Here is a 57671-nt window from a genome sequence, read left to right on the forward strand (position 1 = left end):
TGATGTATGGAATCCACTCCCTCTCTGCCAATCTACACTTAGCAGAGTGCAGTTATAACGAGGGTTCCAATATGTTGACTAAAAATGTTATCGCGATCGACCTAGCAAAAAATGTTCTGCAAGCCTGCCATATCAGTATTTACGGTGAGATGCTGTCCAATAAACCTTTAAGTCGACAGAAAATGAAAGAGTTTCTTGCCAAGGCTAAGCCTTCCATTGTCGCCATGGAAGGTTGTTGCGGCTGCCACTACTGGGGGCAATTAGCTGAAAAGTTTGGACACGAAGTGCGGATTATCAACCCGAAGAAAGTGAAAGGCTACCTAGAAGGACATAAAACTGATCATAATGATGCCCTTGCTATCGCTAATGCCGCTATCCAAATTGGTATCAAGTACAGCCGTCCAAAGTCATTAGAACAACAATCTATGCATTCATTAGAAACCAGCCGTAGGTTCTTATCTCGTAGTGTGGTTTCCTTAGGGCTTCACATTAGAGGGACGATTTTGGGCTACGGGATAGCAAACCCTAGAGGTGAAAAAGGTTTAAAAGCGTCGGTTCAAACAGTACTTGATGGAGAGACCTCAATACCAGCAAATGTTGTATCCGTTCTGTCCATGTTGTGGGAGCAATATAAAGAACTGAAAGCAAAACTCATCGCGTTCGAAAAAGAGAAAAATGCGTTAACCCGTCAGATAGAACCATGCCAACGATTAATGGAAATTGAAGGTGTTGGTGAAACAACAGCTGCGATGCTTTATACCACTCTGGGTGATGGAAAGCAGTTCAAGAATGGAAGGCAAGCTTCAGCGTTTGTTGGTCTTACGCCCAAACAACACAGTTCAGGTGGTAAGGTCTTTATGGTTGGGATCGATAAATGCGGTGGTGTGAAAGAGCTACGCTCCCTTCTCTATCTTGGTGCAATGTCTTACGTTGGACGACTACCAGAAAAACCGAAGACTCAAAAGGATGCTTGGTTGAGGAGTATCATAGATCGTATCGGATTCAAGAAGGCCTGCATTGCACTGGCGAACAAAGTGGTACGGACTGCATGGGCAATGTTACGGTATGAATCTGAATATAAACCTGTTTTACTCACCGATTAATCATTAATAAACTCTTAAATTTCACAAAATGATGATGCATAAAAGGTAAGACCAACCTACTGAAAACCTGGCCATTCTGTCATGCTAAGCAAGCTGCTAACTCGATAAGGACAGTAGGTGCGCAAAACATCAAAGGCTAGAAGGTAGCTCCTTCAATAAGAAGCCGAATATACGACCGCATCTTAACTTTTATTACCAAAATCACTTTGTAAATACGTGGATTCCATATACATATTGGGGGTAGGAGCATATTAGGTTGTACTCAACTCGCGTTAACTCGGTGCTTAAAAGTGTACTAATAACGCCAGTTACATAGCTCTATAAGTGTTCGTAGTGCTTCTCTTTCGAGCTTGCTACAGGTGCTTTTAAGCTTATTAAGATAGTATTTTCTCATGATGATTACTTCTTTTGTATTAGGCTTTGGTGGGAACTCAAAGTTCCTTGTTGACCCATTAATTATGGTTATTTAATAGGAAGTAATAAACAGATGGCTTTTTACTAAGTTGTTCCTGTTTTTGTCTTTTAGCGCTACTTTTTGGCTGATGTGTTTTATAATGGGATTAATCAGGAAGGGTTGTTTCTAAAAAGGTTCATTATTTGTCTGATCTAAACATGATGCGTTACTACACAAGGCTAGATTCGTTTGAGCCTAACCTCTCACATTCGGTTACCTTAACTGAGGTGGCAGACAAGCTGTTCACCAGCTTGCGCCATGCACGAACTTTGTTAGGCAAGATGCATCAGGCTGAATGGTTGGTGTGGGAGCCAAAAGTCGGCAGGAATCAACGTTCTAATCTGACTTTACGTTTTAGCAATCAAGAATTGACTCAACATGTTGCTAGTAAACTGATAGAGCAGGGCAAATACGAAAAAGCACTCTCAATTTTAGACAACGACCGCGCGATATTTGGCTCTCTCCTCCAAGAAACCTCTGGCGCGACGATGCGTGAAGGGCTGCTGCACGTTCAATTAACCTATAAACGTAAGTTTGAAGACCTATTCCCGCATCATATTCACCGCAGTAGCGAACGATTTTTGATCAGGCAAGTGTTCAGTTGCTTAGTCACTTGTAATGGCAAGGGCAAGTTGAAGCCTGAACTGGCGCACCATTGGGAATATGATGCTGAAAAATTAGTTTGGACTTTCTATTTGCGCCCAGGCCTAACCTTTCACGATGGGCAACCCGTTGACGCCAAGCAGCTCGTTTCGTTGTTTTCAGCCTTGCAACCCCTACCTTTCTATCAGATAGAGTTAGCCCATGTCGCTTCGGTTTACAGTGAACAGCCATTGAGGATCAGCTTTCAACTCACCAAAGCAGATACGGGCTTTGCTGGTTTACTTGCTGGCGTTAAATATTCGATTCAACCCGCAGCGCAAGTAACTCGTGAACCGTCTCCATTAAACTCGGTGTCACATGCAGTTATTGGTACCGGTCCATTTAAAGTGGTTGAGACCAATAATGAACGGATCAAGCTCGCGGCATTTGAGCTCTATTATGGTTGTCGTTCTTTGACTGATGAAGTGACCATCTGGCAGTTTGAAGAGTCGATGACGGGAAGTGCTCGATTCGATGACAGCCAAATGCAAGTCTCGTCTTATGAAGATTCTTCTTGTTTCCATCAGTTAGGGAAAAGCGATACGGAGCTTGTTTCTGCAGACACAGATGGCCTTCGTAGCCGAGTCGAGGATGGATGCCTGTTTATCCTATTTAATCAGAATTCAGCTGCAACTCCGCTTAATAATGAGCAGCGAAAATACCTTTCAGAACTGACCAACCCACAAGCGATTTTATCTCAGTTGGAAAAAAATAAGGGTTTGTTCAGTGTCTCTTTAGCTCAAAACATACTGCCAAGTTGGCAAAAATTGTATCGAACGCCTTCGAAAGAAGCACAATTACCGAAAAAGATGAGTATTGCAGTTTATGACTATTATGCGTTGTACCGATGTGCCATCTGCGTTTCAGACATATTGAAACGATATGGTGTGGAAGTTGAGGTGAACACCTACAGTTTTCGAGAATTGGCGCAGCTCTCTCAGAGTGGTGAGTTAAAGGAGGATCTGGTGTTGTGTAACCTGAATCTCGATGATAATGCGCCATCTTCATTGTTTTCGTGGTTAATGAATGACCCCGTGTTGCACTCGGCGCTAGGAGAGATGAACAGTGATTGGCTTAAACAGCGCTTAGATCATCACAAAGCCTCAGTTGAACTGCCGAATTACTTGGCAGAGTTGGAGCCCGTTGCATCCACGTTGATTTCTGATTATTGGTTAGTGCCCATGTTCCATCACCTGCAAACCGTGCGTTTCCAAGGCATTTTGAAAAACGTGGCCATCACAAACTGGGGATGGCCAGACTTCAAGAATGTATGGTCTGCAGATTAACCTTTCTCCCTAACTAAATAACTAAGTTAACTCGTTGCCAAAGTTGGTTTTTCCAAAATCGACTTTGACACGCTTACGTCTAGACAAATTAAAAGTTACACTCACTGGTTTACTTTTTTTGTTTTGGTATGTAAACTAGTCGGTGTAGTTTATGTGTTGGGTCTATCCCAACCGATGAAGAGATACCAATGAAAAAATATCTATTACCGATTTTAGGAGTACTTGCCGTGGTCGCTATCGTCAGCACAGGTTCACAATCAAACGACAATCTAGATAAGCTTCCGAAGAAGTTTGTTAACAGTGAGCTGGAATACAAATCGGGTATGTCTGATATTTTTTCAATCCTGAAAGCTTATGTGACAGTGGAAAGGAATGAGTCAGTGCCGCGCTCTGCATTGCCTCTGATACCAATGACAGCCGAGCAACTGATCGAAGAACAAGACGACGTTGTTTACCGCTTAGGTCACTCAAGTGTGATGATGAAGCTGGATGGCAAGTTAGTGATGACAGATCCTGTGTTCAGTGATCGCGCATCGCCAGTTCAATGGATAGGGCCAAAGCGCTTTCACCCAACACCAATCTCACTGCAAGAATTGCCTGATATTGATGTGGTAGTGATCAGCCACGATCATTATGACCATTTGGATAAAGGCGCGGTTAAGGTGCTCGCCGACAAAGTGGGTACGTTCTTAGTGCCATTAAGAGTTGGCGCACTATTGGAAAAGTGGGGCGTGGATAAAGCAAAGATTATTGAGCTGAACTGGTGGGAATCGGCAACAGCCTCAGATATTGAGTTTACTTTGACGCCAACACAGCACTTCTCTGGTCGTGGCTTACTTGATCGTGACCAAACACTGTGGGGGAGTTGGGTTATTAAGGCTTCAGATAAGAAAGTCTTCTTTAGTGGTGACTCTGGTTACTTCAATGGCTTTAAAGAGATTGGTGAGCGCTATGGGCCGTTTGATTTTACCATGGTCGAAACGGGCGCATACAATTCACTTTGGGCGGATATTCATATGTTCCCAGAGCAGAGCGTTCAGGCTCACATCGACCTGCAAGGTAAGGTGATGATGCCAATCCACAACAGTACGTTTGATCTCTCTATGCACGATTGGCAAGACCCAATGGAACAAGCACTGGCGATAAGCAAAGAGCGAGATGTACAAATGGTAAGCCCTGTGATGGGTGAACGTTTGGTGATTTCAGAACCAGTACCTGTTCAAGCATGGTGGAAACTGTAATTGGATACCTACCCACAAGCTATAAATTTCAGTATTATAAAGCCCTATAATTTCAGGGCGATAAGACATGCAAAGTAAGTTTAGACAAGCGGCAAAGGAGTTACTAAGCTACCGAGTTGCTGGTATGAAAGCAGCGCGAATGAGTGATCAATTTCGCCCGAACAACCTTGAAGATTCTTTACACATTCAAGTAGCAATGGTTGACCTTCACCGCAGTAAAGTCGGTGGTTGGAAATGCCTGTTGCCATTGAGCGAAGAGAAGTTGATCGTTGCGCCTATTTTCGAAGATAGCGTTCAGTTTGGTTCTGAATGCGAGGCTTTTTCGGATAACGGAGTAGTTCGTATTGAACCTGAAATTGCTTTTGTCTTGGCCAAGCCTTTACCAGCAAATTCCAATGGTTACACTGAAGAGCAAGTTAATGAGGCTATCGGTTCGTGTCGCATGGCTTTAGAGCTTATTCAATCCCGCTTTGCCGATGATAGTGGCGTAGAGTTCTATGAAGTGTTGGCCGATGGCTTAGCTAATCAAGGTTTGTTTCTTGGCCCTGAGCTTAGTAAAGAGAGCGCTTTTGCAGCGGCGAACTTTGAGATTGCTATTACTCAAGATGAGAAAGTGCAAGCCTTCACTGGTAAGCACCCAAACTCACTACCACAAACTCCTATCTATTGGCTGATTAACACCATGACTCAACGCGGTGTTAGCTTCGAAGCGGGGGAGGCCATTATTACCGGGTCATATTGTGGTGTTGTTGAAGTCGAATTCGATCAACTAACGACAGTACGTTATGACGAGCTGGGCGAATATGAAGTGATATTTAAACAAAAGTTATAAAGTTTTCTGCTTACATGATCTGTTCTCGAAAGGCTATTTACTGGTTAGTAAGTAGCCTTTTCTATTATGTGATGTTCAATGATGTGCTTATTACTTTGCATTAAATTGGGCGTTTAGACGTCTAGACGTTGACAAGCCTTAAGTGTGACATTAGTCTGCTCATCTTCCTGTTCTATTGCGTTGATGTTCCATGTCCAATTCAAAAAATTCTAATGCTGTAATTGCACCTTCTGCAGTTGCGCTTATCCCTCTGATCGTGTTCCTAGCGCTGTTTATTGGCGTAGGTACGTACTTGTCACTGCAAGGCGTCGATTTTGCTTTCTATCAGCTTCCAGCTCCGATTGCGGCTTTGCCTGCAGTGATGCTAGCGTTGTTGCTAAGCAAAGATAAATTGAACCGTGCTATCGAACAGTTCTTAGGTGGAGTAGGTCACAAAGACATTATCGCAATGTGTATGATCTACCTATTGGCGGGTGCTTTTGCGGCTGTAGCTAAAGCGTCAGGCGGCGTTGACGCAACCGTAAACCTTGGGCTGTCGGCGATTCCGACAAGCATGATTTTACCGGGTATCTTCCTTATTTCTGCTTTCATTGCGACCGCAATGGGTACGTCGATGGGTACCATCGCTGCGGTTGCCCCTGTTGCGCTAGGTATTGCTGACTCAGCTGGCATGAGTATTCCTCTGACTGCTGGTGTGGTGCTAAGTGGCGCGATGTTTGGTGACAACCTTTCAATCATCTCTGATACCACGATTGCCGCGACACGTTCACAAGGCTGTGAGATGAGAGACAAGTTTAAAGAGAACATCCGCATTGCACTTCCTGCTGCATTGATAGCGATTGTCATCTTTGCTTTCAATAGCACGGCAACTCAAGTGCCTGAAACAGGCTCAATTGAGTGGCTCAAAGTTCTGCCGTACATCACTATTCTGATTCTTGCGGTATCGGGCATGAATGTATTCGTCGTGCTGACCATTGGTATCTTGCTAGCGGGTGGCGTGAGTTTAGGTTCTATTGAGAACTACGGTATGACGGATTACGCTCAAGATATCTATGCAGGCTTCGGTAACATGCAGGAAATCTTCCTACTGTCGATGCTGATTGGTGGTTTGAGTGAGCTGATGCGTCGCCAAGGCGGACTAGCGTTCCTAACTAACCTTGTAAGCGGTGTGATCCGTGCGTTTGGCTCTTCACACTCTAAGCAAGCGAATGGTCGTGCGAGCGAGCTAGGTATTGCTGGCTTGGTATCTATGGTGAACCTATGTACTGCAAACAACACGGTAGCGATTATTGTATCTGGTAGCGTGGCTCGTCAATTGGCGGAAGAGAACAACGTGTCTCCGCGTCGCTCAGCAAGCTTGTTGGATATCTTCTCTTGTGTGATTCAAGGTGTGTTGCCTTACGGTGCGCAGGTATTGCTTTTAGGTTCGGTATTTAACCTATCGCCTTTGGAAATCGTGTCTAACTCATACTACTGTTTTGCACTTGCAATCGTGGCTGTAGTCGCTGTGTTTATCAAACACCCAGCGCGCCAAGTGGCTAACGCTTAATAGCAACTGACCAAACTTAGTTATCACTGATTTTGATAATAAAGGCTCCTGACTAGGAGTCTTTATTATATATGGCGAATGAATTACCATGAGTTCAAGTTATCATCGATACTTATTGAGTTATCGACGCTATATACTCTGTTATTAAAATGGAACTTTGATGCTCGCCATTCCCCTGCCATTTGTTGCTGCTCTGTTGTTATTTATCACGGCTGTTTTGCTTCGATATCGTTACCCACAAACAAGCCAAAAACCGTTTTGGTTTATTATGTTGTGTGCGTTGATGATTACTGTCGTTGGGCTACGTTGGACGGTAGATATCGCATTGTTTCGTTTCTTACAGCCAGTTCTAGGGGCAAGCGTACCGGTGGCTGCATGGCTCTGCTTTGCGGGAGTTCATCGAAGTAAACCTTTGTCTCTTTTGCATTGCTTAGGCCCAGTGGTTGTTCTGGTTGGCTCCTTTTCTTATTCGTATATTTGGGATGGAACGATTGATCTATTGTTGATCTCGTTGTACCTCGGCTATGGCTGCTTGTTGTTGAAGTCATCGTTTAACTTTCCAGAGCACGTCAGGCTGAGTGATGTATCGAATGTTTTGTATGCAGAGCGTACGGCTGGTATAGCCTTACTGTTTTCAGCTCTCGTGGATAGCATTATCTCGTATGATATTTTGCTGCTCAACGCACAACACACAGACTTGATCCTATCTATTAGCTACTTAGTTCTTATTCCTGCGATTGTTGGGACTGTGATTGTTGTCAGCACTAGTACGTCTCCGATTCAGGAACAAAACCAACAGCAGAGTGAACTGACAACACCAAGCTATTCTCCTGAAGACATTGATGTATCTGCGGTATCGTCGACAAGCCTAAAAGTCGATGAAGAAGTCCCGCAAATCGTCGCTAAGTTTGATGCATTAATGAAGGATCATCAGGTGTTCAAAGATCCAGATTTGTCCCTGAATCGAGTGGCGAGAAAGCTAGGTATCCCAGCTCGAAAAATATCGTCTGCGGTTAACCAAACTCATAATGAGAATATTTCGAAGGTGATCAATGCCTATCGAATTGAGCACGCTAAGACTCTCCTGAAGCAAAGTGATGAAGCGATAACTGACATCTTCCTTAGTTCAGGCTTTCAGACCAAGTCCAATTTCAATCGAGAATTTTCAAGGATAACTGGGCAAACTCCGAGTGAGTACCGAAGTTCGCCACAAGTGTTAGATTAAGTGTGTTTGCTTTCTGTTTATCAGTTCAGAAAGCTAATGATGTCGTTTAAGATCAATTGATGTAGCTGGTCGCGTGATGTACCAACGCCATCTTTACAAATAATGCCATCGCCTGGGACTTCTTCTTCAAGCATCGGTATTGCCCCAGGTTTACAGCTTTGAATGAAGCTGAAATGGGTGGCGCTTTCATAGACCTTATAGCGTCTTAAATTAAGAGGCATGTGCTCAGCAATGTAGCCAGACTCTAATGCCTGGGGTAAGTCGCCAATATCAATTCCTGCAGCCAATATTAAGGTTGGCACTGTAATGTTATTTAAGCTTTGTAGCGAAAAGCTACGAGCAAGCCCCAGATCAAGGCTGACAACGCGCTGAATTCTAGGGTCTGATAGGTCTTTTTCATTTGGTTCAGCTGGTTGGGCTTGTGATAGTCCTAATTCATCAGACAGTCCACAGGTACGCGGGTTAGGGTATATAAGACACTCGGCTTCAAAGGTCGCTCTATCTATTTTCGCTCCTGCCAATTGCATCACTGTCCAGCCTCCTAGAGAGTGCCCGATTGCGGTAACATTTTCAGCGTTAGCAAATTGCTTCCACTGGGTTTGGGATAACAAGTAGTCCAGAATGCGTGACATATCTTGTGGTCTCTCCCACCATTTCGCTGCTTGCTTCGGGGATTGGTCGAAAGAAGTGGTTCCCGGATGGTCAGTGGCCGCTACGATGTAGCCACGACTCGCAAGTTCGGTCGCCAACCAGTTTTGGTTTCGCCAGTTTCCTCGGTAACCGTGTGATAACAGTACTACTGGAAAAGTGCCGGATTGAATCTCTCCATCTTTGATGACTTGCGTGCCGATGAAGGCTGGGTTATCGCCAATCAAGGTTGTGTCTGATGCATCTAGTGTGGGATACCAAATGGCAGTGTTTAGCGGGCGATTAGGATCGTCAGTTAAGGTGACTTGAGTGAACCCGACATCGGAAGCGATGGCTGAACTGCAAAGGAAAAGTAGGGATGTGAACAGTAAACGTGTCCATTTCATGGTTTTAACTCCAATTTAGGTGATTGGAGCCAATATGAGCTAAAGCCAGTGAGGGCGAGACCTCAAACACGATCGAGGACGCCCTAAATCGTGTTTTATTACCGAATTTTCGGCTCAGTTTTGGATTATCTACGTCTTGGACGCTTTTCTACCAACCCGTTTCGCTCTAAGCCACGTCTAACACTGCTGCATAGCTTACCAAAGCGACGCAGCTCTTCGAAGTTAGGGCCTTGACCAATTGAAATGCTGTGTTCCCAATACATCAACTCACTGTCGACCATCTCCAGTAGTTTCTTAGAACAACCGGCGCAGTTTCCTTTTGGCCCACAGATAAACGTCTCCGACTCGTAAAGAGGGAGTTCGTTTTTCACTTCTACAATTAGATTGAGCATTGCCGAGTTTAAATCTGGCTTTTTGTTTGTGAGTGGTTTCAAGCTTAGTGCTTGCGAAGCGATCACGGAAGAAGTCGTTGTGTTGGGTTGTATATTCAAAGCAGCTGATGACATATCAAAGGCCTCAAGGAAAGAAGAAGAGGCGCATGCTACTCCTCACAACAAAGTGGACCTTGATGTAGTGCAATAAGCGTGGTGAATTATCCGAAAGAGGTAGGAGAAAGAGGGAGTCAGAGTCACAAACGGTTTGTGACTCTGGTTTATCTCTTAGGCTTAACGCAGAAAGTAGTTTTAACGCAGAAAATAGGCTTAACGCTTAGAATTCAGCGTCGAACTGGAACTCCATCCACTCTTTGGTGACTGGGTGGTGTAGTGCTAGCCTTTCTGCGTGTAGGTGCAGTCGGTCGGCTTTGTTGCCATATAAGCCGTCACCAACGATAGGCATGTTAAGCCCTTCTTCATGTGAACAGTGAACACGTAATTGGTGTGTGCGGCCCGTTTTCGGGTGCAGATAAACCTTTGTTGTGTCTTGGCTTCGCTCAATCACTTCCCATTTCGTTTCAGCAGGCTTGCCGTGTTCGAAGCAGACAATCTGACGAGGACGATCGTATAAATCTCCACGTAGTGGTAAGCGAACATAACCTTCATCTTGCTCTAAAACGCCTTCTATCATTGCCACGTAACGCTTCTCAACTTCACGAGTAATGAACTGCTTCTGTAGGCTTTTGTTCGCACGTCGTGTAAGCGCAAATATTAGAATGCCAGAGGTCGCCATATCCAAGCGGTGGATAACAAATGGCCCTTCAACATCGGGATGCATTTCTTGAACACGAGTGTAGGCCGAATCTTTTATGGTTTTACCCGGTACGGATAGAAAACCTGCTGGTTTGTGTACCACAACGATGTGATCGTCTTGGAACAGGATATCGAGGTCTTTGCCTTCTGCTGGGTTCTCTAGCAATGGGTTGGGATCGACTTCCAAGCCTTTCATCATATGGCCTAAAATCGGTACACACTTACTTTGGCAAGACGCGTAGTATTTCTTGTGCTTACGGATTTCCGATTTCGGTGAACGACCCCACCAAAATTCAGCCAGTGCCAATGGTGTGTAACCGTTTAAATACGCGCATTGCAGAAGTTTGGGTGCGGCACACTCGCCAGAACCTGCTGGTGGTATCTTATTTGGCGTGTCTTCAAAGATCTGGTTGAGATCCTCAATGTTACCTTCCGCATTCTGGAAAGCGTATTGTGAAAACAGTTTGTGCTGAAGCTGATGAGAAAGGTGCGCTCTTTGCTCTTTTAGTTCAACTAATTGATCAGTGAACACATCAACTTTCATTTGTAACTCGTTTAGGATCTGTTCCCAGTTGAGCTTAAGATATTTTTGCTGATTCTTGTCGGCAACACTGGCCTTGTTTAACTCGTTATTTAGCTGTTCGAAGGCTTGCTCATCAAGGTTTTCTTTACCTTGTTCACGCTGTTCTTTACGTGTTTTTCGGCCTTCTATAATCAACAAACGTTGCGCTTCGATCTCCTGTTCTGCCTGTGCTTTCTGTTGTGCTAACTGTTCACACAATTCAAGGTATTCAGCGTTTGCTTGCAGCGCTTTAAATTTCGCATTTATAGCCATCATGTCGGCTGTGTCTTGATGGAAAAAGCTATCGCTGCTCAACATGTCGAATACGGGCGGCACAAAGTGAGGCAGTAGGTTTTGGTCGGCGATTTTTCCAGAGAAAGCAGAGAAGTAACCAAGCTCACCTTCAGGGCTTTTCACCAGTAACACACCAAACATTTTGCCGCGACCATCGTCAGAATCCAGTCCGAAGTCATGCTGCCAGTCGGTTTGAGTTTCTAGATACTGTTGAAGCTGATGAGAGGCGATTTCACACAGTGGGTGCGGTTCGTAGTAGAACGGGAATGTGAAACGCTCAGGCAACGAATATGACTCGATCGGCTGTTGAAAACGAGTGAAGCAATGCTCAGGTGTGTGGCTGTTTTCTGAGTCGTGCGTTGGTTTTGATGAGTGCATAGTCGTATTAATACTTATATCGTGGTGATAAATGGTTGTGAGTCTACTGTGTATGTTTAGAGACGTTAAACACAGTACAAGGCGGCGATTCTACTCTTTATCGAAAAGCGCCTCAAATAAGAAATGGTTCTATTACTAGATAGCCAAGCGACGAGCCTATGAGTTATGGCTTGAACTTCATTAATTGATGAGTAACTTCTCGTTTTTAATCATAGAAGACAATTTAACAAACCAAGGGTGGTAGCCTTGCCGCCCTCTTATGAAAACTAAGGTAACGTTATGATTCCACTCAATACTTCAATTGTATCCGGTGTCGCTCTTTCAGAGATCGACGGACAAATGAAAATGCTACTAATGAAGCGTGTGAAGGGCGAGTTTTGGTGCCACGTCGCAGGCTCGATTGAAGCAGGTGAAACAGGCTGGCAGGCTATCGTGCGCGAGTTTGAAGAAGAGACCCAAATTAAAGTGGAAGCTTTGTATAACGCGCAGTTTCTGGAGCAGTTTTACGAGGCGCATGTTAATGTGATTCAGCTAATCCCTGTGTTTGCGGTGCTATGCCCACCCAACCAAGCGATTGAACTGAATGACGAACATACAGAGTACCGCTGGTGCGATTTAGAGGAAGCGAAAGCACTTGCGCCGTTCCCCAACCAACATGCCGTCTACGATCATATTTGGTCGTATTTTGTCGATAAGCCAGTCAATCCGCTTTACCGAGTGAAATTGAATTAGCACTGGCTGTTTAAGAGCTAGGACTTACCAATATACGGGGTTAAAAAGGCGCTTACCTGTTCTTGGCATAACCCTACATCGACTTTCACGCCGTGCGACTCGAGTATCGCCACACCACGACCATTATTGCGAGGGTCAGGGTCTAGCATCGCCACTACTACGTGTTTTACACCTGCTTTAACCAATGTACTGGCGCAAGCGGGTGTTCTGCCAACAAATGAACATGGCTCTAAAGTTACGTAAGCGGTAACGCCTTCCATTTCTCCGTCCGTTTCGCTGTCATAGCCATTCAGTGCTTCAACTTCGGCGTGGTTTCCACCGACCTTTTGCGTATATCCAACAGACACCACTTTATCGTTTTTCACCAAAACACAGCCCACTGGTGGGTTTGGTTGGCAATCGGGTAGGGCTTGGCGCGAAGCTTCAAGAGCTTGCAGCATGTATTGTTGGTTCATGGTCGTTACTCAGTATGACGAGAGAGCGCAGCAGTGAGTGACCGCGCGCGGTTGATGACTTGGTTAGTTACTAACTTACTAAGCTAATAAATTAATAAGCTAAGCAAGTGGGGGCATGTTCGATCTGATTGCGACTTTAGTCAATGGTTTTAGTACAGAGGCAAAGTTTGATTCGACATAGGTTAACCATGCTAACTACGGTGTCATAAGGTAGAGTTGATGTTGTCTACGCAATAGAGCTCAATTATTGAATCACCACGATAATTAATTTAATAGGCTAGCCATAAATTCGCTGACCGGCTCTGACAATAAATCTTGTGGGTGGTCACCGCCAAAGGTAGCTAGCCCGCTTTTTCCTTCGATTATGCCAGACTTAATAATTACTTTTGTTTTAACATCAACAACTGTAATTTTTACGCTTACTTTATCTGGCTTTGCTGACCATTCAGTCGCGCGATCTTCCCAGTGTAATATGGTAGGAAAAATTAAGTAGTCGAACTCATTGCTTTTCGCATATTCAAGGACAAAATTGTAATCAGCTGCTTGGTTAGCGATTGCGACGTTGTTTAGTTTTGTGAATAACTCTGATTGAAGAGCTTTACTCACCATTAGTCCTGAGCCTGAATAATAGTGCTTCCCATATTCCCCATTCTTTGAGCGGCCGATTAAAACTGAATCACTTGTTTCAAATTTAGCTGTCGAGTTTACATCCGTAACCTGAAGTTTATGTGTATCAGCACACCCAATGATAACTAAGCTTATAAGTATCAGTAACGCACGTAAAATCGACATAATAGCTACCTTATATGGATGTGAGCTAATATTAACCATAGTTTATATTAAACATATTAATGTATAAAATTTGCGACTAATTAGTACGAGCGACAAAGGACCCTTTGAGACTCAAACAACCAATAGTTAACTTCGGCCAATGAGTTAACCAGTTTTTAGACTGAACTCGTTGATCAAACACGTCTCTGCTGCGATTGGGATTCGGTGTGATCTTTAAATCAAACAAACTCTCTAAACCAAAAGCCGAAATGCACTCGATTTCCCCTGTCGGGCTTTGCTTGACGGCGACTGTGGTTTCTTTCTCTGGCCAGTAACGCATCGCATCCAATGAGCCTTGGTAAGGTTCATCCCCATTTCTGGTGTGCATGTTGGCTTGATTGCGAACTTGCCAATTCAATTCAGGTAAGCGTTGTTTAAGCTGAGCCTCGTATCGAAGATCCGATTCGTAGGAGGTATCAATGGTATCAAAGTAGATCACATCAATATCATTGAGAGGCGTCGGGGAGTCAAAGTCATGCAAGTGATCCCAAACGAGGTTTCTCACAAAGCCCGCAGCAACATAGCACTGCGGCAAATCCAGCTGAGCGACACAGTCTAAAACCTGCATTCGTAAGGGATCTTGCTTGATCAACGTGACGATACTGTTGGCTAGCGGATGTATCATTATGATGTCGGAACATCGGTGACTTGGTAATGACGTGTCACGTTCTTGGAGGTTTCACTCCATTCAGACGTTTTTACTCGCTGTTGGTGCGCTTCGAATGCTTCTCGGCTAGTGAATTCTTCATACACTTCAAAGCGATTAGGTTGAAGCGTGCTTTGACTGACTCGAAACACAATACAACCAGGTTCTTCCAGTGTCAGTTCTTTGTGTACAACCAAGGCTTGTGTCACGGCTTCTAGGTCGTTGTCTGGCACGAGAATATGCCCTTGCAGAATTACTTTACTCATAATTACGTCCATTTAATTTTATTCACTACAGCTTTTTTCTATCAAAAGCTCAACCCGTTACAAACATAATCCCATTTTGATGTTGTGACGTATAGGCTAATGTGGCGATTAATTGTTCACATTGAATACAGGCCTAGTTACACTGTAACTTTGCGGGTGAGGCGAGTAATAAAAGATAAGATGCTGGAACTAAATCAGCGTTGGTCCGGTCTATTAAATTAGTATCATTGAACTGTATTGATACTGAAATGAATTTGTCATCTGAGAGAACTAACCTTAATTTTGAAGAGCGGCTCATAGGATTGAATTGAGCCATAGTTGATATCTAGGTCATACTTTGATGTAAATGGTACTCAAAACTCTATAAATTTTGTGATTTGTATCATTGATCTGGACATCAAACACCGTTAGATTCGAATGGTTGGCAATAAAAATAGCTCATGAAGAGCAGTTAAAGAAAAGGAAATATCCCTTATGAAAAAAATGAGAAGAGCACAGCTTCATCGCGTTCGCATCCAATACTGGAAAGACACAGCGAAAGAAGCTTTAAATCGTAAAGCTTTAAAATAAGAAAGCTGAAAAGCTTAATCATATGTAAAACGTAACAAATCGATTTCAATAGCACTCTCAAGGACCTTCATCTGGTCGGCGACTAAAGAAATCATCCCCCAAAGAGCTGACAAGCATTAACAACAATGCAATTCAATGTCAGCTCATTAATACCTCCTCTTAGATTCTCTTGTTTCTTCACTCTGTTACTCCCAACTAAAATCCTTTGTCCTTGTTTCCCATTCCTATATCGCAAAGTCGTGATCAAAAAAGCTCCCGATTTCTCAGAAGCTTTGATTTAGATTTTGATATCTGATTTGGTTACCCGTTGAGAGCTCAGAATAAGTGACTCTATCGATGGAACAGCGTCTTCAAACTGACATCATCGGTTCGGTTCAGCTTCAAGCTCAGTAGACACCCGCCAACACCAATCAGTACATAAATACCCAAAGACAAAACCGGCGCTTCTGCAATCGCACTGAATGGGTTGCTCGCCGTTAGTACCTTTATTGGTAGTGATGCGATGAGAGAGAAGAAGTCATTGATGCCATAGAATCCAAATACGGCGACCGAGAGTAACTTAATCGCATAGCTTGAGATAAAAATGACAAGCAGTGGAGAATTCACTAACTGCGAAATTGCCAGAGTAACGGTTGCTAGTGGCAATAAAACCAGTGCAACTAACATCATTCGCCCAAAGAATACCAACCAATTGCTAAGCACATAAAACAGTGATTGCTGCTCTACTATCAATGCCAATTGTTGTTCGCTTGAGACGTTCAATATCCAGAATAGGAAGTCGGCGAATAGAACTAATAGCGCGCAGATAGCCGGAATAACCACTAGACCGAAGCCTAGCTTCACGCAGTGAGTCATGGCATTGGATACTGGCATGCTTCTCCAAAACATCGAACTGCCTTCTTGGCGCTCTTTACGCAGTGTTTTAGGGATGTAAAGCGTCGAAAGTATGAGTGAAATAAGGCCAGCACCAAAGTAGATCACTGAGTTGAGGTCTTGTGCGAACTCTCTGTGTATGTCGCTTACGTCACCATTCACTTCCATTTGGAAGAAAAACTCATGCTGCGCTGCGCCATTGAAAAACAAACTAACGAACAGCAAGAAACCACATAACGCGATAAACAGAGGCAATCGAGTGTTAATTTTGTGCTCGATCAGTTCTTTTTCTAGCATATAAAAAGTTGGGTGCATTATGCCTTCTCCGTCTGTGTTGCAAGGAATAGGTCTGCGAGACCAACGTTGTAGATGTTACCCAATGATTCAACTTGCGCTTTGTATTGACCTTCCAATAACCACTTAGTGGTTCCTAGCCCTGGCTGTGAGGTCAGTGGATTGAGTTTCTGAATTTCGCTTGAGTGGTTGTTTGCGACATCGATAATGAAATAGTCGTTCTCGATGTCTTCCATGCTCTTTTGCAGCACACAATGGCCTTGTTTTAGAATCAATACGTCCGTTAATAGGTGTTCAATTTCTGAAACCTCATGGCTGGCAATGATCATCGCGCGTTCGCCGTCATGGAACCACTCTAGGAGGTGGCGATAAAAAGTATCGCGGTAGAGCAGATCTAGACCTAGCGTTGGCTCATCTAAGATCAACACTTGAGTGTCGGTCGCGATAATGATTGCAAGGTGAAGTTGTACCTTCATCCCTTTAGAAAGCTGTTTGATCGTTGAAGACAGCTTAATGTTGGTGCTACTTAACGTCTGTTCTGCTTTTTGCTTGTTGAAGCTTGGGTGCACGCCTTGGGTGTATCGAAGCAGTTGTTTAACGGTCATCCACTCGGGTAGCACATTAACATCTGAAATGTACGACAGGTGCAACATGAGTTCTGCATGCTGGTGGATAGGGTGATAGCCGTTAACTTCTATCTCACCTTGATAGCTGTGTCCGCCAAGCAGTGATTTGATCAGAGTCGATTTCCCTGCGCCATTGTGGCCTAGCAGACCAAGCACTTGCCCCGGTTTTAACTCAAAGCTGATGTTCTCGACACCCACTTGATTTGAATAGGTTTTGGTTACGTTTTTCACTGAAAGTAAAGTACTCATGACTTGTCCTTTATATGTTGTTCTAGCTGTTTCACGAGTTCTTCGACACTCATATCAATGATGCCTAGCGTCTCAGCGATGGCTGGGATCTGTGTGTTGATGAATGATTGGTGTGCAGACTCTTTCAATTTTTGAAGTGCCCCTTCGGCCACATACATGCCTTGTCCGCGTTTTTTCTCTACCAAGTCTTCATCCACCAGTAACTTATAGCTTTTCATGACAGTAAGATGGTTGATCTTGAGATCGGCAGCAACCGCGCGCACAGAGGGTAATGCTTGTTGCTCTAACCAAACACCTTGAAGAATTTGGTCACTGATCTTTGAGGCAAGCTGCCTAAAGATCGGTTGGTCGTCTTTCCATTCGGTCATAATTAAAACTGCATGGTGATATACATGTGTATAACACTAACCTTTTTATACGAATTGGCAAGGGTTTTATGAAAATGGATCGGATATTTTTATATTTGGATAAAGCATGTTTGGCGGGGAGGGTACTTGAAGCCTACGTCCTTGTGGGCTTTCAAGCAGCTGTATGAGCGATGATTATTTGAATAGGAAATGGTTGCTCATCAAGATTTTTATTAGGCAGGGCCTATTGCTCCTCTGAGTCATTGGGTCGGCTATATAGGTAGCCTTGATGTAAGTTGTAGCCTAGCTGACACAAGATGTATTGCTGCCTGCGCGTCTCGACACCTTCATAAATCATCGTGATATTTGATAAGCGTCCAATCTCAGAGATATTAAGCAATACACCCTGATGGTGCTCTCCTGACTCGATATCCTTAACAAAGCAACGATCCAGTTTTAGATAGGCCGGAGAGATAACATTGATGATTTCGATGTTGTTATTGCCCGTACCAAAGTCATCCAGAGCGATAGTGATACCAAGCTTTTTGATATCCTTAATGTTATCGATAACCTCACATCCATAGCCAATATTCGAATATTCAGTAATCTCGACGACAAATTCATTCGTTTCCATCGCGGCCAAATGCTCTCTGAGCCTTGCGAAGTTCGACCCCACCAAAGCGCTCGGACACACGTTGACACCATAGATCTCATGGCTGTTGTGTAATTTGGCTTTTCTGACCGTCTCTATGAGCAAGATAGTGTGAAAGGTGAGTAAATTGGTGCGTCTCATGGTGTTGATGAAGCTTAAAACGCCAACGTTACGCACACGAGATAGCAACTCGTAATACAGGACGCTGTTGTCTTCGGTGTTGATGATGGGCTCTTCTTCAAAGGAGATGTGTTTCCAACGCAACAGGTAGATCATAAAGCCCAGAATATAGGAGCGATAACGTAGTGTGGCGATCACCAGAGAAAAAATGACCCACAGAAGCACAATATCATCACTGTAGAAAGTGATGGTTGCACCGGTTGGAAGTGGGGCTTGATAAATAGGCTGACTGTTTTCGCCTAGGTTTAATATGTAGTGACCATTTTTTTGTATGGAAACTGAATCAACCAAAAGAGGGAGTAATGAGTTCTTATATCTAGCTTCAATAGACCATTTAGAAATACGCGCAATGAGTTCGATGTCCTCTTTGGGGTCTGAGAAGCGTGAATAAGCAAAATCTAGGCTATCGTCAAAGTTTTCAATTTGGTCTAGTTCAACCATTTTTGATTGTGTTTTGGATATGTAGCATGAACCATAAGGCGTTGTCATCAAAACAGAATCAAGGTTAAGTGAGTGCCTCAATGCGTACACTGCAACTTCGCTATCACAGCCATAGTTCATTACTTCCTCTACTATTTGCTTTGCGTTTTTACTGTATTCATCTGCAATTTTCGTTGTATAAAGGATTTGGAAGAAGTAGACAACGAACAAAAAAAATGAAGAAACGGTACAAACGGCTATAAAGCCTCTGATCAACTCTTTTTGGTAAGTGTTGAGCATCAGCTTCAACATCTCGATATGGCTGAGCTTGAATTGGTTGATGTTGTATTTTGGTGTTATACGGTTGGTTGTACTTTTATCTAGATCGATAAAATAACCAACCTTATAAAGGTTCGAGATAAGTTCACTATTATTGTTAATTTTGGCTTTCTTACACAGATTTCTATACTTTTTTCTTATCGAAGCAATAATATTCTTTAAAGCGTATAAACTGAACTCTTCATCGAAGTGTAATTTAAATGACTTTTCAACATCTCTAGCAGATTGAGGGTTTGATATCGATGAATGCTCAATAAGATATTTAAAAACAAAACTTTCTTTACTATTAAGACTTTCCTCTGATATCTTATTACTGTTCCTTTTTATGTATATTTTTTCTTCATTATAAATTAATTGCAAGCTCTCATAGTTATCGTTTATATTGAAAGAACAATGCATAGCTTAACTCCTAAGCGATAGTTATTATATTTACGTGATTGATATGTGATGCTGAGATTTTCATTCAACCTAAGAGTCCTTTCTAAATAACATAACTAAAATGTCACTATTTCTCTCAAGATGTTGATACTAATCGCAGAATTTTGGGGTCAATAACAGGTTATAGAGATGTTCACCCAAAACTTGAATTTATAAATAAAAGTTGATGATTTACAAGGGGTAAAGTGGATTTATCCATTTATTTTGGCATTTATCCATTTCTAGGGGCTGGATTTTTACTTTTTGTCTTGTTCTGTAATTTTTGTCATTCCCTCTTTGGAAAGCTAATTTGGCTTTTGGTTTATATGATTAAATTATTTATATGTCAGATTGCCCGGTTTTTTATGATTATCTCGATATGGTTTATTTATTGTTAATTTTGAGAATATAGTTTTATTTTCTATGTTAATTTGTATTGCACTTGTTTTTACTTCTGTAGTCGGACTGTTTCTATAAGGATGGTTTTATTTTAATGTCATTTAAGTTTATGTAAATAAAGGAAATAAATTCAAGATTACCCGATCTATAAGAAAAGGTAATATCTAGTATTATTTTCCAGAGCATAGTATAAGTATGTCTACTTTGGTTGGTTGGATATTGATAATTATATTAGGGTGACATTGGGGAGTAATTTAAATGGTGATTTAATTACAACTAACCAAAGTGTAAATTATCTAGATTTGGGTATGACGTAAAATTTACGTAAGCGGTATAGTTGATAGCATTTGCGCATTTACCACTTACATAATTATATTGTGCTTGGGGAGTTTAATTGCTTTAGTAAGTAACCCCCTTAGAGCCGAGTTATCTACTAGACAAAAATCGCATTTCGACTTCATCGGGTGGGATAGGTTTGCTGAACAGAAATCCCTGTAAATATTGATATCCGCAACTGGTTAAGAAAGCTTTTTGTGTTTCAGTTTCGACCCCTTCCGCAACCACCTTAAGCCCCAATTTTTCACAGATAGCATAGGTGGCTTGGACAATCGCTTCGCTCCCTTTATAGGTGCCATGGACGAAGCTTTTATCTAGCTTAACGGTACTAATTGGCAAGTCATGTAACATAGAGAGTGAGGAGTAGCCAGTGCCGAAGTCGTCAAGGTGTAGCTCAACGCCTAGCGCTGAAATATCGTCTAATGCTTGTCTGACTTCACCGTGTTTGAAGATCATTGAGGATTCAGTGATCTCAAGGGCGATACTTTTAGGTTGTATGTTGTAGAAGTTGAGCATTGCCGATAGTTGCTCTGCAAAAGTAGTGTGCATCTGAATACACGAGATATTGATGCTCATTACCAATTCATCATCAAATTCTCGGTGCCATATCGACAGTTGCTTAAGTGCAGAGTTAAGGACCCACTTTCCGAGTGGAACAATCTGTCCAGTTTCTTCCGCTAGGCTAATAAACTCATCAGGCTCGATGTTGCCCAGATCTTTATCCGACCATCTAAGTAGGGCTTCAAACCCTTTAACTTTATTGCTATTGGTGTCCATTATCGGTTGGTAATGAAGATTGAGGTCATCACCTTCTAGTGCCAGAGTTAACCTATGGCGTATCTCTACTTGCCGATGCAGAATCTGCGCTAAATTTGGAGTAAAAGTTTGGAAGCGGTTCCGACCATTGGCTTTGGCAACATGCATCGCCATTCCGGCCTGCTTTAACAATGATTCTTTATCCGTGGCATTATCTGGAAAATGAGCAGAACCTATGCTGCAACCTACAGATAAGGTGCCAATTCCTTTTATTTGGAAGCTTTTGTTCAAAGAATCGATAATGCGAGAGCAGAGTAACGGGATATTTTGATTTTTTCGGGCGTGAGCAATCACGATGAACTCATCACCACCAAAGCGACCGATTGTGCATGTTTCGTCGAGGATCTGTTTAAGACGCTTGCCAACTTTTTTGAGTAGTTGGTCACCAACACTATGCCCATAAGTGTCATTCACCAACTTAAAGCCATCAAGGTCCACAAACATCAATTCAAAGGGCGAGCGACAGGCAATACTCGATTCGAGCCTTTTGGTGATCCCGCGGCGGTTGTAGAGCTCAGTGAGACAGTCGTGCTCTGCGTTATATCGAGCTTTAATCAAATTTTCTTTTTGTTTGGTGGTACAGGTTAGGTTTAATAGCAGTTCACTTTTGTCAAACAACCACTTTCCATGAACATCAAAGTGGTGGGTTTTATTTTCAATTTTACAGCTGACTTCCTCCAAAATGTCTCGACCTTTGCGAGCTGAAAATAACCATTGGTCTGCAACTTCTTCGCTTGAAACAAAATCGGATAGGCGACTAAACGGCGAGCCGTAGTTTTTAGAAAAAGCGGAGTTTGCACTCACTACGCTTCCCACTTTGTTGAATAAAAGAGAGAGGTTGGAACCATCAGAGTATGTGAGATCGCGTTTTAAGCTCTCTTCTTCTGCGATGACTTGCGCTAGCATCCCTGTTCGGCCATCGGGTAATGGGATTCCAGAGAAAAGACATAGTGCGCGTTTAGAAATGTATTTTGGGGTGAAGTTCCACCAAGTCTTTACACTTTGATTTCGCTGAAATTGTCTCTGATATTCTTCAAGCGTTGCTTCGATCGCTTTTGACATTTCAACACCAAAATCGCGTGAGGTCAGTTCAAATAGAGATTCAGACTCCCAAAGAGGGAGGGCACTGCTGTTTGCCCAGGTTATTCGCTTATTATCAATGTCATATATCCAGATAGGACACTTTAGATGTTCGAAAGGTTGGTAGCTGGTCATCATAATAAATTCGGGGAACTCATACTTTAATCGATTTATGCAGACAGATGTCGTGCTTTGGCAGTGCGTCTATCAAATTGAACTCTGATCTTTAACAGCCGTGAAGGAGCTATGTGTTAAAGAAAAATCAGGCGCTAAAGATAAATTAGCGACAAAAATAGCGTTTAAAGATTCAGTGAACGGATAATTTTGGTTACTTTTCCTTTCGGGGTGCTTTCAATCGCATAGCCTTTATTGTCCCCAAAAATTTCCCCGTTGATGAAGTTCCAACCTGTTGATGTCTTGACGATTTCTTTCGGGAAGCGATCGTCAAACATTGAATGATTTGTGTATACCGTCTCAATTGCTTCAAATAATAATTGGGCTTGATCTTGGTTAGTGACGATGAAGTCTTCTTTCAGACACATTGTTAATTCTGGAAGGGGTTGAGTAGTGAAAGGTTCAGTCATCGCGCCGACTACCCCATTATGTGAATAAAAGCGATATGAACCAGAGCTGCTTTCGTTGCCATCTGGAGATTTAATGCTTGGGGTTGTTAGGTAGAAATTACAGTTGAAGACCATCTTTTGGATAATACTATTTTGTGGTGTGACTTGAATATCTATCCAAGAGCTTACTTGCGCTTTGATTTGATTCATCACCTCATGTTTATTAGGAGCAGCGGTGACTCGTGTTGCCAACAAAGCGGTTATGGTTAGTAACATTAAAAGCGATTTGTTCATCTTTAAGTGGCCTTGTGACAAAGTGACTTTTGTTTAATCAGTAAGTCACCGTTGTTTATTATTTGAGTTAATGATTAGCCGAATAAATGTTACTTGAAGAAGACTTTACTTGATAGAGGGGGAGAGAGCTTGATAATGGAACATGCTATTTGATTGGTTAAGTAATCGTTTTCTTCAATTTTTTAGAATACGATCGCGGTTTTAAAATCTGTCATTTTGTTGATTTGAAGTGTTACTAACTATTGTGTTATTAATGTTTAGCAAGTTTATTTGAATGAGTTTTGTAAATTCTTTTAATGTAAGTGTGCGTAAGAAGGTAAGCAAACGTAAGCATTTAAGCGTCTAGATTTTCCGTTTTTGACGGGAAATCAATCAATAAATGAGCGTTTTTGTTGCTGAACGATGGTTTGTAAACGTGTATGTACAAAAGTGATTAATATGTTTTGCGTACGGTAAGTTAGTGACTTCAATAACAATATTGATGATATATGAACAGTATATATACTGCCCTCGCTTTTAATAAATGCTGGTGATAGAAATGTCGAAAACCAAAGTGCTGATTGTCGAAGATGACCAGGCGATAGCGCGTTTAACTACGCTTTACCTCGAAGCTGAAGGCTACAATGTTAGCGTTGTCCATGAAGGGGATTTGGCCATTGAAGCGATCCGCAGTATTGAACCCGATCTCGTTCTGTTGGACTTGATGCTTCCAGGAATGAGCGGCGCACAGATTTGCCGACAGGCTCGCGAATTTTATAATGGGATTATCTTAGTATTGACTGCCTCTGCTGATGAAATGAGTGAGGTTAGTTTGTTTAAGTTTGGCGCGGATGACTACGTAGCAAAACCTATTCGTGGTCATGCATTATTGGCACGAATTGAAGCACTATTGCGTCGCGCAGCCCCTGTTGTTGCTGAGCCTGACACGACCGCTGAAACCCCAGGTGAAATTGTGATCAACAGTACAGCTCAAAGTGCCACTCTGTATGGACAGAACCTAAAGCTCACCTCTGCCGAGTTTGAAATTCTAAATCTTCTTGTTAATAACATTTGTCAGGTCGTTACTCGAGATCAATGTTGCCAGCTATTTAGAGGTATTGATTATGCCTTTAACGACCGCTCTATTGATATGCGTGTTTCAGGGTTGCGCCGGAAGCTGCGTATGCATGCAAAAGATAAGCAGTTGATCCGTACGGTTCGTAACAAGGGGTATATGCTGGTTGTATAAGTCTATCGCGGTGAAACTTCGATCTGTTTCTATGTTTACTCGTTTGTACCTTGGAATTGTGGCAGGGATGTCGGCAACGATATTTTTGTTTTGGAACCTTGGTGAAGGGCACATGCGGCGTACCCAGATCGAAATATTCCTTAATGATGGCATCTACTTTTCTGAGCAGTATGTTCGTCAACACAACCGAGAAAACTCGCTATATAAAGAACTCGACAGAACAGGCTACCAGCAATTTTATATTTTCAATTTACGCCTGTTGGAGAATTGGTCGGGAGAGGCTCCGTGTCAACGATGCGAGTTATTTACCACCTTGAATGGTGTACCGGTATACCTAAGTGAAAATAATCTCTATTCGGCAGTATTTCAGCTACCAAATTCTAGGTTTAGCTTTGCGTTCAGTGAGGTAGGCGATTTCTTCTCACCTGAAATTGAGTGGTATGAAGATTCAGAAAGAAACTTTCTTATTGGGCTTTTGTTGGCCGTTATCTTCGCTATTGGCGCAAGTGTTTACTTACCTGTTAGGCGTTTTCAAGAAAGAATAGAGTTACTTGTTGAGAAACAGAAGCAGTTTGGTAAGGGGAAGCTGAGTACTCGCTCTGACGTAGATGATATACACCCAGTGTCTGAGCTAGCCAAAAGTTTTAACTTCATGGCTGAGGAGATTGAGAGCAAAGTAAAACAAAGTCATATATTTGCTCAAGCGATTCCACATGAAGTCCGTACACCGCTAAGCCGTATTCAATTGGCGACGGATCTCTTAAGGCGGGAAGCTCCAGAGCATCATCAGGTTTTTTTCGATGATATTGATACCTACATCGGGGATATCAACGACCTCACGTCAGAAATTATCATGCTGTCGAAGTTGAATGTCATGGATAATTCTTTCTTCGAGCTTGTTAAAGTGAAAGCTGACCTTCGCGAGTATTGTTTAGATAGAATCCGTTACTCGGAGTTAGACAATGTTATTTTTGAGTCCAAAGTAAAGCTAGAGTGCAAAATTAAGTGTGATTGCTCGATGGCGCGTTTGGTTTTTGATAACGTGATTAAGAACGCTGGGAATTACACACAAGACAAAGTCTGGGTAACTCTGGACGAGAACTCAGAAAATTGGCTGGTTCTGCTTGAAGACAATGGCTCTGGGATACCGGAGGACAGGCGTGAAGAAGTATTCCTTCCGTTTTCTCGCTTAGATTCTAGCAGAGCATCAGCAACTGGTGGGTTAGGGTTAGGTCTAGCGATAGCGATTTCAGCGGCTAAAAAGCTTTCTTGGGACATTCGGATCTGCGATAGCAATCGCGGTGGTGCCAAGTTCTGTATCTTAATCCCAAAGATCACGTAAATGATTTTAGTAAGAGACCAATTAGACTCTTAAAAATGAAAGCCACGGTTTAATATCGTGGCTTACTAATTTAATTAACTTACTAATTACCAATTATCATTCACTATCAATTGGCAAAATTTACCAAGTAGAAAATCAAGCTTAGATATTGTTGGCGCTTAAACGATGAAGGCCATAAATAGCATGATCTATGATACGGCCATTTAAGTTCTCGTTACGAGTTATGATACCTTCTAATGTGAAATGTAAGCGCTCACAAACCTTGCGACTACTCTGGTTGCCAGTTGCAGCTGATATCTCCACCTTTTCCATATCTAACTCATTGAAAGCAATATCAATGAGCTTCTCAACTACGCGTGTAACGATCCCGTTACCTTGGTAAGTCTCAGACAACCAATAGCCTATCGTGACTTTCTGTTTGCTGTGGTCAATGGTGTTAAAGCTACAGTTACCGACGATATTGTCTTTGTACACAATCGCACATGTCATGCTTTTGCCTTCCGCGTAATCATGTAGCGAGCGCTGGATGAAGATCCTAAAGTCCTGCTCTGTTTTGCAGTGCGGTGGCCATGCTAACCATTGGCTAAGATACTCATTTTGGCTTTGTGAAATTTCCGCGTAATGAGATGCGAAGTTCTCTTCAACCAGAGCGATGGATAACTCTTCATCGATAACTGTTTTAAACATGTTTTCCCTTTTCTTTTGGCTGATGATTTAAGTGTCTTTTGGTCGGCAGGTTATAATGTCGCACAATTTTGAATATGCAACCACTTGTGGCACGAATTATTCGTGATACGCTAGATCTATCACGAAATACATTAAACCTTATAATAATTGCGGGTATGATCGTTGGTCATGCATTAGTATTAGCAGCCTAAATATATAAAAACTATAAAAATACTAGGCTTAAGTAATGAATCAACATTGCCAAGAGGTAACCGTAGACCTAAGAAAGGCTCTATTTGGTATTGCTAAGGCGCTTGATAACGTCGGTTTTGAAAGCAAAAACCATGGACAGAGGGTGGGTTACATCGCATATCGATGTGCTGTGAGCGTGGGGTGGGAAGAGGAGCAGGCACAGCTCGCATTTTCGTTAGGGCTAATTCACGACTGCGGAGTGTCGCAAATAGACGAGCAACGTCGACTGAATTCGGGGTTTGTTCCCGACTCGACTTATTACCATTGTCAAAAGGGCTACCAAATTTTAAAGGAGTGCCCTGTTCTTTCTATATTTGCTAAGCCAGTTCTTTATCATCATACCCCTTGGTTAGATCTAAAGACTATGAATATCAGTGAATTAGAAAAGGAACTGGCTGCAGTTGTGATGCTTGCTGACAGAGTTGACTATCTATATGGCATAACCGCTTCTGATCGTTATGGGAACCTAACCCCAGACGGTAAAGCGAGCATTATTGGACGTTTGACTGAGCAAGCGGATGAGATGTTCGAAACCAATCTTGTACAGCACATGTGTGAGTTGGTCGATCTGGATGATTTTTGGTTCTCGATGGAGACCCCTTACATCGAGAATATGAGAGATAACTTTGAACCTGTGCCCTTTTTCTCTCAGCAAATGTCGCTGGATGAGACAGTCGCCTTTGCCGAGTTTATTGCTAATGTCGTTGATACGAAAAGCTCGTTCACTTTCAAGCACTCGTTGAAGGTAGGGCAACTTTCTGAATATCTAGCTAAACAACTTGGTTATTCACACACAACGCAGAGAAAGCTCTATTTAGCTGGTTTAGTTCACGATATTGGCAAACTGCAAACCCCTGGTGACATTCTTCATAAGCCAGATTTGCTCACTGACGAAGAATACTGTTGTATTAAACGCCATGCGACAGATACTCGATTCGCGCTGCAGGAGTTATTTAGTTCGCCTCAGGTGTGTCAGTGGGCTTCCGATCACCATGAAAGGTTAGATGGTTCAGGCTATCCGATGGGTAAAACGGCTGAAGATTTAGATCAACCTAGTAGAATTGTTGCTGTAGTCGATGTATTTCAAGCATTAACCCAGTCTCGCCCTTATCGTAAAGGTATGACACTGGAAGAATCTCTAGCGATATTAACGGACCAAGTTGATAGTTATAAGTTGGATCGAGAAGTGTTTGAATGCCTTAGAAAGCACGCAGAGTACTGCTTTGAACTATCGACGGATAAAAGAATGTACGCGTTTTAACTTCGATTGTTTTTAGGGTTCAACTCACCTTTAAATCTAGATTGAAGGTAAACGGATTATCTACTTTATTCAAACAATGAAAAAGCCGACTGCGAGTTACGCTAGTCGGCTTTTTATTCTCTTCTCTTTCGAATCTTTATCTCTATCTAAACTTGATTAAAAAGCATCATCCATAATATCTTTTAGTCGATCGTAAGGTACATAGCCCGGTAGCACCTGATCATTCATCATCATTGTTGGGGTTCCTGTTAAACCCAGAGCGCTAAAGGTTTGATGGTTGGTCATTAGCGTGTTCTTTTGTTCATCTGTAGTGTCCAACTGGGCTTCTGTTCCCGTTTTCTTCGCCACTGCTTGTAGTGAAGATATTGTGTGGCTACCACTTTTTGCCATCAGCAGTCTGTTGACTTCAGGGAAGGCTTCTGGATTATCTTTCCATACTTTCATGGCGTATAGAGCTGCATTGGTATCAAGGCCATCTACTTGTTGCTGCTTAAATGACAAGTACACGTTGATCACTTTAATGTCGCTGTTTTCAGAGGCTAATTGAACCAAGCCTTTTTCCAAGCGCTTACAGTAAGGGCAGTTGTAGTCAGTAAAGTTAACGATTACTGATTTGCCATTCGGGTTGCCCGTGATTGGGTGAGCGTCATTGTTATATAACCAGTCGTGACTCTCAGCTTGAGCTTTCTTTGCTTGCGCTTGGCCTGCGACATACTGCTCTAAACTGGTATGCAATCCTGAAATAGTAGAAGGATTCTCCTTCAGGAACTGGTTAATTTCTTCGAGTTGCTGGGTTTGTTCTGTGCTTAACTCAGCGAAGGCACTTGTGCTCATTAGTGAGCCTAAAATCAGTGTGCAAATCAGATGTTTTTTCATGTTGTCTTTCTCTAATTCTTGATAATCGTGAGCACGTTTTGGGTCGCGCTCACGGTATTATTGTTTGTTAAATTGGCTTTAATCGGTTCATTTACTCTGCTCTGTTTTTCTTAGTGAGCGAGTTATGCAAAGTAGGTTCTTAACCACAGGCCGATAGGGGAAGTAACGCCGGTTGCGATGCTGCTGATCTTTCCATCTTTGATGATGACAATACTTGGCGTGACATTGACTCCCCAACTTCTGCTGATCGATCCAGAGAGATCATTGATAACAGGGAAGTCATACTCTTTGGCGTCTAAGAAGCGCTGAACACGTTCGTCTGGGCCAGATGAAAGTGCGACAGAAACTACTTGATGGGAGTCGCTGAAGCTATTAACCGTCGGGCTCACCAATTTGCACGCGCTACACCAAGTCGCCCAAAAATAGACAATAACGGGCTTACCGTTTTTGCTTAGCTCGATAACATCAATATCTTCCCCTTGGATCGACTGACCCACGATTGGAATCGCGTCTCCTTGAGGCATGCTTCTACTGTGGTAAAAATCCATGGCAAACGAAACCACGCCAACGATCAGTATCATTGAAACGAGTTCCTTTCCCCACTTCTTAAGACGGCTTGGCTTTTTGGTTTCAGCCTTTACAGCGTTGTCTTCAGCAGAGCTAGGCTTTTGTTCGTTGTTGGGCGTCTTCATCAATTATCTCGCAGCGTCGATGGCTTGAATAACAGTGCCACTGTCTAGAATCACGGGTAATGGAATACCATTTTTATAGCTCGGGCCATAAACGATGTTAAATGGCACACCAAATCGCCCATTACTTTGTAAGTATTGAGTGACACTTTCACTTGGTGTTGTCCAATCACCTTTCATCAAAACAATGTCTTCTTGCTGTAGGTGGCTGTAGACAGGATCTTGAAGGATGACGCCGATCTTGTTGGCTTTACAGGTGATACACCAATCAGCAGTCACATCAACAAACACCGTTTTGCCTTCATCAACGAGCTGAGGGATTTGCTTCGCATCCAGTTTTTGCCAAGCGAGAGCGTCAACAATCGGAGTCGCCCAGTTATCAGCGGTGACACTACCGACGATCAATGCAGCACCAAACACCAAGGTTGTGGTTGCGACGATAGGAATAAGCACCTTGCGACCCAGTTTCATGCCAATCCAAACCAGTACTGAAATCACGATAAATAGCGACAGCAGGATAGTTGGGAATTTACCAATGAATGGGCTCAGAAGGCTTGTTAGCCATAGGCTGGTAATGAACATCATTAAGCCAAATACCAGCTTAACTTTGAACATCCATGCCCCAGGCTTTGGAAGCAATTTGGTTAGGCTTGGGAATAGCGCGAAGATCAACCAAGGTGCGCTCATACCAATGCCGAGTGCGATGAAGATAGCCCATAACTCTTGATAGCTTGCTCCAAGTGCATACGCGACAGCGGTTCCTAGGAATGGCGCACTACATGGCGTTGCTAGTAGCGTTGCAAACATGCCTTGAACAAAGTGGCCTGAATGTGAGTCATCGCCTTTGGTTGCCATCCAAGTGTTTAAACCTGATGGTAATCTGAATTCGAATAACCCAAGCAGGTTAATCGAGAACAGTAAAGTGATGATCAGCATGAACCCGATAAACCAAACGTTTTGGAATTGGATTCCCCAACCAATCGCATTACCACCCATTTTTAGAGCGGTCATACCTAGCGCTAACAGCGCAAATGATGTAATGACACCTGAAGCAGAAGCTAAGAATGAGAGTCGGATATGACTATTAGATGCACCTTGGTTTTGAATGATGCTGTTTAATTTCATTCCTAATACTGGCAACACACATGGCATGATGTTGAGGATCAAACCACCAATTAAAGCGAAGCCTATCATCGCCGAAAAGCCGTTGTTGCTTATTTGGTAAGCTATCGGGTCTGACCCAACTTGCGCGGTCATCTCTTCTGCAAAGTTAGTATCTGAAACGGTAATACTCACTGTGCGATCCGTTAAGTCGACCTCGCCGATCCAGTTACTCACATCGAATACTGCGGTCATTGTATTGTCTGTGATGTGGACGGTTGGTGGAGAGAAGAAGTCATCAAGCACTTCTTGCCCATCAATCAATACCATCGGTTTATCCCAGCCTTCCTTACTTGTTAGCTGAGTCACCAGTTGTTGTTTGCTTTTATCCCAGAACAGGCCGTTCACTGAAGTGCGGTTAGCTTCTCGTGGAGATTGGCTCATGCCTTGATTGAACAAGAACATCGCTTCTTCATCGAGCTCTAATGTTTGCGGATCAATCGGCAATTCGATGTCGTAATCGGTTAACACACAGATATTGGTGCACGACGGAAAGGTGAACGACGCCTTGAACAGTGCTGGCGTCGTGTTGTCTTTCAGTGTCAACGTAACGGGAAAGCTGACGTGTTTTTTGTAGCCTAACGTCATCACGTCGAGTTGTTCGTAGTACTTAGGGATCGGCCAATGCCACTCTACCGACTCTATGTTTGTTGAACCAGACCAGTCCCAACTTGGCGGAATACCACCTTCGCCGGGGCTACGCCAATAGGTTTTCCAATCGCCGTCGAGAACGACATCCAGTACGGTTTGAATCTTAGAACCGTCGTCCGATTGTTCACCCGTCGACATCATTCGCATCTTGACTGGTGGATGTTCAGGCACGCTGAGCCAGCCCGTCGTCTGTGCCAAAGCAGTAAATGACGTCATAACCAAAAGGGCAGTGACTAGCGCTTTCGCGCATGTACGCATGCAGAATGCCAACGAATCGACAAACTTAGTTAGTAGTGTGTTGTACACAAATGTATCTCCAAAAAATAAATAAAAGGGTGTAGTAGCCCGGTTATTTACTCTCTAAATATACAGTGCTTTAGATGTAAGCGGTGTTTTGTAGGTCGAGAAGAGCGATGGTTATCTCTAGACAATCTCGATATGTGTGGTGATAGGCTGTACGCAACAGCAATAAACAGGATAAAAGGAATCAGCCAACCTGTTTTAGGTGTTGCGAAGGTGAGCATTTTGGAGCTTAGGCTGCACGCGCTAGAGTTTGGCGCTGACAGAGTTTTAGAAGCTTCTGAACCAAAAACGCTGGCATAGAGCTCAGACATTTTATCGAAATATGCGCCGATTGCTTGTGGGTGGCTGGTTTCTGCGCCGACAAGTATTGATTGTCCAATTAAGGAAGCTGAAGAAGTTACTTTGTTTGTAGAAAGCGTACTCGCCAGACAGGTTACGATAACCAGTCCGGTAAGGAACAGCGCCCAAAGCGAATGCTTTTGTCGGCGGTTCTGTTGAGATAAGAAAAGTAATGGTGTATTCAGCAAATCAGTCAGTAGTCGAATCAGTTAGTCGTTAGTCGCTCAAGCGAGCTTGTTGAATTGTGGCTAGCTTAAATAAGTTCTCTTCGAGTCACAAGTCATGAAATTGTTAAAGTGAAACGATGCATAAACGCGATATACCGTAGATACACGATGCATAAACAACAACTCACGCGAATACGACATTGAGTTCTAGATAAAGTTCACAACAACTGGAAGTTATCGCTAATTTATCCTGTATAGAATGCTCTATTCATCATGAGGAGATACAAAAAAGCCCAACAGATCGCAGATGGACATATTGGGCTTTAACCATTGGTGCTATTGGAAAGATTTAGTGAGAACGGCGAGGACCGTTGCGCACAAGGTCTTTACCATTTTCAAAGATTTCTTTAGTGATCCAGCGAGCGAGTAAAACCTTGTGACTGCTGTTGAATACTGCAACGAAATGACGACCATCAGAATTATTGGTGGCCATACCTACGCCTTCAACGTCTTCAAGACCTAAGCCCCCTGCTTCTACTGAAATTAGGAATTGCTCTAGCTCTTCTAGAGACTCAATAACATCAAGTTCGTTGTTCATTTTTATGCTCTTTTGCTGTGAGCCAACATAGGATTTAAGGCGATTTAGTACATGCACCTAAATGACGATATTGGCTGTTGTTCTTTGTTGGTTGCGTACTCTACAGGTCATAAGAGGGGATTGGAACTCTCAAATATTAGATACAGGCTGATAATTTGCAAAGTTTTAACACAACATACGTTTAAATGCTTGTTATCCATCTTCTTTTTACTACTATTTATAGGGTCAATTTAGACAATAATAGGAATTAGTATGATGAAGGTTTGGCGTTGTCTATTGTTAATGTTGGCGTTTGTCGCATTTGGAAGTTTTGCGCAAAGCGTCGATAAAATAGCAGAAGTACAAGACCAGCTAATGCTGGACCTCGCTACATTAGAAACAGCGCACGATGCTGAAAAGCCGTTTCTAGAAGACATATTGCGAAGAAAGAACCAAGCACTACGTAAAGAGATCTCCTCTCAATTATCATCTGATAAGAAGCAAGGCTTAGACGCTGTTCTTGCCCAGCAAGTCGAGCTTTTACAGCATTTACTGTCATTGAACGAAGTTAAAATTGTCTCTATGAGCAAAGACAACCGTTCGGCTGAAGGGGATGCAAAAAAGCGTCTTGAATTGTTGATTCAAAAACGTATCGGAATGATGGATGACTACTATCAGCAACTTTCTAAGACCTTAAGTTGGTCAAAAGATCGAGGTGTTGATGTATCGGCTGCGGAAAGTCAGTTAAAAACCGCACTAGTTTCTCGTTCGCAATATCTGACAAATGCGATTCTCTACACAGACACGCAGCGTCAAGATTTAGAGCGCCGTTTGTCTTTTGTTAGTGAAGAAGAAAAGGCGACGATAAAAACTGAGTTAATACGTTTCAGAGAACGAACCAGCGTTATGGTTGCCAGCTTAGAGAAAAGTATCTCCATGATGGTGCCATTTGGTGTGGATGTCACCTCGTACAAGCGTATTCTATTAGCGACCACCGGCGACATTAACGCTGATGTATTGGATGTTGATGTTGCACTGGAGTTGTTGGATGGTTGGCTTCGTTCATTCAGTTCATGGGCTTTTGAAAATACCCCTTCATTTATCGTTAAACTCGCGCTTTTCCTCGGTATTTTGTATGTAACTCGCCTTATTGCTAATGTGGCTCGTAAAACCGTTCGTAAGAGTGTTTCGCACTCTAAAATGGACTTCAGTGTATTGATGCAGGACTTCTTTGTATCAATTGCATCTAAAGCGGTCGTGTTTGTTGGTTTGCTGATCGCCCTGTCTCAAATAGGGATTGAGCTAGCACCACTATTAACGGGTTTCGGTGTTGCGGGTGTCATCATTGGTTTTGCATTGCAAGATACGCTGTCTAACTTTGCATCGGGCTTGATGATCTTGATCTACCGTCCGTACGATGTTGGCGACATGGTCAAAGTCGCTGGTGTTCAAGGCACTGTAAAAGACATGAGCTTAGTATCGACAACCGTTCAAACCATCGATAACCAACGCTTGGTGATCCCAAACAACAAGATCTGGGGTGACGTGATCAACAACATCACAGCAGAGCGTGTGAGACGTGTTGATATGGTTTTTGGTATCGGTTACTCAGATGATATCGATAAAGCAAAATCGGTATTGAACGACATCATTCTTGCTCACCCTCTAGTGTTGAAAAAACCAGAGCATATGATCAAGCTTCACACCTTGAATACGTCTTCAGTTGATTTTGTTGTAAGACCTTGGGTTAAGACAGATGACTACTGGGAAGTGTATTGGGATGTGACGGAAACCGTGAAGAAACGCTTCGATGAAGAAGGCATCACGATTCCATTCCCTCAACGAGATGTACATGTTTACAATCACGAAGAGAGCTAATCCAAAAAAACTAAGTACGGCTTAAGGTCGATTTCTACTTAATGTGATATCAAATGGACGCTGAATAAGCGTCCATTTTTATTGGCTGCCAGTTTATACCAATCACAGTAAGTAAGTGATCAGAAATAGCGCAGGAAAAAGGCTTGAGAACAAGGCAGAAATTTTTGATAAGTAGTTATTCTACAATCAAAAGTTCTAACGCCGTTATCGAGCGTTTTAACCAGCTAGGGTGAACAGTTATTTACTACGATTGGTATTATATTGAGCTTCACTCTTTTAGGTAACTCAACCACCTTAGAATTACGTTATGATGGGGTAGGCTTAGTTTGGACAGTTGAAATCGAATGGATGATTCACAGCAAAAAACGAATGGTAGAAATACAACGGTAAGAAAAGCGACGCGAATCGAAAGCGTCATGAACTCTGCGATGTGGCATTTAACTCAGAGAGATATGACAGAAAGTGAGTTGGTAGCGAAGCTCAAAGTGAAAACCGACAATCAAGAATGGATTGATGAAACGTTGAATACTTTGAAAGGGTTTGGGTATCTCAAGTCTGACCAAATGTTTGCTGAACAATTCGTAGAACAAGCGTTCTCAGGTGAATTTGGTTCTCGGTATATTGTTGAAAAATTGAAAAAGAAAGGCCTGACGGACTCAGTGATTTCTGATGCTATCCATAAGGTGTCTTTCGAAAAGTCTATTGATGAACAAACTATCTTGATAGACCGAATCAACCACTACTACACAAGCTTTACCATGAGTCGTGAAAAGTTGGTTGCGACGCTGCAAAAGCGTGGTTTTAGCTATCAACAAGTTAAGGTAGCGATTGACCAGCACCCACAAGCGCATGAACTGAAGAGTAATATTCAAATTAAGGCAGAGAAAGCCGATTTGGAAAAAGAAGTGCTTAAGTATGCTCGTAAAGGCAAAGGCTTGACTGCTATTCAGCAAGAGCTTAGACAGCGACAAATAGACACGAGCGAATTGCCACAATTGGTCGATCGGTTAATTAACGAAGAGCAACTGGATTTTTACTCTTCGTGTTTAGAACAACTACAAAAGAAATCTTATGACCTCAACGATCACAAAGAGCGCTCAAAGGCTTACGCTATGCTAAGTCGAAAAGGCTTTTCGTCGGATGAAATTAAATTTGCTCTGAGTGAAGGTAACGAGTAGCCAGTGTCCTTAAACTCAAGAAATATAGAACTTTCAGAAATACAGAACCTTCAGATATAAAGAGCTGAAGGTCATCGAACACAGAATGATTGACAGGGTCAATAGATTGCTTTAACGCGTTGTGTGCAGGTTTTCTGTAATACCTAACCCATTACGCAACGCGAACTGAAGAAGGTCATTGTGGTTGTTCAAATCGAGTAATCCAAGCATTCTGTACTTATGCGATTCTATAGTTCGAGAGCTTAGATGGAGCTGTTCCGCACACTCTTTTGCACTTAGGCCTTGAGCAATAAGGGCCAACACTTTGGTCTGCTTCTTGGTGAGTAAGAGTAATTTGTCACTGTCATCTTCTAGCCGATTCTCATTTTGCTTTAATGTTCTGGCTAGCGTTGAGTGCTGCCAATAACAGAGCCAAAGCTCACAGACTAATTTTAAGCGCTGGATGTCTTCGAGAGCGAAAGTGGTATCGTTGTCGTGAAAGTTAGTAAAAGACAGTGCTCCCCAGCGTTGGTTAAAGAGTTGCAAAGGAATGATGCAGTGCCATCGGCCCCCTTCTTTGTATAACTGCTTTAATACGTAATTCTGAGTGTTCTCAAGGTCGTCTTTCGAAAACGCGAGATAAGTTTTTTTGGTCTTTAGCAGCTTTAGATAATCAAGATAGTTGCCACCAATGAGACTCTGTTTATTAACCGGAGGTATGTTCGCTTTCGATACTGAACAAGTCTTTCCGTCTTCCAGTAAGACCATTGAGTTAGGGTAGAGTGTTAAACGATCCATCCCAAACCAATCGAGTACGTCAAAGCTCGCTTCTGACCAAGTAGCTTGAAAACACTTAGGATCGCTATTGATGAGAGTCGTTGATTGCTTCATCAACAATTGTTCAAAATTTAGGTTAGTAGCCGACATACCTTTCCTCTATCAATATATTCATCAGGTTAATATCCCGAAGACTATGCGTTCGTAAAGCACAGTGCAAGATAAGATGTTTATATTTTCGAGAGGTTCTAATTTTCGTTTTTTTATAACTCTTTAATCTAAATGTTAGGATGATAAGCGGTAGATCTACTGCATTAATTGAACGGTGTTTTTTAATAAAATCGGGCATTTATACAACCGAGTAAACACTGTGATAAGTTTAAGGGCGTTACTGAGTATTTCAGTCTCGATACTGACTTTTTTTCATCCTACTGCAAGCGCGAACGCATCCCCAATGTTTGTCTATGCGCAGTCACCTATTCATTCAAATGTGCTTTCAACACAACTTCGTTCTGCTCAGCCCAAAAGGGTGGGGACTATTGAGTTCAAGTCCTCTTATACCCAAGCCAGTATATGGGCACACACGAGTGCGTATTCGCTCGACTATTATCAAAACCAGTCAAATATTGCGATTGAGTGGCAAGCATCTCCAATTTGGAAAACCGAGCTGGATTATCGAGTTGTGACTGCAAAAGATAATGGTTTAGACAGTTTTGTGATGGGTTTTCACGATCTGTTTGGTATTGGACAAAATGGCCGTGATGAAGTGGCTGAAGATCAGTTCACCATGGATTTTAATCATGCAGGGGTTCATGTGTCTGATTTTGAGGGGGATGATTTAACCAATGCGCTGACTTTTTACAATGAGCTTCTGTTGCATTCTAGAGGGCCGATGTCGCTCTCTGCTGGTGGCTCTTTATTTTACAACAACGTAAAAAGTGGCCGGTTTGCCAGAACTAGCTTCGAACAAGGCGTCCAACTTAACTACAGCTTTATCACCTTAAGGCATAACTTTTTTTCAACGGTAGGTTTGGTTCACCGTAACGGTGATGACTACTTAGTTAGTTTAAAGGGGTTCAGCGCAAGTTGGGCATTAGGGTATGAGTATATGTTTAATGCTCGGCACAGTTTGTTAGTTGAGTCTTTAAATTATCAAGGGTGGGCAACGGATGAACCAGATTTTTCAGAGCCGTCTAATGAAGTGGTGCTAGGTTATAGGTACCGATTCAATAGGTTTAGTTTAGAAGCCTTGATGACAGAGAATATTCGCAATATGGATAACAGCACTGATATTGGGTTTACGCTTGGGTTGCGCTTCTCAATATAAAAGTAATATCAATATATCATTATGTAATTAAATTCATCGCAACGATAAAATTCCAGTAGTTTTACGGTATATCCACAACACAAATTTTTGAACAATAGCGCTACTCCAAAAGGCCGGACTAACAAGGCCGAATCAATATATAGGTAGTGGTTATTATGAAAAAGACATTAGTAGCACTTGCGATTGCAAGCATTTCAAGTTCAGCTTTCGCGGTAAATACAAGCAGCCAAAACAGCCAAAATGAAGACATGTTCGCATTTGATTCAATGCATAAAGATCAATTCTCAGTATCTGGTGCTATGGGTGTTGGCGGTTACTACGACACTGGTTCTAAAGCATTCTACGATGACTGGGCTACAGGCCTAACACTTGCAGTAAACTACCGTAACAACCGTATTGTTGGTTACTTCGAAACAGACTTGATGGTGAACTACACAACAGACAATAACGTTTCAGCGAATGATTCAGTTAACTACAAGTGGACAAATGGCATCGATACTGGCCCTGCTGCTGATGTAGACAAAGCTTGGCTTGGTTTTGACACTGGTTTCGGTATCGCTTCATTCGGTTGGGAAAATGATACAGCACTAGATAAAGTTGACGGTGCTGGTGATAACACTTACGAGTTTGGCGCTTCTGCTGGTGATGCTTCTGACGGCTTCAATGTTGTTAAGTTCCAGGGTGCAACAAGCGGTATCGCTTACGGTATCTCTTACTTCGAAACGAAAGATTCTCGTAACAATGATAAGTTCGACAAAGGTGTGAACGGCTACATCGGTCTAGAGCAAGAAGTATTCAACCTATACGCAGGTTACGAAAACCGTGATTACGAAGCTAATTACGAAGTTTACACGGTAACTGGTAACGTAAAAATTGGTGATCTAACACTAGGTATGAACTCTTGGATTGATGACGCAGATTCTGAGAAAGACACGGGTTACTACGTTTCAGGTGGTTACGCGGTATCTGAAGACCTAACAATTGCAGCTGGTTACGCCTCTAACAGCAATGAATTTGATGGCCAAGCGGACGTAGATGCTTCTTACATCAACATCGCGGCAATGTACCGTATTGCAGACAACGCTGACATGGGTATTGATATCAAACAAGATATTGATGGTGCACGCATGGGTTCAACTAGCGCACAGTACGACGAAGAAACACACGTATTCGCAGCAGCTTACTACTACTTCTAAGCTCTTAATAGCTTTGAGAGCTTAAGAACTTTAAATCTGATTGCTATGGTGTGTCGCATGCTCGGTCGTTACACCATGTTCTCTTCGTTTTGCCGTTTAAGAATCCAACCGATATGTGGTTTGGCACTCAGTGTTATGAGTGGAATGATAATCTGGAGAATGTAATGGTTAAGAGCATTACTGCCAAGGGTGTTATTTACGGAAATGACACTCTGTTTACATGTAAACCGAATCGAAATGGATTATTTGAATTGGCGCGTAAACATGGAAGAGTTGCAGGTACTCGCCCGCAAGATCTCAAGAACAAGGTTTATGCTGAATCTCTTGATGAAGCTTGGAATTTACTCAAAACAGAAAAGTTTTATATTGTTTTGACAGGGCAGATATGTGGTATTCATAGGAAATCACTAAGAAGCCTTGATTCTGTCGACATTATTTTTGATGTTCAATCTCGTTTAAATTGTGTCACTGTGTAGGGTCGATGCTGTAAATAAAAAGGACGATTAAATATCGTCCTTTTTTTCGTTTGAGTTTTTTGGTTCAACCTTGATTACAGATGCTCAGCACCCGCTATCGGCCGTATTGCCCAACGATAAAGTGTTCAAACTCATCACACATCTGATGGTTTGACTTATCATTATTCGCCAACTCGGTTGTCCCATCAACGATTGATATCTTCGCATTCAAATCAGCGACGGGTGCTCGTTCTCTTGTCGACAGCTGTTTGATTTTTTGATCTTCAATAGCCCAAGCTTCTTCTGGCGATAAGTTGCACTCGTCAGCGAGGTACTTGGCATTAAAACCTTCCCCAGTCAGGCTTTCGATTGTCCCATTATGATTCACGCTATTTCCTTGGTGCCAATAGTGCTTAGCTAACAAAGGGCCGATCTCTGGGTTATCCGTTAAGTAGCCAAACTTATCGGTGAAATATGCACGAGTTTGATACACGGCCATATGAGCTAATAAGTAACCCTGATATGCGCATGAGGCTTCATCCGACAATAGATGTGGAATCGCCATCAATGGGCGAGGGCTACAAGCCAATCCAAGAATCGTTTTCTCACTGCTACGAGCAAGAGCAGTGATCTTTTCAGGTGTCAGATCTTCATCCGCCAATTCGTAAAGTGCTCGTTCGAAATAGGGAACAACAAGAATGCTTCGTTCTTGGTAGGCTCTGAACGGTTGTTTGTTATCTATGATGGCTTTGATTAGCTCATCAGGTACTGCTTGGCCTTCTGAATCCAGGGCATATTGTTTTAGCCAATCGGCGTCATTCAATAAGCTGTCACAGAACATGGATTGAGTTTCGGCATAAGCCATCGATGTTGGTGCAAATTCTTGAGAGAAACAAGGCGCATTCATTTTAACATTAGCGAAATGTGCAGCGTGGCCGCCCTCGTGAAACAGCGTATTGATACCATCATAACCGCTGCCGATTTGGTCGGGCTTGGCGTTGCTCGTGAAGTTGACCTGTGCAGCTACCCAAGTATCTTGATCGTAGAAAGAAGGAACTGGCCCATGACAGAAACCGTTTGGATACTTTCCTTTACGATCAAGCAAATCTAATTTCAATGTTGCTTGTGAGTATTCGATATTAAGACGACCAAAAGACTCAACCCAACGCCTTAGTGACTTTGAAAATGGAACATAAGGGTCTAAGTCATTCATGACGTCACCTGCAAAAGAGTAGGTGAAATTATGGGCTTCTAGAGCGCTCTGACCTTTTTTCTGAGTTAAGCTCTCTAGGCTTTGTTGATGGTTATCTCGCGTGCGAACTTCAAAGTCATCCAGAATTGTAAACAGTTGCTCTGTTGTCATCTGCTCGGTTTTAACGACGGAATAATCAAAAAAGGTTTTGAAACCCAGCGATTGAGCAAACTGGTTGCGTTTTTTGATGAGTTCAATGAAGCCGTTAGCCAGCAGCCACTGCTCTAAACCTAGTAGTGTTTGGTGAGCTGAAAGCCTAACTTTTTCATTACTATTGGTTCTTATTGTTGAACCTAGAACCGGTAACGACCCTTCAGTGTCGTCGCCCGCTTCATTCACGTAAGTCATTACATGATTCTGTTTTTTCTCAAACAGTTCAGCCTCAAACTTTATGAGTTCGGCTTTAAGCTTCTGTGACTGCTCAGACTCAATAGCGTGAGATCTAAAGGTCGCTAACCAACCATTCAAGCCTGTTAGCGTGCTCTCTTTTTCTTGAGGGTCTTGAATTTCTTCGATAGTAGCTAGCTGCGTTTCGATAGCAGCAATTTGCTCGGCAGAGCTAAGAAACTCAGTCCATTGGGTCTGCGCGAGTGTCGAGCCATCATGGTCGTCACTGATCCCCATATAAGTATCCCAAAAGAAGTCTTCTTTCGCTTTATGAGTCGCAAGATACTTTTGGTTCAATTGGTTGAGATAGTTCGTTGCAGTCATGGACGTTCCTTGTAAATTATTCATTAATTTCAACATTATGACACATTCATGGGGTGTATTGTGTGACGACAGATATAACAGAGTGCAACTCTTCTTAGTATCAAGTTTGTTAATCTTATCGTTGAGCAATATTTTTAGTTTTATAGATGTAAATCGAGCAGTTGTTTGTTGATTGGTCACGTATAATGCACGCTCCATACCGCGTGAAATAAGCACAAATAATGAGAACTCTTCCTAGCTTAATCCTACCTTTGTTATTGACTCTGAATACCCTTTCATTTTCTGCGCAGGCGAGTGAAAGCTGGTGGTTACGGACGGTATTCAATAGCAACCCAACTCAACCGAGTTCTCAAAACTATATTAACGATATCGATCTTATGGATTGTGGCGAAGTTGAAGGCACTCTGTTGTGCAGTGACCTCACTCAATATTACGATTTGGATGTTTATGTTGAACTGGAATTGGGTGACTCAAGCGTAGGTGTGGTTCGCTTTAACCTGCCATATTCGAACCTAAGTTACACAAAGCTTCAGGCGTACCTTCGCCAAGATGGCTTTACTCTTAGCTCAATTCGTATTGGCGAGGATGAGTTCGATGTGGTCGCTCAACTTGAACAAGCGAAACATGAGGGCGTTGGTTTTGATGAGGTAGATAAACAACTCGTCGAATTCATCAATGCGCCTCACGGTTCAGCAGAGCAACTGAGTGTATGGAATGTGCCTAGCTTATCTTCTTCTAGATCTGCTTCTCCTTGGATCCAGTTATACAGTGATGGTGACAACTTAACGGTTGAACTTAATCGTTTTTAATTGCTCAAATTTATAGATAGTTTCGTTATGTATTTGGCTAAACAAGCCTTTCAGGAGAACGGCTCACGGGCAGACAGCAAGTTATAATTTATTTAAGTGTTCGTTTTTCTGCGGCTCTCACATTTTTAATAAGCGTTTACCTTTGGCATTTGTTATACGTTGAGCCTTCGGTAAAACGCGCTTAGGATACGTTCAGTATTGATAAAGGAGACAACCCATGGTTGCAAGAGTAACGACAGCGCCACAAGGCCCAGAACTCTCTGAGTTGGTGCAAGGATACTGGCGTACAGCAGAATGGGGTATGACCCCACAACAACGCCTGACTTTCCTGAAGCAGCACATTGATCTTGGCATCACAACTGTTGATCACGCGGATATTTACGGTAACTACCAATGTGAAAAGTTGTTTGGTGAAGCATTAGCGCTTGAGCCAAGCCTTCGTGATGATATTCAAATCGTCACCAAGTGCGATATCAACTTGTGTGGAGACCACACTCCAGATCGTAAGATCAATCACTATGACACCAGCGCGCATCATATTTACCAGTCAGTAAATAACTCTCTAGAGCGTTTGGGTGTAACCGAACTTGATGTATTACTGATTCACCGCCCAGATGTACTGATGGATGCGGATGAATTAGCAGAAGCGTTCGCTGAACTACACAAGGTGGGTAAAGTGAAGCACTTCGGTGTCTCTAACTTTTCTCCGCGCCAGTTCGACTTATTGCAATCTCGACTCGGTAAGCCACTGGTGACAAACCAAGTTGAAATCAACCCATTGAACTTCGACGTGGCTCATGATGGCACGTTGGATCAACTGCAGATGAACCGTATTCGTCCTATGGCGTGGTCTTGTCTAGGCGGCGGTAGCATCTTCAGTGGTGATTCAGCACAAGCGATTCGCGTTCGTGATGAGCTAGAGGCGATTCGTCTAGAAGTGGGTGCAGACAGCATTGACCAAGTGATTTACGCTTGGGTTCGTCGTTTACCATCTAACCCAATTGCAATTATTGGCTCAGGTAAGATTGAACGAGTGAAGACGGCTGTTGATGCACTGAAAATAGAGCTGACTCGCGAGCAATGGTATCGCGTATGGGTTGCTTCTAAAGGTCACGGTGTGCCATAGGACGCGATTCAAAATAGAAGCAAAAGCCAGCTAACAAAGCTGGCTTTTTTGTGTTCGCCTAACCTATTTCTTCAAAACTGTGATTAAGGTGGAATAATTTTCAAAAACACTCATAATGCACTCTGTTTTTCACCAGTTGGATATTTCCATTGAGCACTTCAAAATTCTCTTCAATCGCCCTTAAACCTGAGCTTCTAAATACGTTAGATTCTCTTGGTTATACTGAAATGACGCCTATTCAAGCGTTAAGTCTTCCTACTATTCTGGATGGCAAGGATGTTATCGGTCAGGGTAAAACGGGTTCAGGTAAAACAGCTGCCTTTGGTTTAGGCGTGCTGCAAAACCTACGCGTTAAGCGTTTTCGTGTTCAATCTTTAGTGTTATGTCCGACTCGTGAGCTTGCAGACCAAGTAGCAAAAGAGATCCGTACTCTTGCTCGTGGCATTCACAATATTAAAGTGCTGACACTATGTGGCGGTATGCCAATGGGCCCACAAATTGGTTCATTAGAGCATGGCGCACACATTCTTGTGGGCACGCCTGGTCGTATCCTGGACCACCTAGAGAGAGAGCGTATTGACCTGTCTGAGTTGAACACACTTGTGTTAGATGAAGCCGATCGCATGCTGGAAATGGGTTTCCAAGATGCACTAGATGCTGTTATTGAAGCAGCACCAAAAGATCGTCAAACGTTATTGTTCAGTGCAACTTTCCCTAAACAGATCAAATCTGTTGCAGACCGCATCATGAATAACCCTGAAATGGTGAAGGTTGAATCAACGCACGATCACTCAAGCATCCAACAACATTTTTACAAGGTTGAAGGTACTGAAGCTCGTGATGACGCACTAGAGCTAATGCTTCTTCATCATCAACCAGAGTCAGCGGTTGTGTTCTGTAATACTAAGAAAGAAGTACAGAACGTAAATGATGAGCTAAGCCACCGTGGTTTCAGTGTTATCGAGCTTCACGGCGACATGGAACAGCGTGAACGTGACCAAGCTTTGGTTCAGTTCTCAAACAAAACCATCTCTATCTTGGTTGCAACAGATGTTGCCGCTCGTGGTCTTGATGTTGATAACCTAGATGCTGTGTTCAACTTTGAGTTGTCTCGCGATCCTGAAGTACACGTGCACCGCATCGGTCGTACTGGTCGAGCAGGAAGCAAAGGTGTCGCAATTAGCTTCTTTAGCGAAAAAGAGATGCACCGTGTTGCTCAAATTGATGAGTACATGGATATGCCAATCGAACCGTCTCAGTTGCCAGCTAAACCAATCGCTAAGCCGTACTACTCAAACATGGTAACCATCCAGATTGATGGTGGTAAGAAAGCGAAACTTCGCGCAGGCGATATCCTTGGTGCATTGACAGGCCAAGGCGGTATTGATGGTAAGTCAGTAGGTAAGATCAACTTGTTCGCGATGCGTGCTTACGTTGCTGTAGAAAGATCAATGGCTAAGAAAGCATTAGGTAAAATCGAATCAGGTAAAATGAAGGGTCGTCAATTCCGCGCCCGAATTCTGAAGTAATTCGAGATTGTCTCCCTTTACTGCTAAGTCATGCTAGTGATAATGCAGTAAAGGGTGTTCCACAGCCAGTAACGTATCAAACGTTTATTCATCAGGTCTGATCGAATAGAAATCGTTGATATGTCTTCCTTCGCTAAGATACCAAATCATCGCTTCCTGTCGATTATTAGCGGATATCGTAATTGTGGTTAGTCTTCCATCGTCAAAATAACAAAGCTCGTACTCTAACTCGCTTGTATAATGAGGAGTAGCGGCCATAGCTTACCTCCCAAATATTAATCATTTGAAAATAAATAAACCATTCGTTTATAGGTTTCGTTTACATCAAATGAGCAATAAAAATCAAGTTACATCACTGCCATTAATTATTTTTAGTTTAATCATTTGCCGAAATAGCTAGATTAGCAAGTCTGAGTCTCAATTTATCTCAAAGTTTTTACAGCCACTGCTTATTAAGGCTACTTTTATAAGAGCTAGAACGAGCGTTATAAGAACTAGAGCTAACCTTAAAAGGGTGAGTTAATGGATTGTGGATTTGCTGAATATCGTGAGAGGGTTAAATGAGAAAGTGTCGATGGTTAGTCTTATTAGTCTGTTTTGTATTCGCTGGTTGCGGGACTAAATTTGCCTACAACAATATAAGCTGGTTTGCGGTTAGCTATATTGAAGACTTTGTTTCTCTATCCAACAGTCAAGAATCAGAGCTCGAAGAGCGCCTCGACTTATTACAGCAATGGCACAAAGAAACCCAACTTCCGCTGTATATGTCGCAACTGCAAGCGATTCAAAACCTAGACCGTTCTGATATGAATTCTGCTTTTATCATTGATCAAAGTGAACAAACTAAAAATCATATCCGCTCGATCATTAATAAGTTCGCTCCAGATATTTACGCGTTAAGTATGCAGCTTACCCCAGAGCAAGATAACGAATTCTTAAAGAACTTTAGGGAAAAGCAGCAAGAGTATTACGAAGAAAGATTATCATTGAATGATGAAGATTCGAGAGAACGTTATCGAAGTCGAATTGAAGATCGGTTAGAGCGATGGCTCGGGTCGGTATCGAAAGAGCAAAAAACGATTATTTTGACGTGGTCTCAAGAGTGGGTAAATACTAACGACAGCTGGCGACAATATCAAAATAATACGTATCAAGACCTAACGACACTTATGCAGAAGAAGACCGATTTACATATTGCACAGCCAATTATTATGAAGCTACTTTTGAACAATGAAGATTATTATCCGCAAGAGCTAGAGTCTAAGCTTGATAAGAATATGCAGACATCAGCGAAATTCTTGGTGGATATCGCCGCAGTTAGCAGTGATAAACAATGGGCTTATTTTATGAGTGAATTAGCAAGCCTTAAAGGAACATTTGAATCACTGCAGGAGTAGAGTCTTCTTTCGTTCTAAAGGCTAGCTGTTATCCATGCGACTAGCCTTTCAATCACCCCTGAAGGGGAGAGAGTTTAGACATTTAACTTCTGTTGCTCATCAGAAGTTTTGGAATTGAACCTTTAGCGGTCTTAGATATTTTCTGCATCAGTTGAAAGCTCGGCTGTTGAATACCGTGGTTCTTTTGAAGCTCATCAATCATCAATAACCATAACCGTGCTGTCATTTCTGAATCGGCTAACGCTCTGTGGAAAGTACCGTCGTTGTCGATATTTTTAAAACGCACAAGGTCGCCTAGCTTATGAGTCGGTGCGTCTTGGATGAGACGACGAGCAATCAACATTGAGCAAGCGAACTTGCCTGTGTAGTCCCGGCTAATAAAGTCTAATTCCGCATCGAGAAAGCGCTTATCAAACGACGCATTGTGAGCAACAAGTTGGCTGCCTTGGATAAAGTCTGCAAACTCATCCATTACTTCACTGCAACTGGCCGCTGTGCTTAACATGCGGTTACTGATCCCGGTATAGCTTTCAATGAATCCACTAACGCGAAACCCTGGATTCATGAGCTGCTGGAAGGTGTCGACGACTTCGCCGTTAACGAGTTTAACCGCACCGATTTCAATCGCTCGGTCACCCATGTTTGGCGACAAGCCTGTGGTTTCGAAATCGAGAACGATAACGGAGTCTGCGGAGTTTGGAGCCATCGTGTTTCCTAATACTATTCGGTTGTATCGCTTTATATGAGGAGCTTAGTGTTGCTATGGGGCGATCTATTGCGTGTTGTTGTTCTATTGCGTGTTGCTGCTGACTGTGAGCTCAGTGTAACCTGTAGAATCGTCATGCTCTCTGTTGAAGGTCAAAGTATCGTAGCGGTGAATAATCAGTTCAGCGGTGGTTGCGATAATCGTCTCTTCAAGCAAATGCCCACCAATCACATTTCCATTTTCATCAGCAACGGATATATGAACATGCTGGTGGTTTGGGGTTAGCGTCGCCATAAGTGACACAATTTCGAACGGAGCTTTGATTAGCTTGGTGTTGTTTGCATTAGCCAGACGAATATTGAGTTGAGAAACACATCCGACACACGACGCGACAGAGCCCGCGGAGATATTGTGCGCTGTCACAAGCTTTTGGAGTTCAAGTTTTAGATCTTGGCCTCGGATTAATCTCGTTGCGATAGGAGTGATCATCTTAGTTCCTCAACTTTATATGTATTTCAAAGAACAAAACGAAGCCACATAGGACTTCGTTTCATTTTGGCTAACGCGACTTTTACATTTTCTGTCGCTGAAATTACTTAGTCTTGTTGCTGTTCTCTTTTCTTCTTAGGAACGAAGTTCAATACTGAAATTGGGACTTCTTTGCGTGGTTCGAAACCTTCAACAACGCGACGCTCAATCAAGTGACCAAGACGTTTTTCGATAATGCACAGGTTCTTGAAGTTGTCTTTCGATAGGAAAGAGATTGCTTCACCAGACGCCTCAGCACGGCCTGTACGACCAATACGGTGTACATAGTCATCCGCTGGGAATGGGATGTCGTAGTTGACTACGCGGCTTAGGTTATCGATATCGATACCACGAGCAGCAACACCCGTTGCAACTAGATATTTTAGACGACCTTTCTTAAAGTCAGCCAGAATCTTTTCACGAATCGCTTGGCTACGCCCACTGTGGAAAGCTTCAGCTTGGATGCCACGCTTTTCAAGTTGGGCAACTAACTTAGCCGCGCCGTGTTTGGTCTCGATAAAGATAAGCGCTTGGTCCCATTCACCGTCAGTGATCATGTGGCTTAATAGCGCAGATTTGCGGTCTTTATCGACGGTTACCAACCATTGCTCAATGTTCGCTTTAGAAGCGTCAGTTTTGGCAATTGAAATCTCTTCCGCTTCACTGATTGCGCTTTTCGCTAGCGCACGAACTGGCGTTGATAGCGTTGCTGAGAACAAGAGGTTTTGAATGTTTTGTGGCAAACGCGCGATGATCTTGTTGATGTCTTCGATGAAACCCATGTCTAGCATGCGGTCAGCTTCATCAAGAACCAGTACTTCAACTTCATCAAAATGAACGGCACGTTGTCCGTACATATCGATTAAACGACCTGGAGTTGCCACAAGAATATCGACACCTTCGATCAAGCGGTCTTTCTGGTGTTGGTAAGACACGCCACCGTACATCGCTAGTGATGTTAGGTTTAGGAACTTCGCGTATTTAGTAATGTTCTGTTCAACCTGAATCGCAAGCTCACGAGTTGGTGTCAGAATAACAGCGCGAATACGTTTTTTACGTTGTGTTTCACCTTTACTTAGCATTTCTAAGATAGGGAGAACAAAGCTCGCAGTTTTACCTGTACCTGTTTGTGCAGCAGCAATTAGGTTCTTACCAGAAAGCACAATCGGAATTGCTTTTTCTTGAATAGAGGTTGGCTTTTCATAGCCTTGTTTTGCAACGGCTTTAACAATAGGTGAGCTTAATCCAAGCTTGGAAAATGGCATAAGTTTCTCGGTATGATTTGGCTAAATAGCGATGGAAAGGTTCAACAATCTTATACAAGGATAAGATTAATGGCGGCATTCTACCATGTTGCTTGTGTACCGCTAGTAACATAGACACTTTAGTTGGATAATACTGGCTCAATAAGACGACGATAAGACAGGGATGTATGGAAATTACGCCGAATGAACGCGATGCAGTATATAAAACGATTTTCTCTCGCCGAGATGTTCGTGGACAGTTTCTTCCAGAAGAGATCCCTGAAGATGTGTTGATGCGTGTGTTAACCGCTGCGCACCATGCTCCCAGTGTTGGATTTATGCAGCCTTGGGACTTTGTCGTTGTCCGTGATATCGAAACCAAACAACAAATCAAAGCCGGTTTTAATCAGGCTCATGCAGAATCCGCGGAAATGTTCGCCGATGAAAAGCAGGCGATGTATAAGCGCCTAAAACTAGAAGGCATCGTCGAATCACCTATCGGTATCTGCGTGACTTGTGACCGTAATCGAACCGGAAAGGTCGTGCTAGGTCGAACCATCAAACAAGAGATGGATCTGTACAGCACCGTGTGTGCGGTTCAAAACCTATGGCTCGCAGCAAGAGCCGAAAACCTCGGATTAGGGTGGGTGAGTATCCTGCATGACTCAACACTGCGAGACGCATTAGATATCCCAGAAAACATCGATATTGTGGCGTACTTATGCATCGGCTACGTTGACCACTTCAAAGATAAACCCGAACTCGAAACCATGGGCTGGTTACCAAGAAGAGACGTCAATTCAGCGATTCATGAAGGGAAGTGGAACCCTAAGCAGTTAGAGATAGATGGAAAGTAATTACTTCATCAAACTTGCTGATATCTTTTTTAGACATAAAATTGCGTTACCAAGCGATCATCGATCTGGACTCAAGTGATTTCCACGATGTCGGTAACGGATTCTCGCAGCGTAGTGGGGGATCGCTGGCCTTGGTTGAGTGCTTACAAGGCAAACCTATACCAAGTCACCCTGATTGAAGCCAACACACTAATGGAAACATGGCGAGGCCGATACCTAGACAAAGCACTAGAGGCCTTGGTGGTAACAGAGGCAACTCATCTGTTCGGCCAAGTTTGCCCTGAATGTAATGGCAGCGGTAAATACATTGCCAAGAACCGAGCAAGCAGAACCTGTCCATGCTGCGATGGTGGCCGTATAGGCTGGACACAAGAAACCCGCTTTGCTTACTTCTGCCAAACCTTACCGGTTACCTTCTCACGCTTTAAGAAGTACTAGTCTATTTCAGGTAAGTTGGTTAAACGCTTGGTGGATAAGCGCAGTGTAGCCGCTTTGGCGTTGCAGGGAAGGTATGAGCAAGAGAAAGTAGTTCAAGAGGGAGAATTGAATATGTTAATATCAGTTAATACAGTTACTTATTAACATTTATTTCTAAGGGCGGCTAAGTGGACGGAAAAGATCAATTGAATCAAACTATGAACTTTAAAAACTGCTTAGGGGTTTTTCAGGGAGGGGGTTGTAAAGCACTTGCATTCGTAGGTGCTTACAAAGAAGTGAAAAGAAGAGGGGTTAATTTCTCTGAAGTTGCGGGCACCTCTGCTGGTTCGATTTTTGCCGCGTTGATCGCAGCTGGAGCGACTCCAGATTATTTAGAAAACTTACTATTCAATGTAGATTTTAAAAGCTTTAAAGCTCCTGCAGATAAAGGTATATCTAGCAAGTTTGGATTTAAGGGGTTTGAAAAAAGGAGGAAGGCTGCAAGTATCTTTACTGGGAATGATAGTGATTTACAGAAGATACTGAATATTCTAGATAACCTGGGCTTGTATTCTTCAGAGGAACTAGAAGTGTGGTTACGGAAAGAACTGCAAAAGCTATTGAACATTAATGACCGAGATGTCTGTTTTAATGACCTTAAGCTTCCATTACATGTTATCGCCACGGATATAAATAAACAACAACAGATAATCTGGAATAATAGTATCAGTGGTGGAGGAGAGTCAGTTGCAAAAGCTGTAAGGTCATCTTGTACAATTCCTTTGTACTTTCAGCCTGTTGATATGAGCTATCTTGACGGTGGTTTAGTTAGTAATCTTCCATCTTTCACTCTCAATGATGGAGAAAGGCACTTTGAAAAAATATTGTGTTTTACATTAAGCGGTAAAGTTGAACCAATAAAGTGTTTTAAATCTTATTTTCAGAGCGTAGCGAGTGCTGTTATAGATGGTGCAATTAACATTCAAGAAATGCTGCAAAACAATACATACAACATTGTAATTAAAGATTTGGATGTTAGTACGACAGATTTTGAACTAATTAATGATGACTTGATTGTTGATACCATTTCTAAAGGGGTAAAAGCTGCAGAAGATTTTTTCAATAATGAAATGGAAGAAATTAGTAAGTCAGAAGTTAAGGATGACAAAAAATTAACTCGCGATCATATAATGAACTCAGTTGTCATGGAAAATGTTGGTTTTTATAATAAAGTATATTTGTGTTTTGATAATACGAAACTTATTTATAGCTTATTCCCGACGATTCTTGGTTGGCTAGTAGAAGGTATGAAAATAACTTTTATAACAAAAAAGATGTCAAAGATGGAAGACAAGGATGCAGAGCATGAAAAATACCGTCGGTTTCTAATTAATAGGTTTGGAATTAATTTAATCGAAAGAGAATCTGTTCCCTTCAATGCTTTTTTGTTTAAAGGCGAGAAAAACAAAGCGATTTGTTTATATAAAGGCGATGACCTTAAAAGGAATATCGGTAATGGTGCTATTTATGACGGAACTCGTGACTTGTATGTGAACGAAGCGTTGTTCAATGAGCTTGGTATTCCTGAAAATGAAAATCAGGTTCATGACGAAATAGAACGTAACAGGAAAATATTTTCTATTGAAAAGAAATCTAGTGAAAATCATATTGATAAATTGAAAAGTGTAGGTCATTATCAAAACGGAAGAATTACTTTTGAAGAAAAGGTGATTAATTTGGATGATATGAAGTTGATGACGAAATATGTTGAGTCATATAAATACAACCAAATTGATAAGTTTAATGTCTTACTTGGTAAATATAATCTGGATTTATTTGAACCTAGTGTTATTAAGTTTTCTGATGGTGTTGAATTTTTAATAACGCCCATTGTTTTGGAAAGGCATGGTGGTAATCACATAGTAATTAAAGGTAATAGTCGATTAAGCTATTTATTTAGAGAGATTAAAGAAACGTCATCTTTTAAAGCAATTGTTGCAAGTGGTGTTACAACACCTCTACCATCGATAGGAAGAAATTACCCTATTGGTGATATGATTGTCACTACTAAATTTAAGAAAGGTGAAACACGATACGAAAACTGGATATATGATAACTTTCGTGATATCGAAGCCTGTGTAAGAAATCCCAAATCATTTGAGGAACTATAAATGAGAAACGTTAAATGTTACTTAGAAATCATAAATAGGAATCCGAAAATAGATGTGCTTAGGGTTTTTAGATTTTCTTCTAATAATAAAGTTCAAGATAGAGAGCGAAATTCCAGCAATAGAAATATGGGTATTATTAATAGGGCTCTTTATGAAAAAGAAAGGAAAGGTTCGAGTTTTTGGGAGTCTTTGTTTTCTCTAGCTGAGGGTGGTGAAGTATTAGATAAGTGTTTTATGAAAAATGCACTTTTCCACAATAAAAATGAAACTTATACACATTTGACAAAAGTTGATTTTTTGAATTTTATTTCTTCTGATATACATGAAGATGTTGCAATTAACTCGAAAGTTATACTTAGTGATGGGTCTGAGCGTCATATACCAATGCTTGACTTTAAAATTAAATCAAATAATCAGAATTTAAAAGTTGTTAAAGATGTCTTGCATATTTTGGGTTTGAAAGGTTATATATTTGATAGCGGTAAATCTTACCATTTTGTCGGCTATAACTTGATTACAGAAAGTGAGTTATTAGACTTGTTAGCGTATTTTATATTATTGCAGCCAATCTCTGATAAGGCTTGGGCGACTCATCAAATACTGGAACGTTCGGCATCGTTACGTTTATCAAAAAAGTATGGACAATACCCAGAACTAATTGAATGTATAAATTGACAAATATTATTGTTTGACGCACGATTACCACATTAGAAAACCTCGCCTAACCAGCGGGGTTTTTTCGTTTCTACTGTTTTTAACTGACAAAGCACCCGCCTTCATGTGAAGGCTGGGTGCTTTTTTGTGGGCGCTATATGCAAGATAAACTCAGTTCATTCTCTTCATATCTCACTAGTGGCTTACTAGCTCTTACCGGGGCATTCAGTATCCAAGACTGGGCAGCGGTGATTGGTGTGGTGATGGTATTTGTCACTTACTTCACCAACCGCGGCATTATACTCAGACGATAACGTCTAAAGATTCTCAAGGTAACTGGACTAGAGGTTATTATTACCAGAATGGGACAAGTCTGTTTGAGTGTTCAAATGATGGTGTGAACTGGTCAAAAAACACTTGTAAGTACAGCCCGTCGATACCGAGTAAATCTAGATAATCCGTATGCAATAAAAAATCCAGTGTCTACAAGGCACTGGATTTTTAGTTTTGGCTGACCGATATTTAGCTTTGGTTTATCGAAAGAGTCTAAGCGATCTCAATCTTCTCAGCTTGGTTCTGTTCTACCATAGACAGTGCCAGCGCTTCCGCCGCTTTAATACCATCGATACCAGCAGACAGGATACCGCCTGCGTAGCCTGCACCTTCACCTGCCGGGAAGAAGCCCTTAAGGTTGATACTTTGGAAGTCTTTGCCACGTTTGATGCATACAGGAGAAGACGTACGAGTTTCAACACCGGTTAGTAGGCCGTCTGGTGTAGAGAAACCTTTGATCTTCTTCTCGAACGCCGGGATTGCTTCACGAATCGCTTCGATAGCAAAATCAGGCAGCGCTTTTGAAATATCAGTCAGGTGGATACCCGGCGTGAATGACGGTTGTACTTCACCGATTGCACTTGGATCGCGACCTTTCAAGAAGTCACCGATTTTCTGAGCGGGTGCATCGTAGTTTTCACCACCAAGAACATAAGCGCCGCTTTCTAGTTCACGCTGTAAACGAATACCAGCCAATGCATCACCTGGGTAATCACGTTCTGGGTCGATACCTACAACGATTGCACTATTTGCGTTACGTTCTGCGCGAGAGTATTGGCTCATGCCGTTCGTTACTACGCGGCCTTCTTCAGACGTTGCAGCAACCACAGTACCACCTGGGCACATACAGAAGCTGTATACAGTGCGGCCATTCTTACAGTGGTGAACGAGTTTGTAGTCCGCAGCACCTAGGATTGGGTTGCCTGCGTTCTTACCGAAACGAGCTTCATCAATCATCGATTGCTTGTGTTCGATACGGAAACCAACAGAGAAAGGCTTCGCTTCCATGTAAACGCCACGCTCGTACAGCATTTCAAACGTGTCACGAGCACTGTGGCCAACAGCCAATACCACGTGACGAGATTTGATCTCTTCACCGTTAGAAAGCGTTAGACCTGTGATTTGACCATCTTCCATATGAACGTCGTCAACACGAGTGCTGAAACGTATTTCACCGCCGAGTTCAATGATAGAAGCGCGCATCTTTTCGATCATGGTAACCAGTTTAAAGGTACCGATGTGTGGCTTACTTACGTATAGAATTTCTTCTGGTGCACCCGCAGCAACGAACTCTTCGATTACCTTACGGCCGTAGTGCTTTGGATCTTTAACTTGGCTGTATAGCTTACCGTCAGAGAAGGTACCTGCTCCACCTTCACCAAACTGCACATTTGATTCAGTGTTCAGTGTGCGCTTACGCCAGAAACCAAAAGTATCTTTCGTACGTTCACGAACTTCTTTACCACGCTCAACGATGATTGGGTTGAAGCCCATTTGAGCAAGCACTAGGCCAGCGAATAGACCACATGGGCCAAAACCGATAACCACAGGGCGCTCAGTTTGGTTCTCAACCGCTTTAGCAACAAACTTGTACTCCATGTCAGGAGTCACTTTTACATGCGGGTCGCTAATGAATTGCTCTAACAACTCAGCTTCGTTTTCAACGAGAACATCAAGCGTGTAGATAAGTAAGATTTTTGATTTCTTACGAGCATCGTAGCCACGTTTAAAGATATTAAAAGAAAGTACCTGATCAGAATTAATGCCAAGCTTCGCTTCAATAGCGTCTTGAATGGCTGATTCTTCGTGGTCTAGAGGGAGTTTAATTTCGGTTAAACGTATCATTTCGATGTCTCGTCTTTATAGGTGTCTTAGCTAGACCGCTTCTAAACGCAGAGTTTGATGAAAACGCTGATGTTGAAAGAAGCGATAAGCTCACAATGGCGCGCATTTTACGAGAAATTGATTTATCTGTCATACTAATTTGGAAACATGGAGCAAATAGACACGATATTAGAGCCGTATGATGTTGAATTTTGCCTTGGGATGAGTATTATCCTCCATTCTTCAATTTTGACTAACTTATAGAGCAGAGCATCATGGCATTTGTCGTAGGCGATAACTGTATTCAATGTAAATACACAGACTGTGTGGCGGTATGCCCCGCAGATGCGTTCCATGAAGGCCCGAATTTCATGGTAATCAACCCAATCGAATGCATTGATTGTGGTTTATGTGTACCTGAATGCGATGCTCAAGCGATCTTCCAAGAAGATGATCTGCCAGAAGATCAAAAGATCTTTATTGAAGTGAATGCCGAGCTTGCCGAAATCTGGCCGGTACAAACTGAAGTTAAAGCACCGATGGATGAAGCTGAAAAGTGGAATGGTGTCGCTGATAAGTTGGCAATGCTAGAAAAGTAATTGTTGAAAAGAACTCAAATAAAAAGGCGTACTGATTTAATCAATACGCCTTTTTTAATATCTGAGCAGTGTCGACTGGCTCGTTAGCTTATGAAATTTAGCTATGCTGACGACGCATGTTGTCGAGAATAATACCTGTCGCCATTGCTACATTCAGAGACTCTGCGCCACCGAATGCTGGAATCGTAATCTTGTCTGTCACGAATTTAGCGGCGTGTTCACGAATACCGTGAGACTCACTGCCCATCAGTAAAATACCGTTGGCAGTAAATTCCGTCTTATGAACACTTTCACCTTCTAAGAACGCTCCGTAAACAGGCAGGTTCGCTTGCTCTAAGTATTCAGGTAAGTCTGTTTGGCTTACGTGTACTCGGCCAAAGCTGCCCATGGTCGCGCTGATCGTTTTCGGGTTGTATGGGTCTGCACAATCGCTGCTCGCAACGATATGCTTAATGCCATACCAGTCTGCTACGCGAATAATCGTACCTAGGTTGCCCGGATCAGATACACCATCCAGTGCAATCATTAACCCAGTAGCTTTTGGTAATTCAAACGTTGGGATCTCAACAACAGCAATCGCCGCATTGTTACTCACCAAAGTACTCGCTTTGGTTAGGTCATCAAGCGAGGCTTCAACACAATCAAACTCAAACAGTGACGCGTGATTTTCAGATAAGAAATCAGCCGTAGCAAAGACGTTCTTTACGACTAAGTCACTATTGAACAGCTCAAGTACGTTTTTTTCACCTTGAACTAGAAACAGGCCGTGGGCTTTACGTTGTTTCTTTTGGCCCAAAGCACGAAGGAGTTTTAATTGGTTTTTTGAAATCATGTTTTTATCCTAGATATAAGCCCGCGCATTATAGAGCAAAGGTTGGATAACCAAAAGCGTGATAACTCAATGCGATCCACTAAAAAGCAAAAGCAACCCACTTAAAAAAGAAAAGCGCACTAAATAGCGCGCTCTTATCTGATTTAATCATCTAACATTAAGCTGAACCCAAGATTAGCTGACCTGTATGATTAATATGGGGCAGGGTAGCGCTTAAACACTGTGTTGATATCGGTAAGGATCTCTTCTGACAACGGTTTGCTGAACGCTGCTACGTTCTCTTTCAGTTGTTCCATTGTGGTTGCGCCAATAATAGTGGAGGTGACACCATCAACTTGATTACACCACGCTAAAGCTAGTTGGCTCGGTGTAAATCCGTGAGCGTTCGCAACTTCGACATATCCTTTTACGGCTTCATTGGCAGACTCAGTGTCACGGAAAATGCCTTTACGCTGCATGTAAGTCCAACGGCTTCCTTCTGGTCTCGCACCATCAATGTATTTGCCACTCAGCATGCCCGCTGCTAACGGTGACCATGGTAGGTAGGCGACGTCTTCGTGCACACAGTTTTCAATCAAATAAGGCCAGTCTTTCGCGTGCAGCAGGCTAAATTCATTCTGAATAGAGACCATTCGCGGTAAATCATGCTTCTCACTGAGTTTAAGGTAAGTGTTAATGCCCCAAGTGGTGTCATCAGACAAACCAACATGACGGATTTTTCCGGCTTTAATGCAGCTCGCTAGTGCTTGGAGGATCTCTAGCATCTCCGCTTCATGCTGCTTTCGGTCGATATCACTGAATCGAATATGATTCGGGAAATGCTTGCCAAAGTGAGGCGTCGTTCGGTTTGGCCAATGCAGTTGGTAAAGGTCGATATAGTCCGTTTGTAAACGCGCTAGTGAAGCGTCAACCGCTGTAATTACAGCTTCCCCCGTGATTGGCCCGCCATCTCGAACCCAAGGCAATCCCGGACCTGCAATTTTGCTGGCGATGATGACTTCTTGGCGGCGCTGCGGATTGCGAGCTAACCAGTTACCTATGATTGCTTCCGTTTTACCGTAGGTGTCTGGAGACGGTGGTACTGCGTACATCTCTGCGGTATCGATAAAGTTAATACCTTGGCTTAGCGAGTATTCGATTTGTTGGTCAGCTTGTTGTTGCGTATTTTGCAGCCCCCAAGTCATGCTGCCAAGGCAGATTCGGGAAAC

At 42.5% G+C, this 57671-nt stretch carries 53 protein-coding genes (1 of these 53 running past the window's edge); 25 read left to right on the top strand and 28 right to left on the bottom strand.

Annotation, left to right across the window (positions count from 1 at the left end; genetic code table 11):
• Positions 1-71: 71 nt before the first annotated feature.
• The 6 genes from AB4589_RS18375 (at position 72) to AB4589_RS18400 (ending at position 8332) form a co-directional block, all read left to right on the top strand.
• Positions 72-1103 (top strand): IS110 family transposase, encoded by a 1032-nt coding sequence (locus AB4589_RS18375; protein ID WP_065680108.1) that lies wholly within the window; start codon positions 72-74, stop codon positions 1101-1103.
• A 597-nt stretch (positions 1104-1700) separates the two neighbouring features.
• Positions 1701-3485 carry an SgrR family transcriptional regulator gene (locus tag AB4589_RS18380; RefSeq protein ID WP_372101408.1) on the top strand — a complete coding sequence of 595 codons (1785 nt, stop codon included), beginning with the start codon at positions 1701-1703 and terminating at the stop codon, positions 3483-3485.
• A 188-nt stretch (positions 3486-3673) separates the two neighbouring features.
• Positions 3674-4726: an MBL fold metallo-hydrolase gene (locus tag AB4589_RS18385; protein WP_371727448.1), complete on the top strand. Its 1053-nt coding sequence runs from the start codon at positions 3674-3676 to the stop codon at positions 4724-4726.
• A gap of 67 nt (positions 4727-4793) precedes the next feature.
• Entirely contained in the window at positions 4794-5558 is a 765-nt protein-coding gene (locus tag AB4589_RS18390) for a fumarylacetoacetate hydrolase family protein (RefSeq protein WP_372101409.1), read from the top strand.
• 190 nt (positions 5559-5748) lie between these two features.
• Positions 5749-7107, top strand: coding sequence for a Na+/H+ antiporter NhaC family protein (locus AB4589_RS18395; protein ID WP_372101411.1), 1359 nt, complete (start codon positions 5749-5751; stop codon positions 7105-7107).
• A 157-nt stretch (positions 7108-7264) separates the two neighbouring features.
• Positions 7265-8332, top strand: coding sequence for a helix-turn-helix domain-containing protein (locus AB4589_RS18400; protein ID WP_372101413.1), 1068 nt, complete (start codon positions 7265-7267; stop codon positions 8330-8332).
• A 20-nt stretch (positions 8333-8352) separates the two neighbouring features.
• Here the strand turns inward: AB4589_RS18400 and AB4589_RS18405 are convergent, their stop codons facing one another.
• From AB4589_RS18405 to AB4589_RS18415, 3 genes are all read right to left on the bottom strand, one after another.
• Positions 8353-9366 carry an alpha/beta hydrolase family protein gene (locus AB4589_RS18405; RefSeq protein WP_372101415.1) on the bottom strand — a complete coding sequence of 338 codons (1014 nt, stop codon included), beginning with the start codon at positions 9364-9366 and terminating at the stop codon, positions 8353-8355.
• Positions 9367-9491: 125 nt separating this feature from the next.
• On the bottom strand, positions 9492-9872 hold the full coding sequence (locus AB4589_RS18410; RefSeq protein WP_371710346.1) for a hypothetical protein: 381 nt from the start codon (positions 9870-9872) through the stop codon (positions 9492-9494).
• 202 nt (positions 9873-10074) lie between these two features.
• Positions 10075-11787: a pseudouridine synthase gene (locus AB4589_RS18415; protein WP_371710347.1), complete on the bottom strand. Its 1713-nt coding sequence runs from the start codon at positions 11785-11787 to the stop codon at positions 10075-10077.
• 279 nt (positions 11788-12066) lie between these two features.
• On the opposite strand from AB4589_RS18415, the gene AB4589_RS18420 reads away from it, so the two are divergent.
• Positions 12067-12519, top strand: a complete 453-nt coding sequence (locus tag AB4589_RS18420) for an NUDIX pyrophosphatase (RefSeq protein WP_371703149.1) — start codon at positions 12067-12069, stop codon at positions 12517-12519.
• Between the two features lie 17 nt (positions 12520-12536).
• Here AB4589_RS18420 and AB4589_RS18425 read toward each other — a convergent pair whose 3' ends face one another.
• The 10 genes from AB4589_RS18425 to AB4589_RS18470 form a co-directional block, all read right to left on the bottom strand.
• Positions 12537-12974 (bottom strand): bifunctional diaminohydroxyphosphoribosylaminopyrimidine deaminase/5-amino-6-(5-phosphoribosylamino)uracil reductase RibD, encoded by a 438-nt coding sequence (locus tag AB4589_RS18425; RefSeq protein ID WP_371710348.1) that lies wholly within the window; start codon positions 12972-12974, stop codon positions 12537-12539.
• A 264-nt stretch (positions 12975-13238) separates the two neighbouring features.
• Complete coding sequence (locus tag AB4589_RS18430) at positions 13239-13766, bottom strand: DUF4823 domain-containing protein (RefSeq protein WP_009844743.1); 528 nt, start codon at positions 13764-13766, stop codon at positions 13239-13241.
• A gap of 76 nt (positions 13767-13842) precedes the next feature.
• Positions 13843-14430, bottom strand: a complete 588-nt coding sequence (locus tag AB4589_RS18435; RefSeq protein WP_029223767.1) for a nucleotidyltransferase family protein — start codon at positions 14428-14430, stop codon at positions 13843-13845.
• Positions 14430-14717 carry a putative quinol monooxygenase gene (locus tag AB4589_RS18440; protein WP_371710349.1) on the bottom strand — a complete coding sequence of 96 codons (288 nt, stop codon included), beginning with the start codon at positions 14715-14717 and terminating at the stop codon, positions 14430-14432. Before AB4589_RS18440 ends, AB4589_RS18435 begins: the two co-directional genes overlap by 1 nt.
• Before the next feature lie 900 nt (positions 14718-15617).
• Complete coding sequence (locus AB4589_RS18445; RefSeq protein ID WP_135385625.1) at positions 15618-16475, bottom strand: hypothetical protein; 858 nt, start codon at positions 16473-16475, stop codon at positions 15618-15620.
• Entirely contained in the window at positions 16475-17329 is an 855-nt protein-coding gene (locus AB4589_RS18450) for an ABC transporter ATP-binding protein (protein WP_009844747.1), read from the bottom strand. The genes AB4589_RS18445 and AB4589_RS18450 overlap by 1 nt, the downstream gene beginning before the upstream one ends.
• On the bottom strand, positions 17326-17697 hold the full coding sequence (locus AB4589_RS18455) for a GntR family transcriptional regulator (protein ID WP_372101418.1): 372 nt from the start codon (positions 17695-17697) through the stop codon (positions 17326-17328). Before AB4589_RS18455 ends, AB4589_RS18450 begins: the two co-directional genes overlap by 4 nt.
• A gap of 223 nt (positions 17698-17920) precedes the next feature.
• On the bottom strand, positions 17921-19666 hold the full coding sequence (locus AB4589_RS18460; RefSeq protein WP_372101420.1) for an EAL domain-containing protein: 1746 nt from the start codon (positions 19664-19666) through the stop codon (positions 17921-17923).
• Positions 19667-20509: 843 nt separating this feature from the next.
• The gene (locus AB4589_RS18465) at positions 20510-22453 is read right to left on the bottom strand and encodes a putative bifunctional diguanylate cyclase/phosphodiesterase (protein WP_372101422.1); all 1944 of its coding nucleotides are present in this window, start codon (positions 22451-22453) and stop codon (positions 20510-20512) included.
• Between the two features lie 161 nt (positions 22454-22614).
• Complete coding sequence (locus AB4589_RS18470) at positions 22615-23172, bottom strand: hypothetical protein (RefSeq protein ID WP_017102472.1); 558 nt, start codon at positions 23170-23172, stop codon at positions 22615-22617.
• 538 nt (positions 23173-23710) lie between these two features.
• Between AB4589_RS18470 and AB4589_RS18475 the strand changes: the two genes are divergently transcribed.
• Both AB4589_RS18475 and AB4589_RS18480 read left to right on the top strand, forming a co-directional pair.
• Positions 23711-24400 (top strand): response regulator transcription factor, encoded by a 690-nt coding sequence (locus tag AB4589_RS18475; protein ID WP_029222829.1) that lies wholly within the window; start codon positions 23711-23713, stop codon positions 24398-24400.
• A complete protein-coding gene (locus tag AB4589_RS18480) occupies positions 24393-25742 on the top strand; it encodes a sensor histidine kinase (RefSeq protein WP_372101424.1) in 1350 nt (449 codons plus the stop codon). Before AB4589_RS18475 ends, AB4589_RS18480 begins: the two co-directional genes overlap by 8 nt.
• Positions 25743-25883: 141 nt before the next feature.
• Here the strand turns inward: AB4589_RS18480 and AB4589_RS18485 are convergent, their stop codons facing one another.
• Positions 25884-26429, bottom strand: a complete 546-nt coding sequence (locus tag AB4589_RS18485) for a GNAT family N-acetyltransferase (protein WP_017096652.1) — start codon at positions 26427-26429, stop codon at positions 25884-25886.
• Between the two features lie 226 nt (positions 26430-26655).
• On the opposite strand from AB4589_RS18485, the gene AB4589_RS18490 reads away from it, so the two are divergent.
• Positions 26656-27921, top strand: a complete 1266-nt coding sequence (locus tag AB4589_RS18490) for an HD-GYP domain-containing protein (RefSeq protein WP_372101426.1) — start codon at positions 26656-26658, stop codon at positions 27919-27921.
• Between the two features lie 156 nt (positions 27922-28077).
• Here AB4589_RS18490 and AB4589_RS18495 read toward each other — a convergent pair whose 3' ends face one another.
• The 5 genes from AB4589_RS18495 to AB4589_RS18515 all read right to left on the bottom strand — a co-directional run bounded on the left by AB4589_RS18495 (position 28078) and on the right by AB4589_RS18515 (position 32705).
• On the bottom strand, positions 28078-28797 hold the full coding sequence (locus AB4589_RS18495) for a DsbA family protein (protein WP_372101428.1): 720 nt from the start codon (positions 28795-28797) through the stop codon (positions 28078-28080).
• A 122-nt stretch (positions 28798-28919) separates the two neighbouring features.
• Complete coding sequence (locus tag AB4589_RS18500) at positions 28920-29489, bottom strand: protein disulfide oxidoreductase (RefSeq protein WP_065111404.1); 570 nt, start codon at positions 29487-29489, stop codon at positions 28920-28922.
• A 3-nt stretch (positions 29490-29492) separates the two neighbouring features.
• Positions 29493-31556 (bottom strand): protein-disulfide reductase DsbD family protein, encoded by a 2064-nt coding sequence (locus tag AB4589_RS18505; protein WP_372101470.1) that lies wholly within the window; start codon positions 31554-31556, stop codon positions 29493-29495.
• Between the two features lie 95 nt (positions 31557-31651).
• Positions 31652-32128: a hypothetical protein gene (locus AB4589_RS18510; RefSeq protein ID WP_372101430.1), complete on the bottom strand. Its 477-nt coding sequence runs from the start codon at positions 32126-32128 to the stop codon at positions 31652-31654.
• Between the two features lie 328 nt (positions 32129-32456).
• Positions 32457-32705, bottom strand: coding sequence for a hypothetical protein (locus AB4589_RS18515; protein ID WP_009844760.1), 249 nt, complete (start codon positions 32703-32705; stop codon positions 32457-32459).
• A gap of 252 nt (positions 32706-32957) precedes the next feature.
• Between AB4589_RS18515 and AB4589_RS18520 the strand changes: the two genes are divergently transcribed.
• Together AB4589_RS18520 and AB4589_RS18525 are read left to right on the top strand one after the other, a co-directional pair.
• Complete coding sequence (locus tag AB4589_RS18520) at positions 32958-34562, top strand: mechanosensitive ion channel family protein (protein ID WP_017099775.1); 1605 nt, start codon at positions 32958-32960, stop codon at positions 34560-34562.
• A 344-nt stretch (positions 34563-34906) separates the two neighbouring features.
• Positions 34907-35740 (top strand): RecX family transcriptional regulator, encoded by an 834-nt coding sequence (locus AB4589_RS18525; protein ID WP_372101431.1) that lies wholly within the window; start codon positions 34907-34909, stop codon positions 35738-35740.
• 111 nt (positions 35741-35851) lie between these two features.
• On the opposite strand, the gene AB4589_RS18530 is transcribed toward AB4589_RS18525, so the two are convergent.
• Positions 35852-36646: a response regulator transcription factor gene (locus tag AB4589_RS18530; RefSeq protein ID WP_371703129.1), complete on the bottom strand. Its 795-nt coding sequence runs from the start codon at positions 36644-36646 to the stop codon at positions 35852-35854.
• A 304-nt stretch (positions 36647-36950) separates the two neighbouring features.
• Here AB4589_RS18530 and AB4589_RS18535 point away from each other — a divergent pair, with 304 nt between their 5' ends.
• The 3 genes from AB4589_RS18535 (at position 36951) to AB4589_RS18545 (ending at position 39495) form a co-directional block, all read left to right on the top strand.
• A complete protein-coding gene (locus tag AB4589_RS18535) occupies positions 36951-37823 on the top strand; it encodes a DUF3187 family protein (RefSeq protein WP_372101433.1) in 873 nt (290 codons plus the stop codon).
• 155 nt (positions 37824-37978) lie between these two features.
• Positions 37979-39019: a porin gene (locus AB4589_RS18540; protein WP_372101435.1), complete on the top strand. Its 1041-nt coding sequence runs from the start codon at positions 37979-37981 to the stop codon at positions 39017-39019.
• Between the two features lie 164 nt (positions 39020-39183).
• Positions 39184-39495: a hypothetical protein gene (locus AB4589_RS18545; RefSeq protein WP_029222827.1), complete on the top strand. Its 312-nt coding sequence runs from the start codon at positions 39184-39186 to the stop codon at positions 39493-39495.
• Between the two features lie 94 nt (positions 39496-39589).
• Here the strand turns inward: AB4589_RS18545 and AB4589_RS18550 are convergent, their stop codons facing one another.
• Positions 39590-41437, bottom strand: coding sequence for a M3 family metallopeptidase (locus tag AB4589_RS18550; RefSeq protein WP_372101436.1), 1848 nt, complete (start codon positions 41435-41437; stop codon positions 39590-39592).
• Positions 41438-41658: 221 nt separating this feature from the next.
• Here AB4589_RS18550 and AB4589_RS18555 point away from each other — a divergent pair, with 221 nt between their 5' ends.
• The 3 genes from AB4589_RS18555 (at position 41659) to dbpA (ending at position 44901) form a co-directional block, all read left to right on the top strand.
• Positions 41659-42246, top strand: coding sequence for a hypothetical protein (locus tag AB4589_RS18555; protein ID WP_372101438.1), 588 nt, complete (start codon positions 41659-41661; stop codon positions 42244-42246).
• A gap of 217 nt (positions 42247-42463) precedes the next feature.
• On the top strand, positions 42464-43372 hold the full coding sequence (locus AB4589_RS18560; protein WP_076648769.1) for an aldo/keto reductase family oxidoreductase: 909 nt from the start codon (positions 42464-42466) through the stop codon (positions 43370-43372).
• 149 nt (positions 43373-43521) lie between these two features.
• Positions 43522-44901 (top strand): ATP-dependent RNA helicase DbpA, encoded by a 1380-nt coding sequence (gene dbpA, locus AB4589_RS18565; protein ID WP_004731781.1) that lies wholly within the window; start codon positions 43522-43524, stop codon positions 44899-44901.
• Between the two features lie 84 nt (positions 44902-44985).
• Here dbpA and AB4589_RS18570 read toward each other — a convergent pair whose 3' ends face one another.
• A complete protein-coding gene (locus AB4589_RS18570) occupies positions 44986-45159 on the bottom strand; it encodes a hypothetical protein (protein ID WP_017087326.1) in 174 nt (57 codons plus the stop codon).
• Between the two features lie 302 nt (positions 45160-45461).
• On the opposite strand from AB4589_RS18570, the gene AB4589_RS18575 reads away from it, so the two are divergent.
• Positions 45462-46298 carry a DUF6279 family lipoprotein gene (locus tag AB4589_RS18575; protein WP_372101439.1) on the top strand — a complete coding sequence of 279 codons (837 nt, stop codon included), beginning with the start codon at positions 45462-45464 and terminating at the stop codon, positions 46296-46298.
• An 82-nt stretch (positions 46299-46380) separates the two neighbouring features.
• Here AB4589_RS18575 and AB4589_RS18580 read toward each other — a convergent pair whose 3' ends face one another.
• From AB4589_RS18580 to AB4589_RS18590, 3 genes are all read right to left on the bottom strand, one after another.
• Positions 46381-47004, bottom strand: a complete 624-nt coding sequence (locus AB4589_RS18580; protein ID WP_372101441.1) for a PolC-type DNA polymerase III — start codon at positions 47002-47004, stop codon at positions 46381-46383.
• An 84-nt stretch (positions 47005-47088) separates the two neighbouring features.
• Positions 47089-47493 (bottom strand): PPC domain-containing DNA-binding protein, encoded by a 405-nt coding sequence (locus tag AB4589_RS18585; protein ID WP_372101443.1) that lies wholly within the window; start codon positions 47491-47493, stop codon positions 47089-47091.
• 107 nt (positions 47494-47600) lie between these two features.
• Positions 47601-48797 carry a DEAD/DEAH box helicase gene (locus tag AB4589_RS18590; protein ID WP_372101445.1) on the bottom strand — a complete coding sequence of 399 codons (1197 nt, stop codon included), beginning with the start codon at positions 48795-48797 and terminating at the stop codon, positions 47601-47603.
• Between the two features lie 167 nt (positions 48798-48964).
• On the opposite strand from AB4589_RS18590, the gene bluB reads away from it, so the two are divergent.
• The 5 genes from bluB (at position 48965) to AB4589_RS18615 (ending at position 53189) form a co-directional block, all read left to right on the top strand.
• Positions 48965-49633: a 5,6-dimethylbenzimidazole synthase gene (bluB, locus tag AB4589_RS18595; RefSeq protein WP_371710773.1), complete on the top strand. Its 669-nt coding sequence runs from the start codon at positions 48965-48967 to the stop codon at positions 49631-49633.
• 87 nt (positions 49634-49720) lie between these two features.
• On the top strand, positions 49721-50071 hold the full coding sequence (locus AB4589_RS18600; protein WP_372101448.1) for a hypothetical protein: 351 nt from the start codon (positions 49721-49723) through the stop codon (positions 50069-50071).
• 167 nt (positions 50072-50238) lie between these two features.
• Entirely contained in the window at positions 50239-52221 is a 1983-nt protein-coding gene (locus tag AB4589_RS18605) for a patatin-like phospholipase family protein (protein ID WP_372101450.1), read from the top strand.
• A complete protein-coding gene (locus AB4589_RS18610; protein WP_371710776.1) occupies positions 52222-52896 on the top strand; it encodes a hypothetical protein in 675 nt (224 codons plus the stop codon). It begins immediately after the preceding gene.
• 137 nt (positions 52897-53033) lie between these two features.
• The gene (locus AB4589_RS18615; RefSeq protein ID WP_371710805.1) at positions 53034-53189 is read left to right on the top strand and encodes an HP1 family phage holin; all 156 of its coding nucleotides are present in this window, start codon (positions 53034-53036) and stop codon (positions 53187-53189) included.
• A gap of 232 nt (positions 53190-53421) precedes the next feature.
• On the opposite strand, the gene AB4589_RS18620 is transcribed toward AB4589_RS18615, so the two are convergent.
• A complete protein-coding gene (locus AB4589_RS18620; protein WP_372101452.1) occupies positions 53422-55053 on the bottom strand; it encodes an NAD(P)/FAD-dependent oxidoreductase in 1632 nt (543 codons plus the stop codon).
• A 254-nt stretch (positions 55054-55307) separates the two neighbouring features.
• On the opposite strand from AB4589_RS18620, the gene fdxA reads away from it, so the two are divergent.
• On the top strand, positions 55308-55631 hold the full coding sequence (gene fdxA, locus AB4589_RS18625; protein WP_009844780.1) for a ferredoxin FdxA: 324 nt from the start codon (positions 55308-55310) through the stop codon (positions 55629-55631).
• Between the two features lie 97 nt (positions 55632-55728).
• Here fdxA and AB4589_RS18630 read toward each other — a convergent pair whose 3' ends face one another.
• Together AB4589_RS18630 and AB4589_RS18635 are read right to left on the bottom strand one after the other, a co-directional pair.
• Entirely contained in the window at positions 55729-56463 is a 735-nt protein-coding gene (locus tag AB4589_RS18630) for an RNA methyltransferase (RefSeq protein WP_009844781.1), read from the bottom strand.
• Between the two features lie 191 nt (positions 56464-56654).
• Positions 56655-57671, bottom strand: partial view of an aldo/keto reductase gene (locus AB4589_RS18635; RefSeq protein ID WP_372101454.1) — the 3' portion only. 36 nt of this gene lie beyond the right edge of the window; the window shows 1017 of its 1053 coding nt (coding positions 37-1053); its start codon lies off the right edge, out of view; its stop codon occupies positions 56655-56657.

The sequence above is a fragment of the Vibrio sp. 10N.222.49.A3 genome, from assembly GCF_041475145.1.
GTDB classification, from domain to species: Bacteria; Pseudomonadota; Gammaproteobacteria; order Enterobacterales; family Vibrionaceae; genus Vibrio; species Vibrio tasmaniensis_A.

Bases quoted from the DNA above. Each gene is read 5' to 3' on its own strand.
- AB4589_RS18460 (WP_372101420.1), bottom strand. From the start codon at position 19,666: ATGCATTGTTCTTTCAATATAAACGATAACTATGAGAGCTTGCAATTA.
- AB4589_RS18465 (WP_372101422.1), bottom strand. From the start codon at position 22,453: ATGATGACCAGCTACCAACCTTTCGAACATCTAAAGTGTCCTATCTGG.
- AB4589_RS18450 (WP_009844747.1), bottom strand. From the start codon at position 17,329: ATGAGTACTTTACTTTCAGTGAAAAACGTAACCAAAACCTATTCAAAT.
- AB4589_RS18505 (WP_372101470.1), bottom strand. From the start codon at position 31,556: ATGCGTACATGCGCGAAAGCGCTAGTCACTGCCCTTTTGGTTATGACG.
- AB4589_RS18395 (WP_372101411.1), top strand. From the start codon at position 5,749: ATGTCCAATTCAAAAAATTCTAATGCTGTAATTGCACCTTCTGCAGTT.
- AB4589_RS18375 (WP_065680108.1), top strand. From the start codon at position 72: ATGTTGACTAAAAATGTTATCGCGATCGACCTAGCAAAAAATGTTCTG.
- AB4589_RS18580 (WP_372101441.1), bottom strand. From the start codon at position 47,004: ATGGCTCCAAACTCCGCAGACTCCGTTATCGTTCTCGATTTCGAAACC.
- AB4589_RS18540 (WP_372101435.1), top strand. From the start codon at position 37,979: ATGAAAAAGACATTAGTAGCACTTGCGATTGCAAGCATTTCAAGTTCA.
- AB4589_RS18525 (WP_372101431.1), top strand. From the start codon at position 34,907: ATGGATGATTCACAGCAAAAAACGAATGGTAGAAATACAACGGTAAGA.
- AB4589_RS18535 (WP_372101433.1), top strand. From the start codon at position 36,951: ATGTTTGTCTATGCGCAGTCACCTATTCATTCAAATGTGCTTTCAACA.
- AB4589_RS18515 (WP_009844760.1), bottom strand. From the start codon at position 32,705: ATGAACAACGAACTTGATGTTATTGAGTCTCTAGAAGAGCTAGAGCAA.
- AB4589_RS18405 (WP_372101415.1), bottom strand. From the start codon at position 9,366: ATGAAATGGACACGTTTACTGTTCACATCCCTACTTTTCCTTTGCAGT.
- AB4589_RS18630 (WP_009844781.1), bottom strand. From the start codon at position 56,463: ATGATTTCAAAAAACCAATTAAAACTCCTTCGTGCTTTGGGCCAAAAG.
- AB4589_RS18615 (WP_371710805.1), top strand. From the start codon at position 53,034: ATGCAAGATAAACTCAGTTCATTCTCTTCATATCTCACTAGTGGCTTA.
- AB4589_RS18500 (WP_065111404.1), bottom strand. From the start codon at position 29,489: ATGAAGACGCCCAACAACGAACAAAAGCCTAGCTCTGCTGAAGACAAC.
- bluB (WP_371710773.1), top strand. From the start codon at position 48,965: ATGGAAATTACGCCGAATGAACGCGATGCAGTATATAAAACGATTTTC.
- AB4589_RS18410 (WP_371710346.1), bottom strand. From the start codon at position 9,872: ATGTCATCAGCTGCTTTGAATATACAACCCAACACAACGACTTCTTCC.
- AB4589_RS18545 (WP_029222827.1), top strand. From the start codon at position 39,184: ATGGTTAAGAGCATTACTGCCAAGGGTGTTATTTACGGAAATGACACT.
- AB4589_RS18560 (WP_076648769.1), top strand. From the start codon at position 42,464: ATGGTTGCAAGAGTAACGACAGCGCCACAAGGCCCAGAACTCTCTGAG.
- AB4589_RS18435 (WP_029223767.1), bottom strand. From the start codon at position 14,430: ATGATACATCCGCTAGCCAACAGTATCGTCACGTTGATCAAGCAAGAT.
- AB4589_RS18425 (WP_371710348.1), bottom strand. From the start codon at position 12,974: ATGAACCAACAATACATGCTGCAAGCTCTTGAAGCTTCGCGCCAAGCC.
- AB4589_RS18470 (WP_017102472.1), bottom strand. From the start codon at position 23,172: ATGAACAAATCGCTTTTAATGTTACTAACCATAACCGCTTTGTTGGCA.
- AB4589_RS18600 (WP_372101448.1), top strand. From the start codon at position 49,721: ATGTCGGTAACGGATTCTCGCAGCGTAGTGGGGGATCGCTGGCCTTGG.
- AB4589_RS18445 (WP_135385625.1), bottom strand. From the start codon at position 16,475: ATGCACCCAACTTTTTATATGCTAGAAAAAGAACTGATCGAGCACAAA.
- AB4589_RS18550 (WP_372101436.1), bottom strand. From the start codon at position 41,437: ATGACTGCAACGAACTATCTCAACCAATTGAACCAAAAGTATCTTGCG.
- AB4589_RS18610 (WP_371710776.1), top strand. From the start codon at position 52,222: ATGAGAAACGTTAAATGTTACTTAGAAATCATAAATAGGAATCCGAAA.
- fdxA (WP_009844780.1), top strand. From the start codon at position 55,308: ATGGCATTTGTCGTAGGCGATAACTGTATTCAATGTAAATACACAGAC.
- AB4589_RS18570 (WP_017087326.1), bottom strand. From the start codon at position 45,159: ATGGCCGCTACTCCTCATTATACAAGCGAGTTAGAGTACGAGCTTTGT.
- AB4589_RS18555 (WP_372101438.1), top strand. From the start codon at position 41,659: ATGAGAACTCTTCCTAGCTTAATCCTACCTTTGTTATTGACTCTGAAT.
- AB4589_RS18420 (WP_371703149.1), top strand. From the start codon at position 12,067: ATGATTCCACTCAATACTTCAATTGTATCCGGTGTCGCTCTTTCAGAG.
- AB4589_RS18475 (WP_029222829.1), top strand. From the start codon at position 23,711: ATGTCGAAAACCAAAGTGCTGATTGTCGAAGATGACCAGGCGATAGCG.
- AB4589_RS18530 (WP_371703129.1), bottom strand. From the start codon at position 36,646: ATGTCGGCTACTAACCTAAATTTTGAACAATTGTTGATGAAGCAATCA.
- AB4589_RS18575 (WP_372101439.1), top strand. From the start codon at position 45,462: ATGAGAAAGTGTCGATGGTTAGTCTTATTAGTCTGTTTTGTATTCGCT.
- AB4589_RS18620 (WP_372101452.1), bottom strand. From the start codon at position 55,053: ATGATACGTTTAACCGAAATTAAACTCCCTCTAGACCACGAAGAATCA.
- AB4589_RS18490 (WP_372101426.1), top strand. From the start codon at position 26,656: ATGAATCAACATTGCCAAGAGGTAACCGTAGACCTAAGAAAGGCTCTA.
- AB4589_RS18485 (WP_017096652.1), bottom strand. From the start codon at position 26,429: ATGTTTAAAACAGTTATCGATGAAGAGTTATCCATCGCTCTGGTTGAA.
- AB4589_RS18585 (WP_372101443.1), bottom strand. From the start codon at position 47,493: ATGATCACTCCTATCGCAACGAGATTAATCCGAGGCCAAGATCTAAAA.
- AB4589_RS18440 (WP_371710349.1), bottom strand. From the start codon at position 14,717: ATGAGTAAAGTAATTCTGCAAGGGCATATTCTCGTGCCAGACAACGAC.
- AB4589_RS18455 (WP_372101418.1), bottom strand. From the start codon at position 17,697: ATGACCGAATGGAAAGACGACCAACCGATCTTTAGGCAGCTTGCCTCA.
- AB4589_RS18430 (WP_009844743.1), bottom strand. From the start codon at position 13,766: ATGTCGATTTTACGTGCGTTACTGATACTTATAAGCTTAGTTATCATT.
- AB4589_RS18520 (WP_017099775.1), top strand. From the start codon at position 32,958: ATGATGAAGGTTTGGCGTTGTCTATTGTTAATGTTGGCGTTTGTCGCA.
- AB4589_RS18495 (WP_372101428.1), bottom strand. From the start codon at position 28,797: ATGAAAAAACATCTGATTTGCACACTGATTTTAGGCTCACTAATGAGC.
- AB4589_RS18390 (WP_372101409.1), top strand. From the start codon at position 4,794: ATGCAAAGTAAGTTTAGACAAGCGGCAAAGGAGTTACTAAGCTACCGA.
- AB4589_RS18590 (WP_372101445.1), bottom strand. From the start codon at position 48,797: ATGCCATTTTCCAAGCTTGGATTAAGCTCACCTATTGTTAAAGCCGTT.
- AB4589_RS18385 (WP_371727448.1), top strand. From the start codon at position 3,674: ATGAAAAAATATCTATTACCGATTTTAGGAGTACTTGCCGTGGTCGCT.
- AB4589_RS18415 (WP_371710347.1), bottom strand. From the start codon at position 11,787: ATGCACTCATCAAAACCAACGCACGACTCAGAAAACAGCCACACACCT.